This window comes from Vibrio sp. AIC-3, from assembly GCF_013114515.1.
Taxonomy (GTDB): domain Bacteria; phylum Pseudomonadota; class Gammaproteobacteria; order Enterobacterales; family Vibrionaceae; genus Vibrio; species Vibrio crassostreae_C.
This window is the reverse complement of record NZ_VTXG01000032.1, coordinates 1-57,323: the sequence shown is the minus strand read 5'-3', so window position 1 is coordinate 57,323 and position 57,323 is coordinate 1. Positions and strand designations below refer to the sequence as shown.

General features: G+C 45.0%; 55 protein-coding genes, 1 tRNA gene and 1 riboswitch. Of the genes, 17 read left to right on the top strand and 39 right to left on the bottom strand.

What is annotated here, in order from left to right:
- Positions 1-567: 567 nt before the first annotated feature.
- Entirely contained in the window at positions 568-1,020 is a 453-nt protein-coding gene (locus tag F0229_RS18460; protein WP_171733428.1) for an RNA-binding protein, read from the top strand.
- On the opposite strand, the gene murI is transcribed toward F0229_RS18460, so the two are convergent.
- The 3 genes from murI to btuB are packed head-to-tail and all read right to left on the bottom strand — an operon-like array spanning position 983 to position 4,381.
- Complete coding sequence (gene murI, locus F0229_RS18455; protein WP_102332807.1) at positions 983-1,789, bottom strand: glutamate racemase; 807 nt, start codon at positions 1,787-1,789, stop codon at positions 983-985. The genes F0229_RS18460 and murI overlap by 38 nt on opposite strands.
- A gap of 60 nt (positions 1,790-1,849) precedes the next feature.
- Positions 1,850-2,515 carry an ATPase gene (locus F0229_RS18450; RefSeq protein ID WP_102332806.1) on the bottom strand — a complete coding sequence of 222 codons (666 nt, stop codon included), beginning with the start codon at positions 2,513-2,515 and terminating at the stop codon, positions 1,850-1,852.
- A gap of 48 nt (positions 2,516-2,563) precedes the next feature.
- Positions 2,564-4,381 carry a TonB-dependent vitamin B12 receptor gene (gene btuB / locus F0229_RS18445; protein ID WP_171733427.1) on the bottom strand — a complete coding sequence of 606 codons (1,818 nt, stop codon included), beginning with the start codon at positions 4,379-4,381 and terminating at the stop codon, positions 2,564-2,566.
- A gap of 39 nt (positions 4,382-4,420) precedes the next feature.
- Positions 4,421-4,625, bottom strand: a riboswitch (cobalamin riboswitch).
- A 154-nt stretch (positions 4,626-4,779) separates the two neighbouring features.
- Here btuB and trmA point away from each other — a divergent pair.
- Positions 4,780-5,889 (top strand): tRNA (uridine(54)-C5)-methyltransferase TrmA, encoded by a 1,110-nt coding sequence (gene trmA / locus F0229_RS18440; RefSeq protein ID WP_171733426.1) that lies wholly within the window; start codon positions 4,780-4,782, stop codon positions 5,887-5,889.
- Between the two features lie 80 nt (positions 5,890-5,969).
- Here the strand turns inward: trmA and F0229_RS18435 are convergent, their stop codons facing one another.
- Entirely contained in the window at positions 5,970-6,341 is a 372-nt protein-coding gene (locus tag F0229_RS18435; RefSeq protein ID WP_004736696.1) for a YijD family membrane protein, read from the bottom strand.
- Positions 6,341-6,982, bottom strand: a complete 642-nt coding sequence (gene fabR / locus F0229_RS18430; RefSeq protein ID WP_010438693.1) for an HTH-type transcriptional repressor FabR — start codon at positions 6,980-6,982, stop codon at positions 6,341-6,343. Before fabR ends, F0229_RS18435 begins: the two co-directional genes overlap by 1 nt.
- Before the next feature lie 327 nt (positions 6,983-7,309).
- On the opposite strand from fabR, the gene sthA reads away from it, so the two are divergent.
- On the top strand, positions 7,310-8,710 hold the full coding sequence (gene sthA / locus F0229_RS18425; protein WP_171733425.1) for a Si-specific NAD(P)(+) transhydrogenase: 1,401 nt from the start codon (positions 7,310-7,312) through the stop codon (positions 8,708-8,710).
- A 183-nt stretch (positions 8,711-8,893) separates the two neighbouring features.
- On the opposite strand, the gene dinF is transcribed toward sthA, so the two are convergent.
- The 4 genes from dinF to F0229_RS18405 form a co-directional block, all read right to left on the bottom strand.
- Complete coding sequence (dinF, locus tag F0229_RS18420) at positions 8,894-10,249, bottom strand: MATE family efflux transporter DinF (protein ID WP_171733424.1); 1,356 nt, start codon at positions 10,247-10,249, stop codon at positions 8,894-8,896.
- A 117-nt stretch (positions 10,250-10,366) separates the two neighbouring features.
- Positions 10,367-11,245 carry a class I SAM-dependent methyltransferase gene (locus F0229_RS18415; protein ID WP_171733423.1) on the bottom strand — a complete coding sequence of 293 codons (879 nt, stop codon included), beginning with the start codon at positions 11,243-11,245 and terminating at the stop codon, positions 10,367-10,369.
- A 97-nt stretch (positions 11,246-11,342) separates the two neighbouring features.
- On the bottom strand, positions 11,343-11,963 hold the full coding sequence (gene lexA, locus F0229_RS18410) for a transcriptional repressor LexA (protein ID WP_019820514.1): 621 nt from the start codon (positions 11,961-11,963) through the stop codon (positions 11,343-11,345).
- A 94-nt stretch (positions 11,964-12,057) separates the two neighbouring features.
- Positions 12,058-12,420, bottom strand: a complete 363-nt coding sequence (locus F0229_RS18405) for a diacylglycerol kinase (protein ID WP_048615036.1) — start codon at positions 12,418-12,420, stop codon at positions 12,058-12,060.
- Positions 12,421-12,640: 220 nt separating this feature from the next.
- On the opposite strand from F0229_RS18405, the gene plsB reads away from it, so the two are divergent.
- Positions 12,641-15,064, top strand: a complete 2,424-nt coding sequence (gene plsB, locus F0229_RS18400; RefSeq protein ID WP_171733422.1) for a glycerol-3-phosphate 1-O-acyltransferase PlsB — start codon at positions 12,641-12,643, stop codon at positions 15,062-15,064.
- A 103-nt stretch (positions 15,065-15,167) separates the two neighbouring features.
- On the opposite strand, the gene ubiA is transcribed toward plsB, so the two are convergent.
- Both ubiA and F0229_RS18390 read right to left on the bottom strand, forming a co-directional pair.
- Positions 15,168-16,022 carry a 4-hydroxybenzoate octaprenyltransferase gene (gene ubiA, locus F0229_RS18395; protein ID WP_171733421.1) on the bottom strand — a complete coding sequence of 285 codons (855 nt, stop codon included), beginning with the start codon at positions 16,020-16,022 and terminating at the stop codon, positions 15,168-15,170.
- On the bottom strand, positions 16,023-16,565 hold the full coding sequence (locus tag F0229_RS18390) for a chorismate lyase (protein ID WP_171733420.1): 543 nt from the start codon (positions 16,563-16,565) through the stop codon (positions 16,023-16,025).
- 162 nt (positions 16,566-16,727) lie between these two features.
- Between F0229_RS18390 and F0229_RS18385 the strand changes: the two genes are divergently transcribed.
- Positions 16,728-17,135: a flagellar basal body-associated protein FliL gene (locus tag F0229_RS18385; protein WP_171733419.1), complete on the top strand. Its 408-nt coding sequence runs from the start codon at positions 16,728-16,730 to the stop codon at positions 17,133-17,135.
- Positions 17,136-17,223: 88 nt separating this feature from the next.
- Here F0229_RS18385 and glpG read toward each other — a convergent pair whose 3' ends face one another.
- From glpG to ftsY, 6 genes are all read right to left on the bottom strand, one after another.
- A complete protein-coding gene (glpG, locus tag F0229_RS18380; protein WP_171733418.1) occupies positions 17,224-18,066 on the bottom strand; it encodes a rhomboid family intramembrane serine protease GlpG in 843 nt (280 codons plus the stop codon).
- Between the two features lie 58 nt (positions 18,067-18,124).
- Positions 18,125-18,445, bottom strand: coding sequence for a thiosulfate sulfurtransferase GlpE (gene glpE, locus F0229_RS18375; RefSeq protein WP_017061039.1), 321 nt, complete (start codon positions 18,443-18,445; stop codon positions 18,125-18,127).
- Between the two features lie 440 nt (positions 18,446-18,885).
- Positions 18,886-19,743, bottom strand: a complete 858-nt coding sequence (rpoH, locus tag F0229_RS18370; protein ID WP_017055518.1) for an RNA polymerase sigma factor RpoH — start codon at positions 19,741-19,743, stop codon at positions 18,886-18,888.
- A 177-nt stretch (positions 19,744-19,920) separates the two neighbouring features.
- On the bottom strand, positions 19,921-20,889 hold the full coding sequence (ftsX, locus tag F0229_RS18365; RefSeq protein WP_017061038.1) for a permease-like cell division protein FtsX: 969 nt from the start codon (positions 20,887-20,889) through the stop codon (positions 19,921-19,923).
- Positions 20,876-21,553, bottom strand: coding sequence for a cell division ATP-binding protein FtsE (gene ftsE, locus F0229_RS18360; protein WP_004736585.1), 678 nt, complete (start codon positions 21,551-21,553; stop codon positions 20,876-20,878). The genes ftsX and ftsE overlap by 14 nt, the downstream gene beginning before the upstream one ends.
- A 78-nt stretch (positions 21,554-21,631) precedes the next feature.
- A complete protein-coding gene (gene ftsY / locus F0229_RS18355; protein ID WP_102321184.1) occupies positions 21,632-22,876 on the bottom strand; it encodes a signal recognition particle-docking protein FtsY in 1,245 nt (414 codons plus the stop codon).
- A gap of 230 nt (positions 22,877-23,106) precedes the next feature.
- On the opposite strand from ftsY, the gene rsmD reads away from it, so the two are divergent.
- Positions 23,107-23,709 (top strand): 16S rRNA (guanine(966)-N(2))-methyltransferase RsmD, encoded by a 603-nt coding sequence (gene rsmD / locus F0229_RS18350; RefSeq protein ID WP_017066764.1) that lies wholly within the window; start codon positions 23,107-23,109, stop codon positions 23,707-23,709.
- Between the two features lie 10 nt (positions 23,710-23,719).
- Complete coding sequence (locus tag F0229_RS18345) at positions 23,720-23,986, top strand: DUF1145 domain-containing protein (RefSeq protein ID WP_016784000.1); 267 nt, start codon at positions 23,720-23,722, stop codon at positions 23,984-23,986.
- Positions 23,987-24,103: 117 nt separating this feature from the next.
- Here the strand turns inward: F0229_RS18345 and F0229_RS18340 are convergent, their stop codons facing one another.
- From F0229_RS18340 to F0229_RS18325, 4 genes are all read right to left on the bottom strand, one after another.
- Complete coding sequence (locus F0229_RS18340) at positions 24,104-24,688, bottom strand: YhgN family NAAT transporter (protein WP_017061035.1); 585 nt, start codon at positions 24,686-24,688, stop codon at positions 24,104-24,106.
- Between the two features lie 206 nt (positions 24,689-24,894).
- Positions 24,895-25,131, bottom strand: a complete 237-nt coding sequence (locus F0229_RS18335) for a YecH family metal-binding protein (protein ID WP_017066763.1) — start codon at positions 25,129-25,131, stop codon at positions 24,895-24,897.
- A gap of 90 nt (positions 25,132-25,221) precedes the next feature.
- Positions 25,222-25,842 (bottom strand): lysoplasmalogenase, encoded by a 621-nt coding sequence (locus F0229_RS18330; RefSeq protein ID WP_171733417.1) that lies wholly within the window; start codon positions 25,840-25,842, stop codon positions 25,222-25,224.
- A 926-nt stretch (positions 25,843-26,768) separates the two neighbouring features.
- On the bottom strand, positions 26,769-27,143 hold the full coding sequence (locus F0229_RS18325) for a hypothetical protein (RefSeq protein ID WP_004736595.1): 375 nt from the start codon (positions 27,141-27,143) through the stop codon (positions 26,769-26,771).
- Between the two features lie 244 nt (positions 27,144-27,387).
- On the opposite strand from F0229_RS18325, the gene F0229_RS18320 reads away from it, so the two are divergent.
- Entirely contained in the window at positions 27,388-27,717 is a 330-nt protein-coding gene (locus F0229_RS18320) for a DUF2500 domain-containing protein (protein ID WP_017061032.1), read from the top strand.
- A gap of 60 nt (positions 27,718-27,777) precedes the next feature.
- On the opposite strand, the gene F0229_RS18315 is transcribed toward F0229_RS18320, so the two are convergent.
- From F0229_RS18315 to rhtB, 7 genes are all read right to left on the bottom strand, one after another.
- Positions 27,778-28,791, bottom strand: a complete 1,014-nt coding sequence (locus F0229_RS18315; protein ID WP_102488288.1) for an acyltransferase — start codon at positions 28,789-28,791, stop codon at positions 27,778-27,780.
- 169 nt (positions 28,792-28,960) lie between these two features.
- Positions 28,961-30,181, bottom strand: coding sequence for an organoarsenical effux MFS transporter ArsJ (arsJ, locus tag F0229_RS18310; RefSeq protein ID WP_171733416.1), 1,221 nt, complete (start codon positions 30,179-30,181; stop codon positions 28,961-28,963).
- A 96-nt stretch (positions 30,182-30,277) separates the two neighbouring features.
- On the bottom strand, positions 30,278-30,769 hold the full coding sequence (locus F0229_RS18305; RefSeq protein ID WP_017061028.1) for a cyclin-dependent kinase inhibitor 3 family protein: 492 nt from the start codon (positions 30,767-30,769) through the stop codon (positions 30,278-30,280).
- Positions 30,770-30,790: 21 nt separating this feature from the next.
- Positions 30,791-31,792 carry an ArsJ-associated glyceraldehyde-3-phosphate dehydrogenase gene (locus F0229_RS18300; RefSeq protein WP_017061027.1) on the bottom strand — a complete coding sequence of 334 codons (1,002 nt, stop codon included), beginning with the start codon at positions 31,790-31,792 and terminating at the stop codon, positions 30,791-30,793.
- Positions 31,793-31,965: 173 nt separating this feature from the next.
- Positions 31,966-32,307, bottom strand: coding sequence for a metalloregulator ArsR/SmtB family transcription factor (locus F0229_RS18295; RefSeq protein ID WP_017063763.1), 342 nt, complete (start codon positions 32,305-32,307; stop codon positions 31,966-31,968).
- A 99-nt stretch (positions 32,308-32,406) separates the two neighbouring features.
- Positions 32,407-33,627 carry an EAL and HDOD domain-containing protein gene (locus F0229_RS18290; protein ID WP_017061025.1) on the bottom strand — a complete coding sequence of 407 codons (1,221 nt, stop codon included), beginning with the start codon at positions 33,625-33,627 and terminating at the stop codon, positions 32,407-32,409.
- Between the two features lie 45 nt (positions 33,628-33,672).
- Positions 33,673-34,290, bottom strand: a complete 618-nt coding sequence (gene rhtB / locus F0229_RS18285) for a homoserine/homoserine lactone efflux protein (protein WP_017061024.1) — start codon at positions 34,288-34,290, stop codon at positions 33,673-33,675.
- An 81-nt stretch (positions 34,291-34,371) separates the two neighbouring features.
- On the opposite strand from rhtB, the gene F0229_RS18280 reads away from it, so the two are divergent.
- Together F0229_RS18280 and F0229_RS18275 are read left to right on the top strand one after the other, a co-directional pair.
- Positions 34,372-35,352: an alpha/beta fold hydrolase gene (locus tag F0229_RS18280; protein ID WP_171733415.1), complete on the top strand. Its 981-nt coding sequence runs from the start codon at positions 34,372-34,374 to the stop codon at positions 35,350-35,352.
- Positions 35,353-35,534: 182 nt separating this feature from the next.
- A complete protein-coding gene (locus F0229_RS18275) occupies positions 35,535-36,362 on the top strand; it encodes a Cof-type HAD-IIB family hydrolase (protein WP_017061022.1) in 828 nt (275 codons plus the stop codon).
- Between the two features lie 87 nt (positions 36,363-36,449).
- Here the strand turns inward: F0229_RS18275 and F0229_RS18270 are convergent, their stop codons facing one another.
- Positions 36,450-36,917, bottom strand: coding sequence for an EVE domain-containing protein (locus tag F0229_RS18270; RefSeq protein WP_171733414.1), 468 nt, complete (start codon positions 36,915-36,917; stop codon positions 36,450-36,452).
- 39 nt (positions 36,918-36,956) lie between these two features.
- Here F0229_RS18270 and F0229_RS18265 point away from each other — a divergent pair, with 39 nt between their 5' ends.
- Entirely contained in the window at positions 36,957-38,501 is a 1,545-nt protein-coding gene (locus tag F0229_RS18265) for a COG3650 family protein (RefSeq protein ID WP_171733413.1), read from the top strand.
- 2 nt (positions 38,502-38,503) lie between these two features.
- Positions 38,504-39,100 carry a tRNA-uridine aminocarboxypropyltransferase gene (locus F0229_RS18260; RefSeq protein ID WP_017061019.1) on the top strand — a complete coding sequence of 199 codons (597 nt, stop codon included), beginning with the start codon at positions 38,504-38,506 and terminating at the stop codon, positions 39,098-39,100.
- A gap of 145 nt (positions 39,101-39,245) precedes the next feature.
- On the opposite strand, the gene F0229_RS18255 is transcribed toward F0229_RS18260, so the two are convergent.
- The 8 genes from F0229_RS18255 to F0229_RS18220 form a co-directional block, all read right to left on the bottom strand.
- The gene (locus F0229_RS18255; protein ID WP_171733412.1) at positions 39,246-41,726 is read right to left on the bottom strand and encodes an EAL domain-containing protein; all 2,481 of its coding nucleotides are present in this window, start codon (positions 41,724-41,726) and stop codon (positions 39,246-39,248) included.
- 192 nt (positions 41,727-41,918) lie between these two features.
- A complete protein-coding gene (locus F0229_RS18250; RefSeq protein ID WP_171733411.1) occupies positions 41,919-44,417 on the bottom strand; it encodes an EAL domain-containing protein in 2,499 nt (832 codons plus the stop codon).
- A 168-nt stretch (positions 44,418-44,585) separates the two neighbouring features.
- Positions 44,586-45,302 (bottom strand): 5-amino-6-(5-phospho-D-ribitylamino)uracil phosphatase YigB, encoded by a 717-nt coding sequence (gene yigB, locus F0229_RS18245; protein ID WP_017068593.1) that lies wholly within the window; start codon positions 45,300-45,302, stop codon positions 44,586-44,588.
- A gap of 15 nt (positions 45,303-45,317) precedes the next feature.
- Positions 45,318-46,250, bottom strand: coding sequence for a tyrosine recombinase XerC (xerC, locus tag F0229_RS18240; RefSeq protein WP_017061015.1), 933 nt, complete (start codon positions 46,248-46,250; stop codon positions 45,318-45,320).
- Complete coding sequence (locus tag F0229_RS18235; protein ID WP_017061014.1) at positions 46,219-46,917, bottom strand: DUF484 family protein; 699 nt, start codon at positions 46,915-46,917, stop codon at positions 46,219-46,221. Before F0229_RS18235 ends, xerC begins: the two co-directional genes overlap by 32 nt.
- Positions 46,918-46,961: 44 nt before the next feature.
- The gene (gene dapF, locus F0229_RS18230; protein ID WP_017061013.1) at positions 46,962-47,792 is read right to left on the bottom strand and encodes a diaminopimelate epimerase; all 831 of its coding nucleotides are present in this window, start codon (positions 47,790-47,792) and stop codon (positions 46,962-46,964) included.
- An 11-nt stretch (positions 47,793-47,803) separates the two neighbouring features.
- Positions 47,804-49,057, bottom strand: coding sequence for a diaminopimelate decarboxylase (lysA, locus tag F0229_RS18225; protein ID WP_017061012.1), 1,254 nt, complete (start codon positions 49,055-49,057; stop codon positions 47,804-47,806).
- A 42-nt stretch (positions 49,058-49,099) separates the two neighbouring features.
- Entirely contained in the window at positions 49,100-49,312 is a 213-nt protein-coding gene (locus F0229_RS18220; RefSeq protein ID WP_029235158.1) for a lipoprotein, read from the bottom strand.
- On the opposite strand from F0229_RS18220, the gene cyaY reads away from it, so the two are divergent.
- Complete coding sequence (gene cyaY, locus F0229_RS18215; RefSeq protein WP_017061010.1) at positions 49,292-49,606, top strand: iron donor protein CyaY; 315 nt, start codon at positions 49,292-49,294, stop codon at positions 49,604-49,606. The two genes, F0229_RS18220 and cyaY, sit on opposite strands and share 21 nt — an antisense overlap.
- A gap of 71 nt (positions 49,607-49,677) precedes the next feature.
- Here cyaY and F0229_RS18210 read toward each other — a convergent pair whose 3' ends face one another.
- Entirely contained in the window at positions 49,678-52,206 is a 2,529-nt protein-coding gene (locus tag F0229_RS18210; RefSeq protein WP_017063755.1) for a class I adenylate cyclase, read from the bottom strand.
- Positions 52,207-52,550: 344 nt separating this feature from the next.
- On the opposite strand from F0229_RS18210, the gene hemC reads away from it, so the two are divergent.
- From hemC to F0229_RS18190, 4 genes are read left to right on the top strand one after another with little or no spacing between them, the layout of a single operon-like run.
- The gene (hemC, locus tag F0229_RS18205; RefSeq protein WP_017061008.1) at positions 52,551-53,489 is read left to right on the top strand and encodes a hydroxymethylbilane synthase; all 939 of its coding nucleotides are present in this window, start codon (positions 52,551-52,553) and stop codon (positions 53,487-53,489) included.
- A gap of 2 nt (positions 53,490-53,491) precedes the next feature.
- Positions 53,492-54,220 (top strand): uroporphyrinogen-III synthase, encoded by a 729-nt coding sequence (locus F0229_RS18200; protein ID WP_017061007.1) that lies wholly within the window; start codon positions 53,492-53,494, stop codon positions 54,218-54,220.
- A gap of 19 nt (positions 54,221-54,239) precedes the next feature.
- Positions 54,240-55,466: a uroporphyrinogen-III C-methyltransferase gene (locus F0229_RS18195; RefSeq protein ID WP_017061006.1), complete on the top strand. Its 1,227-nt coding sequence runs from the start codon at positions 54,240-54,242 to the stop codon at positions 55,464-55,466.
- Positions 55,466-56,647, top strand: coding sequence for a heme biosynthesis protein HemY (locus F0229_RS18190; RefSeq protein WP_017061005.1), 1,182 nt, complete (start codon positions 55,466-55,468; stop codon positions 56,645-56,647). Before F0229_RS18195 ends, F0229_RS18190 begins: the two co-directional genes overlap by 1 nt.
- Positions 56,648-57,225: 578 nt before the next feature.
- Here the strand turns inward: F0229_RS18190 and F0229_RS18185 are convergent.
- Positions 57,226-57,302 (bottom strand) — tRNA-Asp (locus tag F0229_RS18185).
- Positions 57,303-57,323: the final 21 nt, after the last annotated feature.

Here is a 57,323-nt window from a genome sequence, read left to right as displayed (position 1 = left end):
TACCCCTCTCTTCTTAAATAAATAGGAACAGAATGGTAATGAATTGACTGTGCCGAATAACTACAAGTAGTTAAACGTATTGGTCACTCAGTTCATTGAAATCATTGTGTTACCGAAGTAACTGTTTTATCCAAAGGATAAAACGTTTTGATATTCATCAACGAGTGCCCACACAGATTGATAGGTTTAAATTGTTAAAGAGCGCTAGCGTTTTGTGATTCACATCTCAGTCGCTAGGGGTGCGTACTATACCTGCACCACTTTGAGAGTCAAGGGTTATTTTCAAACTCTTTTTCTCTACCGATTTCGCTGTGTGACTTTCGTCTCACTCCGTGTCGGTGAGGCGGCATTATAGAGAGATTGAGATGGAGCACAAGGGCTTTTTGAAATAAAAGTTTTGTTCGCCTAAAAAACCACCAGATTCGCATTTTTCGAATAAAAACTAAACATTTGAGACGTATCACAGCAATACATTGGAAAAATGGAAGCCATGAACGTAAGATTCATGTGTCTATTTTGTTAATGGTAGATGCGTCTATTTCGTTTATTAATATGTAGTATTCCGATATGAACTCAAAAAAATCGATGTTGTTAATTGTCGCACTGGCTGTATTAGGCGGCATTGTTTTCTCTCAGGTAGATATATCGCCTGCAATTACCTTTATCCTTGGTGTCTTGGCTTCCGCTTTTGTTGTTAACTTTTCAAGCACCGACTCAAAATCAGATTCTGAACCTAAGGCTTCAACCAAAACACTTTATGTGGGTAACCTTCCATACAAAGCGAACGAATCACATGTACGTGAATTATTCTCAGAGCATGGTGAAGTATTTGCAGTACGCTTAATGAAAGACAAACGTACTGGTAAAAGAAGAGGCTTTGGATTTGTTGTTATGGCAAGTAATGATGTGAATCATGCAATCTCTGCACTTAACGATAAAGATTACATGCAACGCACTTTAAAAGTACGTGTTGCAAATGATCCTAAACATCCTGAAACGGACGAATCTGAACTGAGCTAAACCCTAACTGCTTTAACATACTATTTAGTGCACTTTCTTTTTTAGGAAGTGCACTACAAAAAACCTCACGCACTCCCACTTCTTTATTAATGCTTTCCAAACCCAACAAATCTTGAACTCGCTTCGCTATTGCTTTACCAGAATCTATCAGCACTACACTTTCACCTAGTACTTGTTGAATCTCAGATTTGATAAGTGGGAAATGAGTACATCCTAAAACAGCCACATCAATCGTGTTGATCATCGGTTGAAGGATTTTCTGTAACTCTTCAAGGCTAATTTCCTCACCTCTGAGTTTATCTTCGGCCATATCCACCAGTCGAGTAGAACCCAACAGCTCTACTCTTTTATTACTCGAGAAGTTTTTGATGAGCTCGTGTGTGTATTCACGAGTAATCGTCGCAGGGGTTGCAATAAGTCCAACCGCTTTATTAGCCAGTAACGAGGCAGGTTTGATTGCCGGGACAACACCGACAATAGGGATAAGGTTATTAGCGCGAAGTGCAGGCAGGACTATCGTACTGGCCGTATTACAAGCTATCACCACAATATCAATAGCGTGACTCGCAACAAAACTGGCGACGATACTTTGGACTCGCTGAATGAGGACTTGCTGATCGAGCTCACCATATGGGTAAGCCTCGTTATCGAATACATAGATATAGTTGTGATTTGGTAGTAACTGGCTTATCTCTTTATATACAGAGAGGCCGCCAACTCCAGAATCAAAGACCAATATGTTTTTTTGTATGCTTTTCGACACAACCATTACCTGTAAGAAGTTCCGCAGCAATGATACCCCTTCACTTAGTTTTCGCCAATCATCACTCTATATAATGCAAGCTCGGTAGCGTTGATGCCCAAAGCGCTCACCCTGCTCTACATTTTCTAGCTCTATCTTGAGCTTACCTTTAAAGCATGGCGCTGACGTTACTAAGGTATGGAACTCACCATCTTCTCCACATGGGTCGACGTGACTTGGCAAACTGTCTATTAGTTCAGGCGTGTATTCTTTCCCGCAATAGCTCATGTCTAATGCATCGCTATCAACTGTGACGAGAAAGGTTTCGATTCCTCTATTTATGATTTCTTGAGCCAGAGTTTGGCTACTCTCTCCTAGTAGAGGAAATACACACTCCCAGCCCGCAGGTTCTATATAACTTCTTCGGTAATCAGCAATACCATTGCAAAACATATCGCCGAATGCCACGGCATCAATAGATAAACCCGATCCTTTAAGCGCCGTAACAATCGTACTTTGATAGATCTCGTTACTTGGGAACACCTCCGGCAGCTCAATCGTTATTAGAGGCAAACCGATCAATGTAGCCTGCATTCCGACAACCTCGATTGGCGTGACTTGGAAAGGGACCTCATCTCCAACATACGTAGTATAGAGAGCAACAACTTCATACTCGGTGCTTTCAAGTAGACGTTCTAGGGTTAATGTAGAGTCTTTGCCTGACGACCAACTTATGACGACTTTCTTTTTCATTGATATACCCAATAAGAAAAAACCGCCCGAAGGCGGTTTAGGTGATAATTAGAATTGGTAAGTAGCATTCACGTAATATGTACGCTCTGGTGATGGGTATCCACCAGCAGTCTCGTACTCTTCGTCAGTTAAGTTATCCACTCGACCATTTAAAGTAAGGTTTTCATTCGCATAGTAGTTCACTGAAACATCAAACAAGCTATACGCTGCGAGATCTTCAGAGAAGTCAGGTCTCTCACCTACATATTGGAAACCTAATGAAACATCAACATCATCGAAACTAGCCACTGCATTATACTTGTAAATCTTCTTAGCTCGGCGTATCAGTTGCTCACCAGATTGATCTTCTGAGTCTTGGAAATTAGCGCTCACTTGGTGGTTAATAAAGCTAGTATCAAATCCAACGACCATTTCCACACCACGTAATTGGCTTTCGCCATCGGTATTGTAGTACTTACTTGTCGCGTAGTTGTAATCAATTAAGTCTTCGACGTTCGTGTCATAGCCAGTAATCGACCAATCAACATCCTTGATTAAGCCACCAAAAGTCAGTTCAAATGAATCTGCCTTTTCAGCTTCTAACTGTGCATTACCGTAGTAGCTATATAGTTGATACAAGTTAGGTGCTTTGAAGGATGTGCCATAAGCTGCTTTTACAACAAGCCACTCAGCATAACGATAGCCTAACCCTGTGTTGTAAGTAGTTTCTGTACCAAACTGCTCATTGTCATCAACACGAAGACTCAGTTCTCCGAACACTTTATCCGCATCTGCGTTTAATGCAGCGAAGTACGCAACATTCGTTCTGTCGTATTCAGTATTCGAAGGCTTAACAATATAAGCCTCATCACGCCAATCTACACCACCACTAAGAGTCAGTGACGACGTTAGTTTGTATGAATTCACCCATTGAACATTTAGCTGTTCAAGCTCATCAGATGTTGCTGACGCTGAGTTCTTGCCTAAAGACTGTTCGTAGTTCCAGTTATCTTGATTCTGATAGTTAACTAAGAAATCAGACTTAAGTTCACTGCCACTATATTTAACACCAGTAGCAAAGGTCGAATTTTGAACTTCAGCTTCTTTGTAAGAATGGTCTGTACCAAATGAACCATCGTACTGAGAAATGGTTTCAAACATACGGAAATTCGCGAAGCCACTCCATTGCTGATCAAAATTATGAACATAACCAATTAGAGCATTGCGTGATTCAAAACCATGGCGATCACCATCATTAACACCTGGTAATGGATGAACGTTGTATCCCTCATCGGAATCGTAACCAACAGATACGTTCAAGTGACCATTTTCACCGACCTTAGTACCACTAACAAAGCTCAGCTCTTGGTAATCTAAGCTTCCTAAACCTGCACTAACTGCCGTTTTTTCATTGTCAGAGTTTGCAACAGTAATAATGTTGATAACACCGCCGATAGCTTCTGAGCCATACATAGCGGCACGAGCTCCTCGAACGTATTCCACTCGGTCAACGAATGTAATTGGTAACTGGCTAAAATCGACACCACCCTTTGCAGCTCGCGCAAAACGAATACCATCAATGAGAACAAGCACTTGATCAGAGTTAGCACCACGAACAAAGATCGAAGCTTGCTGTCCTCGGCCTCCATTTTGTGAAACCTGAATACCCGTCAATCGTCTAAACACATCTGTTAGAGACTTAGCTTGAATTCGATCGATATCTTGGCGTGTTACTACTTCAACTTGAGCGACAACACTTTCCGTGCTTTGCTCAAAACGGTTAGCCGTAACCACCATGGTTTCGTCGGCAGATGCTTGTTGGGCGTGTAAATTGGAGATAGGTGAAAGCAGCGATGCTACAGCAACCGCTAAAAGGGATTTGTTCATGTTGTGATCCTAAATCGCGTAAATTCCTACCAAACCACATGTCATGGTTTAGCCGCTGGCAGGTATTCGGACTCAAGAGCACAACCTTATGGTTACCTGATATTCGACTTCCCACAAAAAGCTATTTGCAGTGTCTGATGAATACTCGTTCTCTTTTACCGCTGCGCGTCAGTTCTGGATTCACACCAGATTCCCTCTTCAGCCATCTATACATCTAAATGGCACCAGCTTGCCGAAGATAGTATTGACCTCTGAATCATTTGTCTAGTCTAAGATAGTTATAAGCTATAGTTTTCATGGCCTATTTACACTGATTGGCTCTCAACACTGGACAAGCGCCTGTGATTGAATAAAATCTGCGCTCTTGATTTAAAAGCACGACAGCAAAAGGCATAACAATGGCGAATTTAGATGTAAACCCGCAACGCTACCAAGAACAACTGGCAGAAAAGACTGAGCGTCTTACTGAAATGTTCTCAGAATATAATGTGCCTGAGCTGGAAGTGTATGAATCTCCAGAACAACACTACCGCATGCGTGCTGAGTTCCGCGTGTGGCATGAAGGTGACGATATGTATTACGTCATGTTCAATCAAGAGACCAAAGAAAAATATCGTGTAGACCAGTTCCCTGCTGCTAGTCGTCTTATCAATGACTTGATGCCTTTGTTAGTCGATGCAATGAAGGACAACCATTCTCTACGCCACAAGCTATTCCAAGTAGACTTCCTATCTACACTAAGCGGCGAAATTTTGGTGTCACTGCTTTACCACCGTCAATTGGGTGAACAGTGGATTCAAGATGCTAAAGCACTTAAACAGCAATTAAACGATGAAGGTTTCAATCTAAACCTGATTGGCCGTGCGCGTAAGATGAAAATCGTACTAGACCGCGACTACGTCATTGAAAAGCTAGACGTGAATGGTGACAGCTACATCTACCAACAAGTAGAAAACAGCTTTACTCAACCAAACGGCAAAGTAGCAGAGAAAATGTTGGAATGGGCTGTCGACTGTACTCAAGACAGCAAAGGCGACTTGCTTGAGCTTTACTGTGGTAACGGTAACTTCTCATTAGCATTGGCACAGAACTTCGAGCGTGTACTGGCAACAGAACTAGCGAAGCCATCAGTTGAATCAGCGCAATACAACATTGCGGCGAACAAGATTGAAAATGTTCAGATCATCCGTATGTCTGCAGAAGATTTTACCGTAGCAATGGAAGGCAAGCGTGAATTCCGCCGTCTGCAACAAGCAAACATCGATCTTAAGAGCTACAACTGCAACACTATCTTTGTTGATCCACCACGCTCAGGCATGGATGTTGATACTTGTAAGATGGTGCAAGGCTACGAGCGCATCATGTACATCTCTTGTAACCCTGAAACGTTGAAAGAGAACCTAGAGATCCTAAGCGAAACGCACGACATCACTCGTTTTGCTCTGTTTGACCAGTTCCCTTACACGCACCACATGGAAGCTGGCGTATTCCTAGAGCGTAAAGCGTGAGTATCGCTTTCAGGTCTAAGCCAAACAGCAGATACAAAAAAACGAGCCCATTGGCTCGTTTTTTTAATTTCTAAATCAGCTTAAGCAGTTTTGCCGATAAAGCCGAGTTTCTTACCTACCCATGCAAGAAGCAACATCGCGACAATAATCGCAAAGAAGTTTGAGCCAGCATCAGGGTGTTGTGCCTTCACAAAAGCCGAGTGGCCAAATGCACCCACGAAGAAACAAGCTAAACCTACTAGTGGGATATCTTCAGATACTGGGTTAGTTAGGTACTCTTGGTAAAGCGCTTGTACAGCCAAAACTAAAGCGATAAGCGGGAAAATAGAGAAGCCCACTTCGCTCATTGTTACCCAAGATAACAATGCATCACCACACACACCGGCTACAACAGCAAGTACGAGTGTTTTTCTTTCAGAACCACGGTTTACAGTATTATTTTCATTCGACATTATTCAATCCCGCCTTTTAATCGGTTACGTTCACGTTCTTTACGATACCAAAAAGCTCCTTTGGCCATCATTCGCAATTGCATGATCAAGCGTTCAGCCAATTCATCTCGCTGACGTCGATCTAAATCTAATGCTTCTGCCCCTGAGTTGAAGACTAAGATAACCGAGGCTTCCGCTTGAGTGAAAGCTTCGTCCCTTGTCATGCCAGTCGTTATCAAATATTCGGTTAACTCAGCAGAGAAGTGCTGTATCTCACGAGCTACCGCTGCACGAAACTCAAATGAAGTTCCTGAGCGCTCTCGCAATAACAGTCTGAATACGTTAGGGCTGCTTTCAATGAATTCCATAAAGGTTTCAACCGATGTACGAATCACACTGCCTTCTTTTACTATGCGTTGCCTAGCTTGACGCATTAACTGGCGCAGCAGTAAGCCACCTTCATCAACCATGGTTAAGCCAAGCTCATCCATGTCTTTGAAGTGACGATAAAAGGAAGTCGGTGCTATTCCAGCCTCACGAGCGACTTCTCTCAAGCTTAGATTGGAAAAACTACGATCGGCGCTGAGTTGGCTAAATGCTGCATCGATTAAGCTGCGACGAGTTTTTTCTTTTTGCTGTGCGCGAATGCCCATTGGTTTCATACTTTATCAATTTCTTCTTTTACAGCCTAAACAGGCATGTCTAATACTCTATTCAATATAACGCGAATCACTTATTTATATAAGGCACTCTGGTTATATAAGACACTAAACATACCTCTTTGTTCACGTACCGAAGTAAATACGTTCGAAGAAAAAATTTCAATATCCACACTGTCATTTGGAGACATACGACATACCAAATATTATTTTTTCGATAACACTGCGTGATCCCACCGACTCTCTGATGCCCTTTTCATGTACCCAAGAACAGAATCAGTTAAAATCTCGCTAAAGCAATGTTACTCAAATATAACAAGGAAGATATCTATGCCGCACTCCAACCACTTTGATGTAATCGTAATTGGTAGTGGCCCCGGAGGAGAAGGGGCAGCGATGGGATTAACCAAAGCCGGGTTGAACGTTGCAATCATTGAGAAAGAGAGCAGCGTTGGTGGTGGTTGTACTCACTGGGGAACCATTCCTTCAAAGGCACTGCGTCATGCCGTAAGTCGTATTATCGAATTCAACAGTAATCCGCTGTTTTGTCAGAACAACAAAAGCATACACTCAACGTTTTCTAACATTTTGGGGCATGCCAAATCGGTTATCGACAAGCAGACTCGATTACGCCAAGGCTTCTACGACCGCAACCAGTGCACGTTGGTCTTTGGTACTGCACGTTTTATCGATACCAACACTGTCTCGGTAATGCAAAGCGATGGCACTGAAGAACATTACAGTGCAGACAAATTTGTTATCGCGACAGGCTCTCGCCCTTACCAACCAGATAACGTCGACTTCCTGCATGAACGTATCTACGACAGTGACTCGATTCTTTCTCTTAAACACGACCCGCAACACATCATCATCTATGGTGCTGGCGTTATTGGTTGTGAATACGCGTCGATTTTCCGCGGTTTGGGTGTAAAAACCGATCTTATCAATACTCGTGACCGTCTGTTGTCATTCCTAGACAATGAAACCTCAGATGCACTTTCTTATCACTTCTGGAACAGCGGTGTCGTGATTCGCAACGATGAAACCTTTGAGAAAATTGAAGGCACTGATGATGGCGTGATCATTCACCTAGAGTCAGGTAAAAAGATGCGCGCTGATTGCCTACTGTATGCCAATGGCCGAACGGGTAATACCGATAAACTGAACCTTGGTGCTGTTGGCTTAGAAGCGGACTCGCGTGGGCAAGTCTCAGTAAATACCAATTACCAAACCAATGTTGACCATGTTTACGCTGTCGGTGATGTGATTGGCTACCCTAGCCTAGCAAGCGCGGCTTATGACCAAGGTCGATTTGTGGCTCAAGCAATTGTGAAAGGTGAAGCTGAACGCCACCTTATCGAAGACATTCCAACCGGCATCTACACCATCCCGGAGATCAGTTCTGTTGGTAAAACCGAGCAAGAACTTACCGAAGCTAAAGTACCGTATGAAGTAGGACGTTCTTCATTCAAACACCTAGCTCGTGCTCAAATTGCGGGTAAAGACATTGGTAGCTTGAAGATTCTGTTCCATCGCGAAACCAAAGAGATTTTAGGTATCCACGTGTTTGGTGAGCGTGCCGCTGAAATCATCCATATCGGACAAGCGATCATGGAACAGAAAGGTGAAGCAAATACCATCGAGTACTTTGTGAATACAACCTTTAACTATCCAACGATGGCGGAAGCTTATCGTGTTGCAGCACTCAACGGGCTTAACCGTTTATTCTAGATAAAGAACCAATAGGAGTATTTGACCACCCATAGGCCAAATACATAAACAGCAAGCCACGCGCTTGCTGTTTTTATTTAAAACACTGAATATTAAGGCATTGATAGTATTTAGATCATGATGTTCTAAATACCCCTTTACCTGTACAGCCTCATTTACTCTCCACAAACAGAGCCCTCAGAGCTAAGCGAGAAACTCCCCTTTCTTCCACTGAGAAACAAACAACACACCAAGACCAATTCCGCGCATTGCCATAAAGCTCAGCATCGCTAACCACAGTGCATGGTTCTCTAAACCTGATGCTAAATAGAAAATCGCGAAGAAACTACAGGTCGCAACAAACATACTATTGCGCATATCCTTGCCCTTGGTTGCTCCAACAAAAATACCATCCAACAAGAAGCACCACATAGACACCAATGGCATTGCGACTAACCACGGTAAATACACCTCGGCTTGGTTCTTCACGTCAGGAATGGTAGTGATCATATTAATCAAACTCGAGCCAGCGAGTGCGAACGCTATGGTCAGTACCAAACAAATATTAAAGCTCCAGAAGAAAGTACCAATCAATGACTGGTTCAGTTCATCTTTGTCTTTCGCGCCTATCGCCTTACCGACCATCGCTTCCATTGCGTAGGCAAAGCCATCCATCCCATAAGAGATGATCATCAAGAAACTCATCAACACTGCATTGGCCGCAACAACATCATCGCCAAAGCTTGCACCTTGGAAAGTCATGAAAGTGAAAGTCGCTTGTAGATACAATGAACGAAGAAAGATATCGCGATTCAATTTCACGAAACGACTCAAACCTTGGCTGGTTTTCTTAAGCAGATCCCATGGCGATGGTAACTGCTTCTTCGCCCAGATTCGGTAAACACAAATCAAGCCAAATGTTAGACCGGCATAATCAGCCATTACAGATGCCAATGCTGCACCTTCCACTTGCCATCCTAAGCCGATAACAAAAACAATATCCAAAACGATATTGGTGATATTGGTGATGATGACCATCCACATGGGCGCTTTGGCATTTTGAGTCCCGAGTAACCAACCTAGAATCACAAAGTTAGTTAGCGCAGCAGGCGCACTCCAAGCGCGGATTGAGAAATATTGCTGACCATAGTGCTTAACTTGATCACTGGCGCTACTCAATAAGAAAACTAAATCGGCGACTAGACTGTGTAAAAGCAAAAAGACACCAGCAAACCCTAAGGCCATGGTCACGCCTTGCACAAAGACTAAACCAAGTTGCTTGCCATCATTCGCACCATAAGATTGTGCGGCTAGCCCTGTTGTCGACATGCGCAGGAAACCAAGCAACCAAAAGGTCACGCTGATCATTGTGCCGCCCAGCGCCACACCACCTAAATACCAAGAGTGCTCGAGGTGACCGATAACCGCCGCATCGACTAAGCCCAGCAGTGGAACAGTAATATTAGAGAGAACCATCGGGATCGCGAGCAGCAGCACTTTTTTGTGCATCGCCTGATTGGATAGCGTTTGAAAAATAGTTTGGGGATTAAATAGCTTCACGATCACCTCTTAGATTAGAGGCGATAGTTTAACCTAGTGGGTGGGCTTTCACTATGTTGTGGAATTTTACTTATACCGGCTATGTACTCAGTTACTCGAAATACAGAACCACTAGGGTTACCACTTAACGAGCACTAACTGCGGCGCTAAACGCTTTTTGACCTGAGAGATCTTACAAAGAAGCCGCTGCCACAATTTCCAACGATTGCATTGTTGGTCTAGGGGAGAAAACGCTTTTACCCATTGTGCCCATGGCAGCCAATTAAGAACGCTGTCTATTGGTGAAGACAACCCATGAGCATACTTTCCTGAACCAAGCTTTTGTCCCAACGTACTTGAGCTTTTATCTCCAGCTAAGACTAAACACGCATGTGCATGAGTAAAGTAGCGGCTCAAAGACTGAATGAAGTTCGCGGTCTGTTGTTCATTACAATCCAGCAAAGCATGTTCACACACCACCATCACCGAGGCTTGTTCTGGAATATTAAGTTCATCCAACCAAGTTAGGTCATCAACAGAGCCACACTCTAAGCGATAGCGTTCATTTTTGTGGAACAAGCGTTGTCGCCAAAGCAGATTCTCGGTTACATCTAACTCAACCCAATGGCAGCGTCCATTATCCAAACGGTAGAAACGGGTGTCGAGCCCTGCCCCAACATTGATGATCCAAGCATCTGGGTTGTGAGATAGAAATTGCTGAACTTGAGAGTCACAAAGTTGAGTCAGTGTTGCGTAGAGAAGTTGTTGCTGGTCTAGCTCGCCAGTAAGACATTCAGGTGCGAGTTGGCAGCGCTTGCAAGCTTGAGCTGCGATAGGGTCATAAACGAGACCGTCATCGGCTAGGCTTTCACGACTACGAAACCAAAGGTGTTGAACGAGGTTGGTCGGAACTTGTAATTCTTGATGTGCAGACCCTTGTTCAGAAGAAGCCTTTTGCACAGAGGAGCGCGGCTTACGAGTAAGCGGCTTCATTTGAGGTTTGGTTGGGTTTGACATCATCATCTTCCTTGTATCTCGACAAAGAAGATGATAATGAATATCAATTACAATAACAAGTTATTGAGAATAAATATCAATAAGCTGTTTGTACTGACTACATCCAGTCGGTGTTGCGAATAATACCAACCGCAAGCCCTTCAATAGACAAGTGTTGAGATTCTAGATCGACATGAATTGGAGAAAACTCTTCATTTTCAGCATGTAACAGAACCGTTGAACCTTTACGTTCTAGGCGTTTTACCGTTACATCATCATCGACACGAGCCACTACAACCTGACCATCGCGGACATCTTGTGTTTTATGAACAGCTAATAAATCACCATCCATAATACCGATGTCTTTCATACTTTCGCCATTTACACGAAGTAAGAAGTCTGCTTGTGGTTTAAACATGCCTGGATCAACTTGGTAATGCATTTCTACATGCTCTTGAGCCAAGATAGGCTCACCAGCGGCAACCTGACCGATTAATGGTAAACCTTGCTCTTCGTTTGCTGCATCTTCAAGCAAAATACGAATACCGCGAGACGCACCCGGGATAATCTCAATCGCTTCTTTACGAGCAAGAGCTTTCAAATGTTCTTCTGCAGCATTGGCAGAACGGAAGCCTAGTTCACGCGCGATTTCTGCACGTGTCGGTGGCATACCGGAATCTTCGATCTTACCTTTGATAAGGTCAAAGACTTGTTGCTGGCGGGGCGTTAACGGCTTCATGATTCACCTGTCTTTTTATACAGTTGACTGTGAGTATATCCAGTAACTGAACAAAAGCAAAGCAATTGGTTGTTTTTAGTTCATTTTTAGCAAATTACAAAAACAAGATCTCTAGCCACACATAACCTGCGAGTGCCAAACAGATGAAAACCGCTGCCGAGCCGACATCTTTCGCCATTCCAGATAACTCATGATGCTCACTGCCGATTCGGTCGACAACCGCTTCAATCGCGGTATTGATTAGCTCGACAACCATCACCAATACCACAGATGAGATCATTAAGATTCGTTCAACCTGGCTTACATCCAGGTAAAATGCCAACGGAATAAGCACGGCCGCCATGAACACTTCTTGTCGAAATGCAGCCTCGTTTTTAAACGAACTCGTAATGCCTTGCCATGAAAAGCCTGCTGCTTTGATGATGCGTTTGAATCCGGTGTTTGATTTTTTGGTCATTTTTAACCCTATACTCAATCAGTCGATGAATGATTTTCCACAAACTTAACGGCAATATGACTATTTCCATTAAAAGGTTAGACCAGTTTCTGGTATTCTTGCATCGATTAAATTTACGCCTAGGCTTATCCCTATTTCACTCATAGGATTTATCCTTTTTATCATAGAAATAGAGATACGCTTCAGCACATTGAAATAACTATTGAGGCAGTGAACCTATATGTCTTCTGGACAATCTTTTTCACGTTCATTAATGAAGCTACCTTTATCCCTATTGGTAAAGGGCACATCAATTCCTTCAAACCCTGTTGAGGATTTGAACATTGATTTGAGCAAACCGATTGTATACGCCTTACCGTTTCGCTCAAGTGTAGACATTCTTACATTGCAAAAACATGCACTTGAATTAGGCCTACCTGATCCGTTGAGCAAGCTTGAAATCAACGGCAAATCACTGCAACGCTACGTTTTCATCTCTTCTCGCAAAACTCTGCTGCAAGACGATGATTATGTACCAAGCTCTTCAATTGAAGTGTTCTCTGAATTGCTTTCACTGCACGCTGACGACTCTGAACTCGATGTTCAAGTTATCCCTGCTACAGTGCTGTGGGGACGTAAGCCTGGTAAAGAGAATAACCAGAAGCCTTACCTACAGGCAATGAACGGCTTAGAGAAATCAAAAGCTGTATTGCTAGCCGGTCGTGACTGTCTGGTTCGTTTCAGCCCAGTGGTTTCTCTACGCTACATGGCTAACTCACACGGTACCGACAGCACCATCGCGCACAAATTGGCGCGCGTGGCACGTATTCACTTCTCTCGCCAAAAGCTTGCTGCATCAGGTCCTAACCTGCCAAGCCGCCAAGCTCTGTTTGATCGCCTATTAAAATCAGAAGCGATCAAGAAAGCGATTGAAGACGAAGCACAAGCAAAGAACATCTCGATCGAGAAAGCGAGCAAAGAAGCTCAAGACATCATGGACGAGATTGCTGCGAACTTCTCTTATTCGCTGATCAAGCGTGGTGAGAAGATTCTCGGTTGGCTGTGGAATAAGCTGTACCAAGGCCTGCATATCAGCAACGCTTCAACGGTTCGTAAGTTGGCTCAAGATGGTCACGAGATTGTTTACGTGCCTTGTCACCGTAGCCACATGGACTACTTGCTGCTTTCTTATGTGCTTTACCACGAAGGCATGGTGCCTCCGCACATCGCTGCAGGTATCAACCTGAACTTCTTCCCTGCCGGTCCTATTTTCCGTCATGGTGGTGCGTTCTTTATTCGTCGTAGCTTCAAAGGCAACAAACTGTACTCGACGATTTTCCGTGAATACCTAGCGGAATTGTTCGCTAAAGGTTACTCAGTAGAGTACTTCAGTGAAGGTGGTCGTTCTCGTACAGGTCGTCTACTGCAAGCGAAAACGGGCATGCTAGCGATGACAATCCAAGCAATGCTGCGCGGCATGAACCGTCCGGTGACTTTGGTTCCTGTATACATCGGCTACGAGCACGTGATGGAAGTAGCGACTTACGCGAAAGAACTTCGTGGCAAGCGTAAAGAAAAAGAAAACGCGAGCTTAGTGATTCGTACCATTCGTAAGCTGCGTAACTTTGGTAAAGGCTACGTGAACTTCGGTGAGCCGATTCAACTGAACCAATACCTGAATGAGCACTCACCAGAGTGGACCAAATGCATCGACCCAATGGGCACCAGCAAGCCACAATGGATGAACCCAGTGGTTAATGACTTAGCGACCAAAATGATGACGCACATTAACGATGCGGCAGCAACCAATGCCCTGACCCTTTGTGCAACGGCACTATTGGCTTCAAGACAGCGCGCATTGTCTCGTGACTCTTTGGTTTCTCAGATTAATTGCTACCTGTCTCTGCTTAAGAATGTTCCATATTCGGCAACGTTCACTGTGCCAAAAGACAGCGCTGAAGATTTAGTAAAACATGCTGAATCACTGAACAAGTTCTTGATTGAATCAGACTCAATGGGCGACATCATTTCGCTAGACCGTCACCAGTCAATTCTGATGACCTACTACCGAAACAACATCATTCACTTGTTTGCTCTGCCATCGTTAATTGCACAGATGACTATTCGTCAACGCGGTTTATCAATTGACGCGATCCAAGAGAACGTTGCTGCTATCTACCCGTTCTTGAAGAAAGAGCTGTTCCTAAGCTACGACGAAGACAAGCTTGAAGGCGTGGTTTCTAACATCATTGAAGAGCTGGTTAACCAAGGTATGCTTGTGGTTTCTGATAATGAAGTCACCATCAACCAATCAAACAGCCAAGCACTGATGCTGTTAGGTCGTACGATTTCAGAAACGCTACAACGCTACTCTATTGCTTTGAACCTGTTAGCAGAGAACCCTGATCTGGATAAATCCGATCTTGAACAGAAGAGCCAAGACATTGCACAGCGACTTGGTCGTCTGCAAGGCATCAATGCACCAGAGTTCTTCGATAAAGGCGTGTTTGCGTCGATGTTCGCAACTCTGAAACAACAGCAATATCTGGATAACGATGGTAACTGTGATTTAGACAAGACTCAGCAATTCGCTAAGCTTCTCTACTCAATGCTTTACCCTGAAGTACGTTTGACGATTCAAGAGAGTATCCACCAAGCGGAGTAATCATCAGCTTAGAATCTCTTGAATAGCGAGACCGAACACGATCAAAAAAGGCACCCAATGGGTGCCTTTTTCTTTAGCGTTCGTTAACTCGAAAAGCGGATGCTTACCAGAAGGTAATGAACAAGCCCGCTGTCACTGCCATTCCAACATAGTTGTTGTTTAGAAAGGCTTGGAAACAAAGGTCTCGATCACGGTGGCGCATCAGGTGTTGTTGATACACAAACAAGCTTCCCGCTACCAACAATGCCCAATAGAAGGTATCACCTAGTTGGTAATGCATGCCTAACGCAATCAGCATCGCTAGGGTGACGAGTTGCAAAGAGCCCACAATCAGTTTATCGAAGCGACCAAATAGAATCGCCGTCGATTTAATACCAATCTTCAAGTCATCATCTCGGTCAACCATCGCATATTGCGTGTCGTAAGCAATCGTCCACAACGCATTAATCACGAATATAAACCACACAATGCTTGGCAGTTCATTGGTTTGTGCCGCCCAAGCCATTGGTATCGCCCAACTAAACGCTAAGCCGAGAAACAACTGTGGAAGATGCGTAAAACGCTTCATGAAAGGGTAAATGAACGCCAGACCAACACCAATAAATGAGAGCTTAATGGTCAGTGGATTCATGGTCAGTACCAGCAAGAAGGAAACCACGGCTAGCACTAAAAAGAGCAGAATCGCTTCCTTACTGGAAACCAAACCTGAAGGTAATGGACGCTGCTTGGTACGTTTAACATGACCATCTACTTTACGGTCAGCAAAGTCATTGATCACACAGCCAGCCGAACGCATCAACACCACGCCGAGTACGAAAACAACCAAGACATCAAAATCAGGCATACCTTGTGAGGCGATAATCAGTGACCACAAGGTCGGCCAAAGGAGTAACAGGGTACCAATCGGGCGATTCATTCGCGTTAATTGCCAATACGCCTTCGCTTTGGTGGCAAGCATTTACACACTCTCCTTAGAGTAAATGGGTGATGTTGGTAAAAACAGTTCAGCCACAAGCATCGGTTTATGGTTCATCCATAATCGAGAACGACGTACGAGTAATCGCTCATCGCCCGCGATAACCCAACCGACTTGCAGCGCATCTCGCTCCACGTTCTCAGCACTGAAAACGGTCAATCCAAGCGGGACATTACCTTGTTGAGAAAGGTCAGAATGCTGATGATCTTCTAGCGTGACTCGGGGAATCAAGGTTCGACCTAACACCCACGGTTCATCATCACCCTTTAAAATCACTTTACGCAGTAAGCAATCAAACGATGATAAAAGATGTTCCTCGTCCTGTTGCAGCATTGAGCGCTCTACAACTTGATTATGAAGCAACTCAACAGACAGGTGCTGACAGCTCTTGCCCAACTTACGGGAAAGAGAACCTTGCTCCATAAGCCACTCTTTGGTGGTTTCATTAGGAAAATCAAATGTTTCTGTACTTTGCCAATCTACATTCATTAACGAATTAAGATACAGCGATATTGGCTGATTCATACTAGTATTCAATAGGTGACTTTACACGTACAATAAAGCTTCAACTTTCGAACAAAATTAAAGCGTTCTTCGAATTGTAAACGTATTTAGATTTAGACCGCTCATTGTAACAAGACTAATGCGTTTCGAATATCGCGAATAAACTAAAGAAAAGTCACAAATATGCACAAACGTTATGTAGCCCAAATATTTCTTGCGATTACCCTACTCTTTTCAGCATCAAGTTTCGCTGAAGAGGAGTCAGCAGCTAAACTCGCCTACTTCACGCTAGAGCCAGACCTGACCACCAATTTTTACACTAAAGGTAAAAAACTGGGCTACATTCAGGTTCGCCTCGACATCATGGTGGCAAATAGTAACGACTTGGCCGCTATTGAGCATCACCAACCACTGATTCGTGATGCGGTGATTGAATTGCTTGGTAAACAAAACGAAGAAACGATTAAGTCTCTGTCTGGCCGTGAAGATTTGAGAAAGACTTTGGTTGAACACCTCAACAAGATTCTACTGCCTGAGACGGGCAAAACCCTGATTGCTGACTTACTGTTTACCAAATACCTTTATCAGTAATGATGTAAAACGAATCCCAATAAAAAAGCGGCCCATCTGGCCGCTTTTTTTTGTCTCTATCGTTTGGCTACTCAGTAGAAAACATCAGTTAACTTCTTGCCGAGCTTGGTGCTTTCATCACATCGATAAAGCCAATAATCACACCGGCGGCTAGGCCAGCTAAATGCGCCGTATTGGCGATAGCCATAAATGGCTGCATGTACCCAAGCACCAACCACACCAACATAAAGCCGACAATCTGTCTTGGGATACCTAAACCAAGTTGTGGCGCCTTCGCACCAACCACCCATAAGTAACCAACCAAGGCATACACAACACCAGACAAACCACCGAAGTTCGCCCCTTCAACCCAATACTGCCCAGCACCTGAAAGCGCAGAAGAGACAGCAAAGATCTGAAGTAGCTTGAGGCTGCCAAGTTTCTTCTCAATGTCTCCACCTAGCTGCCACCACCACAAAATATTAAATGCGATGTGCATAACAGAGAAATGTAGAACGGCATGACTCAACCAACGCCACAGCTGCCATTGCTGTCCATCCACCGCTGGGAAATGTAGGGCATTGAAAATAGCTTGGCCAAAACCGATCTGTTGCAGCGCAAAAATCACCACACACACCAACATCAGGCTTAGTGTCACTGGGCCTGCTTTGGCTTTGATCATGCCCATGAAGCTTGGCGTGTGGTAATGGAAGTTGCTCTTTCTGGTCTCTGCCATGTCCCAAGATGCAGCTTGATAGCGCTTATGATTGGGCTCAGCCAGAAAACGATTCAGCTCAGCTTCGGTTTCAACCTGAAATTGGCCATCAAGAAGCCAAAGAGCAAAACGCCCTTCTCCCTCTGGAGACATCTGAATAGGGATCTGACGAGAGGCCATATAATCAATAAATGCTTGAGCAAGACGTGGATTGTCTAACACCATCAATCTAATCATTGTTACTTCCTATTCATTCTATGAGGGATGCTTGAGGCGGTTCAGGTGATGAAAGTCATTAACCTGCGATCACTGGAAGTTCAGCACGATGCCAAGCTTCGAAACCACCATCAACACTATATACCTCTTCAAAGCCTTGGTTCACTAAATATTGTGCCGCACCTTGGCTACTGATGCCGTGGTAGCACATCACTAAGATAGGTTGTTCGAACTCAACCTCATCCATGAATGACACCATCGTATCGTTAGTCAGGTGGTAGGCTGTTTTTGGGTGGGCAACCGCAAAAGACTGCGGGTCACGTATATCGACAAGTCGAGCTTCGCCTTGTTCGATGAGGGCTTGAGCGCCTTTAACATCGATATGTTTAAACTGGTCCATGACTTTCTCTTTTTATACTGATTTACTTTGCTGCCATTGTAACCTATCCCAAGGCTAACATTCACATCCACTTAATAGGGTTATCCACCAGCGATCACTTTTACACCATTTGTGGATAAATCTGTGAATTGCGTGAATAAAGTGTCTTTTCAAAAATAGATCCACAACATGTAGTAATGATCCTGATCTAACTGTGGGTTAACTGAAACATATCCCCACTCGAAAAACCCCGTCAAAGCCTTACTACACACTGCTTTTAGATAGCTGACGAATAAACTTCTCACAGAGTTATCCACAAAATCATTTTGCAAATTTCGATCGCAAAAGTTGAGAAATCGATCCAAAACAAAAAGGCCGAGATCTCTCGATCTCGGCCTTTTCAAAATTCAGCTATTTGTTAGCTCTACTAGAAAGTAGAAGCTAATAGAAACTAGATGCTATTAGAAATCACCAACGGCTTGTTTCAATTTCTTCATCGCATTCTTTTCTAACTGGCGAACACGCTCAGCTGATATACTGTAGGTATCCGCTAAGTCTTGCAGGGTTGCCTTGTTGTCGTCTAACCAACGTGAGCGAACAATGTGTTGGCTACGCTCGTCTAAGCTTGCTAGTGCTAGCCCTAGGCGATTATTGGTGTGTGACTCCCAGTTAGCCGCTTCAACCGTCTCAGCAACGTCTGACGCCTTGTCTTCTAGGTAGTAAACTGGAGCAGTGTAAGCAGAACCGCCATCGTCATCGTCCATAGGCGCTTCAAACGTCGCATCTTGTGCTGCTAAGCGAGATTCCATCTCACGAACTTCTGAAGGCTCAACACCCAGTTCACGAGCAACCGTCTCAACTTCACCGTTATTGAACCAACCCAAACGCTTTTTAGACTTACGAAGGTTAAAGAACAGTTTACGCTGTGCCTTAGTGGTCGCAATTTTAACGATACGCCAGTTACGTAGAACGTATTCATGGATTTCAGCTTTGATCCAGTGAACAGCAAACGAGACGAGACGAACACCAACTTCTGGATTGAAGCGCTTAACAGCCTTCATCAAGCCGATGTTACCTTCTTGGACGAGATCAGCCATTGGTAGCCCGTAGCCAGAGTAGCCTCTTGCAACGTGCACCACGAATCTTAGGTGGGAAAGGATCAAGCCTTTCGCAGCGTCGATCTCACCTTTGTAATGTAATCGCTCTGCAAGTCCACGTTCCTCTTCAGGAGTCAGCATAGGGTAGCTGTTCGCTGAGCGGATATAGCTATCTAAACTATCTTGTGTGACTAAAGCCATTTGATACGCTTGGTTTGCCATTCGGTTCCTCATCAATCTCTGATCTGGAGTAATACATCTATTAAAACCCTACAATCTTGAACCTAAAATGAACAGGTTTCAAGGAGGGGGAAGTAATTATGCATAATCAATTCGTCTATACAAGGCAAAAACTGGTTAAGAAGTGCCTATTTTTCGTCTAAATATGACTCTATTCACCTAAACTGGTTCAATTTCTTTTAGGTGACGCTGTGCAGAAAGCTTTGCAGCCACACTACCAAGCAGAGTTCCGACGATCAAAAGCAGTAAAGATTCATCCCAACTCAGGCCAATTAAACGGAAGTGGCTGTCGTATAGCTGAGCCAAATCATCCACCGCGCTGTTCAGCAATACGGTAATCAATGCCGTCATTACCCAAGCGCTAATCGAACCTAAAACGCCAAACCACATCCCAGCATAAAGGTATGGTCGAAGAATGTAGCTGTCGGTCGCACCAATCAGCTTCATGGTTTGAATCTCTTCTTTATGCGCCAACACATTAAATCGTAGTGTATTGCCGATAATCAGAAATACCGCGCCCAGCATCAATACCGTTAAGGTAATCACGATGACAGCCGCTAATGCTTTGATCGCATCTAATCGCGCTAACCAATCTTCGTCTAGGCGAACATCGGTCACTAATTCTTGTTGTTTAACTGTGCCTGCCAGCTCTTTAATTAAGGTATCGCTGTGCACGCTTGGCGTAATCACCAGCACACCTGGCAGTGAATAATCGTCGAGAATGGTTAGGGCGTCTTCAAAACCAGAATACTGGCTGAGGTCAGCAAGCCCTTGCTGCGGAGAAATGTACTCGACCAGCTCAACTTGATCCCAACTTTCGATTTCATCCTTAAGCACCATTACTCGTGGCTCAGGAATACCATCCTCTACATAAGCACTTATTTGTGACGGGCTAGTGACATCTTGCGCCACTTCCCCAACATTTTTACCCAATAGGTACAAACAAGCTGGCATCGCCAACGCCATAGAGATCACCGCAAGGGTCAGCAAGTTGCCTAACGGGCGCTGCCACATTTGTGAGAACGATGACTTGGCTTGTTTCCAGTGAACAACAAAGAAGCCGTCGCTTGAAGCGCGGTTTGCTGCTCGATTAGATTGAGGTTTCTTGATGCGCTTATTCGCGGCCATAGTCTTCAACCTCACTCAAAAATCCTTGGTTTAATTCAAGATGGCGGTACTGAGGGCGAGTGTTCACTAACCCGATATCGTGCGTCGCTAGGATGATCGTCACACCCGCACGGTTGAACTCTTCAAACAAGCGTAATACACGGTTAGATAATTCAGGGTCTAGGTTACCGGTAGGCTCATCGGCTAAAAGCAGAGTTGGACGGTTAACCACGGCGCGCGCAATACCCACGCGTTGCTGTTCACCACCAGAAAGTTGGCTTGGCAAACAACGGGCTTTATCTAATAAACCGGTTTTATCCAACGCAGCACTGACTCGGCGTTTTATTTCGTTTTCAGAAATAGATTCAATACGCATAGGCAGAGCGACGTTATCGAAAATCGAACGGTCCATCAGCAGGCGATGGTCTTGAAAAACAATCCCAATATTACGGCGTAAGAAAGGAATGTCTTTGGCTGGGATACGAGTGATATCGTGATCGTTGAACCAGACACGTCCATCAGTTGGACGCTCTATCGCGCAGATCAACTTCAGCAAGGTACTTTTACCAGCCCCAGAGTGCCCACCCAAAAAAGCCATCTCTCCACGTTTCAGGTGAAAGTCCACTTTTTGGAGCGCTTGTCTTCCACCTCGGTAGGCTTTACTCACTTGCTGAAATTTGATCACCGAAAATTCCTCTTACGATCACTAATATCAAATTTAAAAACGGTAGCAGATTAAGGATAAACCACTTTGCTACTCGCGTTACTCTTCGCGGCTAAATAGTGCTTCAATGAAGTCTTTAGATTCAAATGGACGCAGGTCATCAATACCTTCACCCACACCAATGTAGCGGATTGGAATCTGGAACTGGTCAGCAATTGAGAAAATTACACCACCTTTCGCCGTACCATCTAGCTTAGTCAGTGTAATACCCGTAACTGGAGCCACTTCACTGAACAACTTCGCTTGGCTGATAGCGTTCTGACCTGTACCTGCATCGAGCGTTAGCATGATTTCGTGTGGCGCAGAGTCATCAATCTTCTTCATTACACGAACGATCTTGCGTAGCTCTTCCATCAGGTTGCTCTTGTTCTGCAAACGACCGGCTGTATCAGCAATCACAACATCAACACCACGAGCCTTCGCTGCTTCAATCGCATCGTAGATAACAGACGCACTGTCCGCACCAGTGTGTTGAGCGATAACTGGCACATCGTTACGCTGACCCCAAACCTGAAGCTGTTCAACGGCTGCAGCACGGAAGGTATCACCCGCTGCTAGCATCACTTTCTTGCCTTCATTTTGGAATTGTTTCGCCAGCTTACCGATCGTAGTTGTCTTACCTACACCGTTCACACCCACCATTAAGATAACGTAAGGTGTTTTAGTGGTATCAACAACCAGTGGCTGTTCCACTTGGCTTAAGATGTCTGCCATCTCTTCTTTGAGCAGACCATAAAGCGCTTCACCGTCTTTTAGGTCATTGCGAGATGCTTTTTCTGTCAGGTTTTCAATGATCTTAACCGTGGTATTCATACCCACGTCAGCAATCAGAAGTTGCTCTTCTAGCTCTTCAAACAGGTCTTCATCGATTTGCTTGCCTTTGAACAGACCAAAGAAACCAGCACCGATGTTTGCTTTAGTGCGGCTTAGGCTGCGCTTAAGACGAGCAAAGAAGCTTTCTGTCGGCTTCTCTTGTACTTCTTCAACCTTAGCTTGAGGAACTGCCACTTCTTCCTGTTCTGCTTCTGCTTCTGCTTCTGCTTCTGCTTCTGCTTCTGCTGCGACAGGTTGCTGCTCTTGTTGAGCTTCTTCAAGCGCTTGCTCAGATTCAGTTGGCTTAACTTGTTCAGCTTCAGGCGCGACCTGTTCAGCCTCAACTTGTGATTCAACTTCAGTTTGATCTTCAACGCTTTCTACGTTCGCTTCATTCTGAGTTTTTGGGCTTTGTTCTTCTTCACCAAAACCAAGCCACGATAATAATCCGCGCTTCTTTTTTTCCGTCATCAGAGGAGTTTCCTAGATCTACTAATTAGCTGTATTGACTTAATACACGTCGACTCTTTGCTATTGTTATACAATACAAGCTTGTACAAACGAATAGTAAAGAAAAATGACAAAGCAGTGATAAGTTTGCTTTTAGCTTGATACACTTTGTCATTGCAAATTTATTTAATACACGAACCCACTTAAATTGGGCTCGGTATAGTATCACTTTATTAGCGGTCAAAAAATCTATGGTAAGACGTCGCCAGCAAAACACATCACAAAAAAAGCCATCCGGAGGCTTTGTTCGAATTATTAGTGGCTCATGGAGAGGTAGAAAGCTGCCTGTTCATGATTTAGAAGGATTACGCCCAACCATTGACCGAGTAAAAGAAACACTCTTTAACTGGGTGGCTCAAGATATCCCACATTCAACTTGCTTGGATGTATTTGCCGGTTCTGGCGGTCTAGGTTTTGAAGCAGCTTCTCGCCAAGCCAAAATGGTGACACTGCTCGAAATGAATCAAAAGGCGGCTAAACAGCTTTCTGATAACGCGAAAGAGCTCAAGGCAGACAACATTAATGTCGTGAATACTGATGCTATCTCTTTCCTTAAGAAACCGGGCACGCCTTACGATATGGTTTTCCTTGATCCACCATTTCGTCAAGGCTTACTGGCAGAAACAGTACAACTGCTTGAGAGTAACGGTTGGCTTGCAGACAATGCCATCATTTACGTCGAGACAGAGAAAGAACTGAAACTCGAAGCTATGCCAGAGAACTGGGAATTGCATCGCGACAAGACCACCGGACAGTCAAGCTACCGACTGTTCAATCGAATCACTGAAGAATAGGAGTTATTGAATGAAGTTCTTGCTTCCACTAGCAAAAGCAGCCATCGCCTTTGTTTGGTTTATCTTAATCGTAAATATTTTCTACCCGTTCCCGGGTAATGCTGCGATTGCGCTTTATATCATGACAGCATTCTTGTTCTTCATGCACGGCCTGCAGATGCTGATTTTCATCGGTGCTTTCGGCGACAAGATCGAGATGTCACGTTGGGAGAAGTGGTCAATATTGATTTTCGGTGTCTTCGCCTTACTCGATATCCGACGCAAACACATGATGTAATCGAGCTTAAGCCCAGATATAAAACGCTTAGCTACAGAAAACATCATGACAGAAACAGTAGAGACAAAAACGCCGCTCATTTGAGCGGCGTTTTTTTATTCAGCAATGATATTGATGTTAGCCCATGTAGCCTTTCACACCATCGAGGAACATTTGCGTCGACAGCATAACCAACAACAAGCCCATCAAGCGTTCGATGGCTTTAAGCCCTCTCTCTCCCAGCACTCGCAGGAAGAAGCCATTAAACATCAGAATGAAGAAGGTAGCGCCCCAAGCCAGCATCACAGCCGCTGAAAGCTCTAACATATTGTCAGGGTGCTGTGTCGACAACAGAATCAATGCCGCAATCACTGAAGGGCCAGCAATCATTGGGATCGCCATCGGCACAATAAACGGTTCTTCACCCGCCGCGAGGCCAGTAATACTACCCGCACTTGGGAAAATCATCTTAATCGCGATAATAAACAGAATAATACCGCCAGATATACTCAAGGTTTCAGGCTGCACGTGCAGGAAGTTCATGATGCTTTGACCCGCAAATAAGAACAGCAGCAAGATAACCAGTGCGAACATCAGCTCACGAATCAGAACAATACGGCGACGCTTCGGGTCAATATGCTTAAGGATAGAGAGCACGATTGGCAAGTTGCCAAGCGGGTCCATGATAAGAAACAGCATGGTTGCTGCAGATAAGATTTCCATAAGTTTGTCTCGAAAAGCGTAAGTGCGCGGAGTATAGCAGCCTCAACATTGATTTTCGAACGCAGTGATAAGCGGGTTAACTGATGCTTTTAAAAGGGGATGTTATAAGAAGGCAAATTAGCGAAAGCAGATTGAAAGGTAATGAAAAGAGTGGAGCCGAAACATGCACCCACTCTTTATTCACGAATAAAACAAGCCACTAAGAATTAGTGATTACACACACGTTCGCGGTTAGTGCAAAGCTTATCATCGACAACGACAACCTTTTCCATCTTCAAGAAAAACTTCAACAGGCTATCTAAATCCAGACCATTGAGCTTACAAGTATGGAAGCGGGCTTCTTCGCCATAGGTTTGAGCAAGCGCTAATGTTAGCTCTTCGCGAGTCAGTGGCTTTTCACTAAGCAGGTTTAAAACGTTGTGTGCGTGAATTTCAGTCGTCATAACTCAATCTCATGTTTAATGAATTACACGTAGAGTACCGAGTTTTAGCAACGCCGTTTTGATGTAGCTCAGGCTTGAGAGAGCTCTACCCTAAATAGTAATCGATGCGACGATGAATGCGTGTGCGAGAAAGTAACTGCCCGTTACCCAAAAGTAAGCGCCCTTAATTGGGCAGCGGTAACTGTTTAGCGCATAAGCTAAGGCCGAAAGGAGCAGCACGCTACAGCCAGCAAAACCGACCGCGTGTGATAACTGAGGATCCAGCAGCCAAACCTCACCAGAAGCCCATGCTAACTGAATAAGCACAATGCCCATGATGACCACGGGAAAAACGAGTTTGTCTAAGCGTGGCAGCAGTAAAAAGAAAGCAACAACGCAAGCTGCCAATAACAGCGCGAACAACCACCAAACCATTTCACCTGATAGCTGTAACCAAAAAGCTTTGCTGTAACAGAGTTGAGCCAATAAGAAGCAGACAAAATGCAGAGGGCGTTTTTGAGTGAGAGTATGAAGCACATCTGCGATCGCAGAGATAGCCAACCCCGCAACTATCCAATAGGTAAAGTCAGCCACAACCGACTGAGTTAAAGCAATTGTCGCTAATAATACAAAGGTAAATACCTTATACGATAAGGCCTGACCGATATGTCCATGTTTCGTTCCTGCTATTGCTCCGATACCAGATAAGGAAACCGCTAACCAACTCCACATACCACTTGCCCTATTGCTTTAAATCGTCGCCAGTCTAGGCACACGAGTGTTGATGTAAAGCCTCAGCCCCTCAAAATTGGATCTTGATTACGCTTCCACTAAAAAGAGTCTCTTTAGATTGAAGTCGTAACAATTACCACCATGACAATGGCCATTCGTTTAAAACTAGAACGAATCATCATAAAACCCATTCAAACTGGCATTAGAGTCGCCATACTTGAATTTTGGCCAATTCTAACCTATCGACCCCACCAAAACCGGCCTAATTCCGTAAAATACCACACTTAAAAAATTAAAATAACCACATTTAAAGTAAATAATAACAATAACTTAAATAAACAAACTCAAGATTAATAGGAAAATAAAAACGCCAACCAAGCCTAGACTTGTAAAGTAGCCAGTTTTCTTTTTTAACGCCCAGTTTTGTCAGGTTATTTCAAGCCTCCGGTAAAAATCGCCACAAAAACCAAGCCGAAAACTTAAAAAACCAACCAAAACCAACCTAGCCACCACCAACCTCTATTAATACAGTTTAACAACCTTTAACAATATAAATTACACAAAACAACCATTACAAAACAACAAGTTAAATCAAATTAGAACAAACATAAATCACAACGAACAAATTAAGAACACACCATAAAACACAGTTAAACACTGCCAAACAAGCCAAAAACTCATAGTTTTCTACTACTTTTAAAGCTTTCGAAAGTAATTCTTGATCTAAGGTCATAAGTAGTGCTATTCTTTAAAACATAGCGAGAGACAACCAAATTTAGGAGTAGTGTTATGATTTCATCTTCGCAAAGACAAGGACTTGTAATGATCGCGGTAGTTGTAGGTCTAATGACACTACCGATGATGTACTAAGCAAGTTACAGATAAAAAAAGGGACGCCATGAGCGTCCCTTTTTTGTTCAATTTTTTCACTTCGAAAACAGATGCAGTGTTAGCACATCCCAGTTCGCATAATAGAAACCTGCGGCAGCTAAAGTCATTGCCATCATCAGTAAGATCGCAACTCGCCAGATAAAACGACCACTACGTGGAGTCAGCTCCTTCTCACAGTCGTTACACATCATGATGAACTTATGTTGGTCTTCCAACTTAGCCTCATGTTCATTGACTACCTTATTACGACACGTTGCGATATAGCGCAGCTTGCTCACCATATCGTGCGGTAGCCTTTCTTCACAGCTTGTTACAAGCTCATGCAATCCTTCGCCTTCGGCATGATATTGAAGCCTCAATAATTTCTCTATATTGCGAGTTCTTGTCACCACTTTTTCAATATCGGTCATCTTAGCCCTCCCACTCCACACTATAATTCTAGTCGAGCATTTCCCTATTCTTATACAAAATCACTGTTATTTACGAGAGAAAGAGACAATAAATAACAATGCTTTATCCCAAACTGACCATTAAATGTGATGTCTGCCGAAAAATAATCAGCTTGGCTTACAACAGTTCACGAATAACGGCTTTAAACACATATCCCTATTGCCTGAAAGACTAGAATAACCATCACGACTACATGGAGGTTATATGCCTAATTCACTCTTTTTTGCCATCTTTGCTCTCGCTGCTCTAGCGGCTTGGGTATTTATTGGTTTCTATCGAAAACACTCGCAAGGTGAAAATGCGCCAGAGAAGAAAGTGAATGTCACGGTGTTAGACAAACAATCGATCGACCTTCCTGACGCAGAACCGGGCCAAGAAGATCAAGAGTACTGGATTTACGTTCAACGTGGTGTGGTTGGTCCGAAGCGAGAATTCCAAGTCGGCATCCACTATTTCCACGCCCTTAACCCTGGCGACAAAGGAACCTTAACCTACCAAGGCGATAAGTTCTTACACTTTGCGTTGAAGCGCTAAACGTCAGCCGCTTCAACTGTCGTCCCTAAGCAATCCATCAGAAAGCCTTAGCAATCACCGCTAAGGCAATAACCAACGCGTTTTCTCTGACTTAGACACCAACCAGCTCATCCATAATGCGCCAGCTCCGCTGATCACAATCCATAATGGAATAACCCATGCCGGATGTCCTTGGTACCAACCAAACTCTTTCATCGGCCACAAGAAAATCGGGTGCAGCAGGTAAATACCTAAGCTGTGCTTACTGATAAAGCCAACCACTTGGTTACTCTTCTCAGACAGGCCTTCACCATAGTAACGGCATACCATGAACACCATGCTCGCGGCTAATACGGTATTCAACGTTTTGTAAGATAGCCAGCGCCCTACCGTGTACTCTTCTGCTACCAAGCTTGCATCAACCACCATGTAAACCGTGGTTAGTAACGCTAGCCCACCCAGTAACACACTCACGCCAACGGTCATCTTGTTAAGTGGCACAATCTTATACAGCAAGTAACCCAATGGTAAGTAACCGGTGTACAACCACAATTCGTGACTCCAAGGGCCATCGATTTTCAGTAAGAACAGCAATGTTGTGAACAACCATACCGCCGTAAAGGCATAGACCGATCTATCACCGTACTTTCTAACCATGATCTGCAAGAACGGAATCACAAAATAGAGTGGGATGAAGTAATAGAAGAAACCAAGGTGGTAATAGGTGTAATGATGGTAGCTATTAAGCAACACGTCCCAACTGACGTCGGCATCAAAGCCCATTGCCGACCAGCCCGACAGATAGGTATAGAAAAGCGACCAGACAATGAAAGGTATCAGTACCTTGCCCAAACGACGCTTGAGGTAGTACTTGGCGTCAAACGGGCGCTGATCACTGAGCATCAGTGCGCCAGTAATCAAAATGAACACCGGCACCGCCCAACGACTGAAACCGTTCACCGTAATGGCGGTCAGCCACTCACCGAAAGGAATGGTGCCTAATTCATTCCGATAAGGCGCCAAAACATGAATCGCGATAACTGCTATGGCCGCGACACATCGTGCTAAATCAAAAAAGAGAATTCGCTGCTTCATGTAAATGCCTGATTAATATTCAATCATTCTACTATAGCAATAAAAAAGCTGACCGGAATAAATACCAAGTCAGCTTAGTGTTAAAGGAGAGGCTTATCGCGAATTTAGCTCGTGTGAATTTAGTTCGTGCGACTTTCACTCTTACAAATGAGGCTCATGCGGCTGAAGCTTATGCTGCTGAGACTTGCGGCACTTTAGGTAAACGCAGAGAGATCACCGTCGTTATCGCTAAGAACGCAAAAGATACCCACAAACACGCAGACAAACCGGCCATTTGGAATACCAATCCTGACAAGATAGTGCCAATCAAACGGCCCATCGCGTTTGCCATGTAATAGAAACCGACATCAAGAGAAACGCCATCACCTTTCGCATAACTCACAATAAGGTATGAGTGCAGCGATGAATTCACCGCAAAGATGGCACCAAACACCATCAAGCCACCGATAATAACGAACTCGGGTTGCCAGCCAATTTGCACCGCATAGGCAATACCTGCAGTCACGATAGCCAACGCCCCCGCCCATAATAGCGCTGCATGTCCATCAGGCACCTTGCCTTGTGCTTTACCAGTAATCTTGGGTGCAATGCCCTGCACAAAGCCGTATGCGATAGTCCAAGCAGCTAAGAAACCGCCAACCCATGAGTGATCCCAACCAAACACACTGCCTAGGTAAATCGGCAAAGCAATCACAAACCACACATCACGAGCGCCAAACAGGAACATACGTGCTGCGGATAGGATGTTGATGGATTCAGACTTAGAGAAGATCTGTTTGAACTTAGGCTTGGTTTTCGCTTTGCCCATGTCCGCTTCTAAGCTCAACACACTGCCAACGAAGACCAATGCCAACACGGCTGCCATCGCGAGCACGGCGTATTGGAAGCCAATCGTTGAAAGCAGTAAACCACCAATAAAGAAGCCTGCCCCTTTAAGCGCATTCTTAGATCCGGTCAGAATCGCAATCCACTTATAAAGCGCGCCTTGTTGTTCATCAGGAACCAGAGTCTTAATTGAGCTCTTGGCACTCATCTTATTGAGGTCTTTAGCGATACCAGACAAGGCTTGCGCCGCCATGACCCAAGGAATGGTCAGCATTGCCGTTGGCACCGCGAGCATACCCAAGGCGACGACTTGCATGCCTAACCCAATGTTCATGGTCTTATTAAGGCCAAGACGCGCCCCTAACCAGCCACCGATTAGGTTAGTCACCACACCAAAGAATTCATAGAAAAGGAACAGTGAGGCGATTTCTAACGAACTGTAGCCAAGGTCGTAAAAATACAGAACCACCAACATGCGAAGTGCACCATCAGTAATGGTGAAGTTCCAGTAGTTAAAAGTCACCAACATGTATTGGCGAACGCTCTTACTTAGATTTGAAAACATAACGCTATCTCTGCAATCTAAACAAAAAGAGCTTTTGGATCATGATAAGTTCAACACTCCAGATACCAAAAGCTCCCTGTCTAACACTGATGACTATTAGCTATTCGCTACGCCATTAATGTATTCAACCTGGATAGGTTTAGTGAAGGCACCTGGACGCAGTGCCTGCACCTCTTGAACTACCTTGCTCAAATCCCAGCCTTTTTCTAACAGTAGGTGAGCTGCGAACAAACCAGTGCGACCAGAGCCGCCCATACAATGCATTGCAACCTTGCCGCCGTTATCGACGATGTTATGTAGCTCAGGGCTAGCTGCTTGCCACTTCGCAGCAAAACCAGCACCCGGTGCACAGTCGTCTTCAATTTCGATCTGGAACCATTGCATACCTAACGCACGTGTTTTTTCACCAAGTGCCGCCACGTCTTTGCTTGCAAGCTCATGGTCATCAAGTGCTGTCACGATAGCTTCAACGCCTTGCTCTTTTAGCTGAGCCAGTGATGCATCAAGCGTTGCTTCTTTTGTGCCTGGGCACGGAGTAAGCACTAGCGCACCTTGCTCTAGGTCTAGTTGCCATGTTGGATGTATCATTATATCTTCTCCAGATTCTTATTAAGCAAGGCCAACGGTACGAACAAGCTCAGCGGTACGTGTTGCGTAACCCATCTCATTGTCGTACCAAGCGTAGATCTTAACCATGCGCTTACCGACCAACATCGTTGATAGTGCATCCACGATTGTTGAGCGTTGGTCGCCTTTGTAATCGATAGAAACCAGTGGACGCTCTTCAAAGCCAAGAATACCTTTTAGTTCATTCTGAGACGCTTCTTTCAGCATCGCGTTAACTTCTTCTGCCGTGGTGTCTTGCTTCACTTCGAAGATGATGTCTGTCAGAGAAGCGTTCGCTAGCGGTACACGAACTGCGTGGCCGTTGATGCGGTTTTCTAGCTCAGGGAAGATCTCAACAATCGCTTTGGCGCTGCCCGTCGTTGTTGGGATAAGACTCATGCCACATGCACGTGCGCGGCGTAAGTCTTTGTGCGGCGCATCAAGAATAGTTTGCGTGTTAGTTAAATCGTGAATAGTGGTGAAGGCTGCGTTCTCGATACCAAGCTTCTCGTTGATCACCTTAACCACTGGCGCGATACAGTTCGTTGTACAAGACGCTGCCGTTACGATTTTGTGTACCGCAGGGTCGAAGATATTGTCATTCACACCAACAACGATGTTTGCGATGCCTTCTTCTTTCACTGGCGCCGATACCACAACACGTTTCACGCCCTGCTCTAGGTATTTGTTTAGGAAAGAGGTCTTACGGTGAACACCTGTCGCTTCGATAACCACATCACAACCAGACCAGTCGATCGCATCGATGTCGCGCTCTTGTGTGGTCTTGATGCGCTGGCCATTAATGATCATCTCATCGCCTTCTGCAGTTACTTCGTGGTGAAAGCGACCTTGAACTGAATCAAATTCTAGAAGGTGGGCCAGTGTTGTTGTGTCGCCAGCAACATCGTTAATTTGAACAAATTCTAGCTCATCCCAATCGAATGCCGCGCGAAGTGCTAGACGGCCGATACGACCAAAACCATTAATACCTACTTTGACTGTCATTTTCTGTTCTCTCAGTTAATTGCCTTCATATTTGAAGCCGCAGCGTTGTTGACTACGTTCACTTACCGGAGCGCCGGCCGCCCTAATTACATAGAGCCACTATGCTCATAGGGATAAGTTCACTTGTCGCCTAGCTGCAACTACAACTATTTCGGCATTAAGTTTTAATGTATTTAAACGCAACATACTGGGCGTGAGTTCATCGACTCTAAGCGCTCAATATCTTGCTGGTATTCAGTTTTCAAACAGTTCGATGCAATAAGGTCGTCAATTAACTTTAGCATCCAACCTGGTAAATCTTGTGACAGGCGGTAAAACACCCACTGCCCCTGGCGAACATCAATCAAAACACCGTTTGAACGCAGCTGCGCAAGATGGCGTGAAACCTTTGGCTGACTTTCTTGCAATGCCTGAGTCAACTCACCAACCGATAAGCACTCATTGCGAACTATCAACATTAAGCAACGCACTCGCGTTTCATCGGACAGTAATTTAAAAAATTGGTGAGGAAGCATAAAAACATACTCATATATGGATATGCACATATCTTAGATATAAAAAAACGCACGTCAAGGCGTGCGTTTCAATTGTCATAAAAGTTTAACGAAGAAATATCAGAGCTTGTTGGTCACGGTATGGCTCCAACGGCGCGCTTCAGTAAGCTCCGTTTTAACCTGATCCACGCTTAATCCTAAATCAGCGCAGTGCTCATCAATCTGTTGCCAATCGGCATGCTCAAAGCTCTCTTCAAGTGCGAGCAAGGTACCATATGGCCCTTCTCTACGTAATAGAGCAACCTTGATACTTTTACACAGCGGCAACTGCTCGACTAAGTTATCTAACGACAAGTCCAACAGAGCATCCAATAAGGAGAATAAGCCAATCATAAAGGCCTGTTCTCTATACCCTTCAAATGCCTGATAGCGAGACATACGCTGACAAAACTGAGCACGCTGTAGAGACAATCCATACAGCTCTTTAGGCTTTTTATCGGACACATAAGAGGCGACGGCTAACGAGACAAACATTTTCAGTTTCTCTTGACCTAGATATACCAAAGCCTGACGAAAAGAAGAGATGGTAACTTCAAGGCGCGGCGACATAGTATTCACAAAACGCAGCAGCTTATATGAGAGCGCCACATCTTTCGCGACAATGCTCTCCACCCGTTGAAAGTCCACATCGGGCTTACACACTTCTTGAAACAGCTCCATAGCAATCACTTGCTCAGGGCTAATGTATTTACTCTTGATGATTTCCGGTTTATTGAAAAAGTAACCTTGGAAAAACTTAAAGCCAGCCTCTTTGGCTTGCTGGAATTCTTGTTCGGTCTCAACGCGCTCCGCCAAAAAGCTAAACTTTTTCCCTTGATGCGCCCTAACCAAATCACACGCTTCATCCAAACCCATCTGCATAATATCGAGCTTTACGATATGCGTGTATTTAAGGAAACGTTCCCATTCTGGGGTCGAAGTAAAATCATCTAGGGCAATCATGTAACCCGCTTGGTAAAGGTCTTTAACCGCTTCCAACAATTCATCTGTTGGTTTACAGGTTTCCAGAATCTCTACCACCACCTTATCTTTCGGCAAACTTAAGGGCAGTCGACGAATCAAACTTTGATAAGGGAAGTTGATAAAGCAGCGTGAAGATGGAATAGAAGGGTTAAGACCAACAGACAAGAAGTTCTCAACAATCAGACGATACGTTGCTCGATTAGACTCAATATGCGCTGGGTACGCATTCTTTTCTCCATCGCGAAATAACAACTCATAGCCGAGTGTATTCCTCTTGCGATTTAAGATAGGTTGTCGAGCAACGTATGTAGCGGTCATTTCTTGATAACTCTGATTGGTTTAACTATAACTCAGTCGCTTAATCTAAGCTTTCGCGGCAGCTAGCAAAGCACCGCAGCCCATGAACATACCACCAAATATTTTATTTATCTTACCCATTATGCGATCAGAGCGAATAAAACGTCCCATTTGTGACGCTAATGAGGTGTAACCCAACATAACAACGCTATCAATGAATACTGTCGTCACACCTAGCACTAATAACTGAGGTGCTTGAGGTTGTGTAGGGTCAATAAACTGAGGAAACAAAGCCACCAAAAACACGATTGATTTCGGGTTAGTTAGGTTGATAAGCACAGCGTTTCTCAGCAGTTTGCCACTCGACAGAGTAGAGCTTTCTTCAGATGCTACTAGGCTCGAGCTATCACGCCACTTTTGAATACCTAACCAAAGTAAGTACACCACGCCGACCCACTTAATGATGGTGAACGCCAACGCAGACTTAGCAACGAGTGCACCGATACCCGCGCCCACCAGCATAATGTGAAACGCAAGACCAAGCTGTAAGCCAACAATTGATGCGAGTGACTTTTTAGTGCCATAGCTAAGCCCATTACTGATTGAGTTAACGGTACCCGAGCCCGGAGCCAAGCTAAACAAAATCGCTGTGACAACATAAGCAAGCCAAACATGAGTATCCATTTGCATTTCCTTACTAGTTCTTTAATCTAACAACATTAGTAGCAATAAAGCTCTCACACGCATCAGTTCAGGTAATTTCCCATGGAAAACCACAGCGAAGCCACCTTCCCTTACACTCAAGAACCTCAGTTCGATCATGCGATTAAACACCCGATCAACGCTCTTTGGCAACAAAGAAAAGAGGGGTTTTTAACATCGTCTGGTAAAAAGAAACTGTACTGGTGCAGCCTCACCTCAGAAAAGCACAGCAAAGCTATTGTGATTTCAAATGGCCGTATCGAATGCTGCCAAAAATACCAAGAAATCTTTTATGATTTTTATCAACAAGGCTATGACGTTTATTCATTTGACCACCAAGGTCAAGGCCAGTCTGAACGTATGGTAACAGGCTCTGACATTGGTCACATTCATGAGTTTGATGATTATGCATCTGACATGTCTGACGTCATTGCCAGTTTTGATCTCAGTAAGTATTCCAATCGCTACCTGCTCGCACACTCAATGGGCAGCACCATAGCCACTCGCTACCTACAAACCCATCCAGACCACCCGTTTGATAAGGTGACTCTGTGCGCTCCGATGTTTGGTATCAATACCGAGTGGTACCTGAAACCTATCGCGATGATCGTTGGACAAGTGCTTACCGCTTTTTATGCCAAGCCAACTTACGCGCCGGGCCAGCAAGCATATTATTCGAAGCCTTTTGAAAACAACTTACTGAGCCACAGTAAGGTTCGCTATCAGTGGTTCCGTCGCTTATATGACGAGTCTCCATCTTTGCAGGTGGGTGGACCAAGCACGCGTTGGGTGTGGCAAGGGTTAATGGCCGCCAAGCAAGCAATTCAACAAACTCGTCAAATCAAGATCCCTCTGCTATTGATTCAAGCTGGGGATGAAAAGATTGTCAGTAACAGTGCTCAAGTAAAGTTCATCTCTAAGCTGAAGAAAACCAACTCTGATTGTCAGTTTAAGTTGATTGAGGGTTCTAGGCATGAGGTGTTGTTTGAGCAGGATGAATATCGCAATCAAACACTGGATGCGATCAATCAGTTTTTCGCCTAGAGCTAATAGGCTAAGCAACCTACCAAGAAAATAAGCGCTAAAGAGGAAGAGAAGTAAGTGAGCTTTGCCCTCTTTTCTTGCATGAATTTGGCATACAATTTCTACCTAGAGATATTGTAGTTAAAACGATTCTAGCGCTGGCTAGCGTCAATATTGGTTAAGCATTTTGCAATGAGGGTTAAATGAGTATTCCTGCACTAAAAGATTCCGTGAAAATTGTTGCTTCTGATTTAGATGGTACGCTTTTGGCTCCCAACCATCAGCTAAGCGACTTTACCAAGCTAACGCTTAAGAAATTACACGACCAAGGTTATACCTTCATCTTCGCTACGGGTCGTCACCACGTCGATGTGGCGGGTATTCGTCAGATAGCAGGTATTCCGGCGTACATGATCACTTCAAACGGTGCACGCGTGCATGACCAAAACGATCAACTGATGTATAGCCAGAACGTACCTCAGGAACTCGTTCAGCCAGTTATTGATATTGTGCGCCAAGATCCAAACCTCTTTATTCACATGTACCAGAATGAAGATTGGTTACTAGACCGTGAAGATGAAATGTTGGCTAAATTCCACAGTGAGTCTGGCTTTAGCTACAAGCGCTTTGAAGCTGAAAACGCACCAAGCGAAGGCATCGCGAAAGTCTTCTTCACACATCCAGAACAAGACCACGAATATCTCGTCACGTTTGAACAAAAGCTAAGAGATGCTTTTGGCGACAAACTGAACATCGCCTTCTCTACACCTTGGTGTCTGGAAGTGATGGCAGCTGAAGTCTCTAAAGGCCACGCTCTAGACGCTGTTGCAAAATCACTAAACCTGACTCTGGATAACTGTGTTGCCTTTGGTGATGGCATGAACGACGCTGAAATGCTGGCTATGGCGGGTAAAGGTCTAATCATGGGTACATCACATGAGAAAGTGATGAAAGCACTACCTGACAATGAAGTGATTGGCAGTAACGCAGACGATGCCGTTGCTCACTACCTAGAAAAGCATCTGCTCTAATCTCGCTCGTTGAACAGATCTGAATAAATAAAAAGGCAGCCAACTGGCTGCCTTTTTTGAACCTTACGTAAAAAGCTCTCTCTAACGCTATCGAGAACCTAACACTTCTTTGCTTAAGATTGCCTGCCACTCTTGTTCGGTAACCGGCATGATCGATAAGCGATTACCGCGTTTCACCAAGGGCATTTCGGAGAGTTCAGGCATGGCTTTAAGCGTAACCAAAGGAATCAAGCGCTCAGTCACTCGCACAAACTCGACATCCACCATGATCCAGCGTGGGTTATCGGGTGAAGACTTAGGATCGTAGTAATCACTCTCAGGGTCGAACTGAAAGTAGTCTGGGTAGGCTTCTCTGGTTACTTTAGCGATCCCCGCTACGCCAACTTTTTTACATGATGAGTGGTATATCATCACCAGATCGCCAAGCTTGACGTCATCACGCATCATGTTTCGAGCCTGATAGTTGCGTACACCCTCCCAACAAGAGGTTTTTTGTACTCTAAGAGTCTGAATAGAGAAGGTGTCGGGTTCTGTTTTAAATAACCAATATGCCATAATAAATCCAATTAACGGTTGCTCCGAGGAAGATATAACATGAAGGTAATGAAAAACCCAGTGACATGGCTAGTCGCGTTCGCTCTACAAGGCTGTGTTACGGCACCTGATACGCCGCAACAACCTGAACAGCCCCCAGCAAACTTGGATGAGCCACTGAGCATTCAACCGCAAACCTTCATCATGCGTGGTCAGGTGGTGGTTGGCCATGAAAGCCGAACCTTCACTCCTTGCGGTAGCCAACAACAATACTGGTTAGACTTATCTCCAGAGTTAGTGTTAGAAGCACAAGGGCTCTCAACGAGACCTTACCAAGCCTTATATGGCGAGCTGATTGGTCACCTAACCGTGCCGAGCCAAACGGGTTATAACGCAGATTTCACAGCGCGTTTCGTGGTTGACCAAGTGAACATCCTAACCGCAGAGAACCCAGATCGCTGCGTCCAACCGCTGCGCTCAACACGAGTATTTGGTAATGAACCCTTCTGGTCAGCAACCTTCGATAAAGACCAGCTGAAATACACCAAGATGGGCGAACAGCCACAGACCCTCGATATTGAATCAAGCCGCACCACATCGAGCAGCCGTGACTACCAATTAGAAGGTAAAGCTGCACAAGGCAAACTCAACCTTACGAAAGAGAGCTGTAGCGACGGCATGAGCGATTCTATCTATGGATGGCATGCCAAGCTTAACCTCAATGACAGTAACTACAATGGCTGTGCGACGGTCTCTAACCAAGATCCAACGCTGGACTGGAGCGGACTCTACTTCGCTAGCTCAACGCAAAACTCAGGGTTCTCTATCAACCTTGAACTCAACAATGACCACAGTGCTATCACGACTTATTCATACAGCAATGGAGACCCTTCTATTGTTGAACAAGGCTTCTGGCAGCAACTGAACCAAAATCAGGTACAAGTGGTTATGACTCGCCACCAGCAACAATATTTGATCTCCGAGCGCATCTTCACACTCGATAATGGCAAGCTAATCGCTGAAAAAGAGAAAGTGGGCAACGTGGTGTATCCGATTGCCAATGGCGGTCTGGTGCTATTCGAAGCTAAGAGTGCGCAAGCACAAGTAAACACCACCACTAACGTTGATCTAACCGCAAAGCAGGTGAACTCCAGCGATCAACTTGATCCAAAAGTCGACCAAGCGATCCGCGAATACTTTAAGATCAACAACAGCTCACCTGACGACACTAAATACCGCTGGTTAACCTACGACCTCAACGGCGACGGTAAAGAAGAGCTGTTCGCCCAACTCGATTGGTGTGGTTCTGGTGGCTGTACACTGCTAATTTTCGAAAACCATCAAGATAACTGGCGCTTCAATAGCCGAGTGACACTGGTTAAGGGCGACATACGCTTAGGTAAATCGCAAAACCACGGCTGGCAGGATCTGATCTTCAATGTCAGTGGCGGCGGTGCAACACCGGCGAAACACACACTTTCATACTCTGGTGTCAGCTACCCGCTAAACCCAAGTGTCGCTCCAGTTGCAGATGATGCTGATATCAGCGACGTGGTTTTGTTTGCTGATGGTATCTCACCCGCACAAAGTGGAGTTAAGTTGTAAACATGAGTAACCAACAAGCTTGCCATGGTTGTAGCTTCACTCACCAATGTATTTGTCACCTGATACCTAGTGTCGCAAGCCAAATCGATCTTGTACTGCTCACTCATGAGAATGAACTGTCACGCGATACCAATACAGGGAAGCTGCTTCAGCAATCCCTTGATCAGTGTCAGTCCATTGTATGGCAAAGGAAAACACCACCAGCGGAGCTCATCGCACTGCTTGACGATGAAACACGACAACCGTTTCTTTTATTCCCAAGTGATCAAAGTGTCGAGTGCCAGCAAGCTGTAATGACCCAAGCCCAGAGCCGTAAGCCGCTATTCATCATCTTGGATGGCACATGGCAAGAAGCGAAGAAGATGCTTAACAAGAGCTCGTGGTTACAAGCCGTTCCGCAAGTTCACCTCGATATTACCAGCGAATCTTCATACACCTTGCGCCGCAACCAAGACAGTGGCCACTTGTGTACTTGTGAAGTGGGTATTGAGTTACTCAAATCTTTAGGTGAAAGTGAATCTGCCAAGCTCATTGATGACTACTACCAGCATTATCTAAAAGTGTTCCACGCCGACAAGTGTGGCCACGCCCTCAAATAGACCAAGCAGGCGCGCGGGAAGGTAAAAACACATTTCGGGACGAGACAGACACTAAAAACAAAAAGGGTGAGCCATAAGCTCACCCTTTTTACATCGTATTTTCGTTATTGAGCCAACCAGTGTTTCACGTGAAACGCTCGCTCCATCAAAACAAACGCTGAGGTTGACCAAAGTAATACCCTTGCAAGTAATCGACCCCCATGTCTTCAGCAATACGGCACACCTGCTCATTATGAACGAACTCCGCCACCGTCTTAGCATTCAGAATCTGGCATAAGCTCACCAACTGCTGAGCGATCTTGCGCTGCTTTTTATCTTTATCAATATTGCGAATCAAACTGCCATCAAGCTTGATCACCTGTGGTTCTAGCTTCAATATCTCATCAATGTTCGAATAGCCCGAACCAAAGTCATCAACAATAATATTCACACCAAGATCGCGGAAGTGATTACACACCTCAATCAAGCGACCGTAATCCTGAATTTGTTCCGTTTCTAACACCTCCAAGCCAATACGCTGTGGGTGACTGATTTTCTTGATCGCTTGTTCAAGGTGAAGAATGGTTTTCTCATTGCTGAAATCTTGTGGCGCTAAATTAATTGAGAACGAATCGGTTCGCTGACTCATAAAATCGAAGGTGCGCGTTATCATCTGACGACTGAGGCGTGTATAGATATGGGTTCCTTCAATGATTGGCAAGAACTTACCCGGTGCAATTAACTGACCGTCCTCTTCAATTCGAACCAAACACTCGTAGCTCTCTACCTGATGACTGTGTGCTGAAACTATGGGCTGAGAGCACGCCACAATATTCTGATTAAGCACCGCGCGACTCACGCACGACAGCCAACCAAGTTGCTCTTGGCGATGCTTCTCCAATTGAATGAGTGCCTTGGCGCTCACTAGGTGCTTGTTCTGGCTGACAGCGCTGCGCCTCGCATCAATCGCCTTCAACAATAAGTCATCAATAGAGGTAGTCGGGAAATCTCGACGGCTGGCGATACCCGCACAGATAGACACCGACAAGTAATCAATATCGGGTAAACCGGTAGGCTCAAAATTCACATGCTCGGTTTGATCGGCAAATTCCGAGAATCGCTGATGAATATGTTCTTGGCTCGCCCAACTATCAAACACCACCGCCCACTCACCAATACCGATACTGTAGAGCTGACAGCCCTCATCAAAGAACTGCCACAGCGCCTTTTGAAAGTACTCACTCAAATCATGCAGAAGCTTGTCACCTACTCGATAACCATACTTCTCATTGATCTGACCAAAGGTCGTGACCTTCAAAGCTAGTAAGTGGCTATCACTGCTCATCTTCGACAGTTTCTCACGCAGCACACTTCGATTGGGTAAACCTGTACGGTGATCAATTCGATAGCTTGCCGTCAATGCAGTGGCTTGCTGCTGAATCTTACTCGCCATGCTGTTGTTCATGTCATCGACATCAAGCAGTGCATTTCGGATCAATGAAAACAGAGGGGATATGTTGGTCGCGGGTTGCGTCTCTAATGGCAATACCGCCTTACCCTCGCCTTCTCTAAGCGCAAGATAAGTGAGGCTATGGTGCAAGATTCGCTGTTGGCCATTCTCTTGATAAAGTTCTCCCATGCAGTAAACGCCATAGCTGTCGGCCAATTTTTGGAAAACCTCAACCTCTTGGTTGCCATCAATAAAGTCGATACGAGATGTACAGTTATAAATGAAGAACTGTTCTGGCCTATGAGAGGCGATCTGCTGCACGCCCAGTCGTATCTGCTCTAAGGTCAGTGATGGATGGTCATAACAAAACCGGACCTCCTCGCCCACTTGGAACAGGCCGCTGAATTCTATCTCTCCACTTTCCGTTACCTTGAGCGGTAAGTGAATGTTTTGCTCTTTCGGGTCACCGACCATCAAGGGAAAGTTATGCAGTTGCTCAAAAGGCACTTCGAGGCCATCAGCGAGGTAACGATTGTAGAGTTCGCGAACAGGCATCCCATCCAGTTCCAACAACCGGTTCTCTTGAGCACCTGTCACTCGAAAAGTTCGACCAATCGGATTCCATTCAGTGTAGTAACCCTTAGCGATGGAGAGCTCAACACTGTGCAGCGCCAACATCACATAGGCATTTTCATAGCAAATGCCGTCTAACATCACCCATCGCCCATTATCTGTGATGGTCGATGCACCGCCACAGATCGGTAATGAATACATCGACTGCTCAAACGCTGAAAATAGATCTCGGTTATTTATCTGCAAGCGGTCTGCGAAACAGATGATGCTTTGAGTATTATCATTGCACTCAAGCTGTTGCCACATAGCGTGGCTATCGAGCAATGGTTGTTCGCTATATTCGACAACACCACAAGAGTAAGACGTCGCGTCAAAGCGGGTAACAATCAGATAAAGACCTTGGTGCAGGATGACACCTTGACTAATGTAGTGGTTAGCACTGCAACCAATCAATTTGGCATTGGGAAAAGTCGATTGAATCACTTGGCAGGCAGCCAAAACAGAACCTTTCTCGAAAGACGAAAACACCTGAATCAGTAGGCTTTCATGTTGATGAAAATCTATCTTTTCCAATTCACGTTGGGTTTGCTCAATGTCTTGTATCAGGAGAGAAGTCGACTGCATATTCACATTAATCGTTACGTTAATGATTTATTATTGTGCTTATTATAGATAAGGCTTGCACGGAATACTTGCGATCGCGTTATGAATAATGTGACCTTAGTTAGACATCATTCATTCCGCCAAAAAGCAGTCATTAATGGCGGCGCAGTACTTTTATAGCCAGTCGTTACACAATGCGGGAAGCTTTAACTGCTAAAACAGTCGCTTAGGCTCACCGAAGTAGTAACCCTGCAGATAATCGACACCCATTTGCTCTGCTATCTCACAAACCTGTTGGTTATGGACAAATTCAGCGACCGTTTTGGCATTGAACACTTGGCACAAACGAATCAACTGAGAGGCTATGTTTCTTTGTTTTTGATCTTTGTCGATATTACGAATCAAGCTACCGTCGAGCTTAATGATCTGTGGCTCAAGCTTAATGATTTCCTCGATGTTGGAGTAACCAGAGCCAAAGTCATCAACAATGATTCTCGCCCCGAGAGCACGGAAGTGATCACACACCTCAATCATGCGACCATAATCTTTAATCTGCTCAGACTCGAGAACCTCTAGGCCAAGTCGAGTGGGATCGTTCATAGCACTGATAGCGGTCTCGAGCACCTCAAGCGTCTTGTCGCTCAACAAATCTTGCGGGGATAGGTTGATAGAAAATGGGCTTTGCTTATCCGCCATATAACCTATGGTGTTCTTAATCATGTGTCGGCTGAGGCGAGTGTAAAGGTGCGTGTCGGCAATGATAGGTAAGAACTTACCTGGTGGCACAATGGTACCGTCTGACTCCATGATTCTGACCAAGCACTCTTGGCCAATCATTTCGTGCGTAACCGACTCCACAATTGGCTGGGAATAAGTGATGATGTTCTGATCTAAAATCGCACGACTTACACAGCTCAGCCAGCCTAGTTGCTCTTTGCGATCTTCTTCACTCACCTGAATGTCTTTAGCATTGGTGATGTGGGTATTGTTACGTACTCCATAGCGTCGAGCTTCGATCGCTTTCAATAAGATCTGGTCACCACTGTCGGTTAAGAAGTCACAACGACTAGCAAAGCCGCCACACAGAGAAACTGACAGGTAATCAATATCAGCCAAACCATATGGCTCAAAATTTATGTGTTCGATGTCATCGGCGAACTCAACGAAACCTTCTTTTATTTTCGTACTACCAACACTAGCATTGAAGATAATCGCCCACTCTCCAACACCAATACTGAATAGCTCTACCTTCACGCGAGGCTCTTTAACCACACGAAGCTGTAATCGCTCGATAAAGTGATTAGACAGATCGAGTAACAGCTGATCCCCCACTTGATAACCATACTTCTCGTTAACCTGATGGAAGTTGGTTAGCTTTAAGGTCAGCAGATGTTCACTGAACAGAATCGTATTGAGGCGCTCTTTCAGTACGATACGGTTCGGCAAACCAGTACGCGAGTCAATGCGATAGCTTTCGGTTAAGCGACGCGCTTGTTGATGGAGTTTCTTTTCCATCTGAGTATTCATACTGTCGAGATCAGCGACTGCATTTCTGACTAGGTTAAGCAATGGCGACACGGTTGAGCCACACTGAAAGTCTTCGCAATGAAACTCTTTAATCTCGTCAGACTCGCGCATAGCGATATAAGTCAAGCTGTGGTGCAGTATCTCTTGGCGGTCTTCATTACGGTATAGCTCCCCCATGCAGTAGGCACCACATGTATTCACTATCCCTTCAAATGGCTTGAGCTCAAGTTTACTGTCGATAAATTCAAGTCGAGATACGCAGTTATAAATGATCACCGATTCAGGCTGATGCATGGCTAGCATCTCGGCACCGTGGTGCACCTTTTCTGCAGTGAGCGATGGGTGGTTATAACAAAACTGCGCCTCTTCACCGACATGCCAAGGGCTATCAAACTCAATACTGCCATCATCATTAATATGTAGCGGCGTCGAGATACCCTTCTTTCTGCCAAGTTCTCGATAAAGTGGAAAGCTCATCAGTTGACTAAAAGGAAGGTCTTTGCCATCCGCAAGGTAATGTTTGAATACTTCAATAGCCGGCTTGTCGTTCAATGCGTATAAGCGATTTCCGATTGCGTGTGTGACTCGTAGCTTCATCCCAATCGGGTTCCACTCAGAGTACGCGTCCGACCAAACCTTCAATCTTGGGTTAGTCAGAGCCACAGCAACACAGGCGTGCTGGTAGGTTTGCTCGTTATACATAACCCAACGGCCAAATTCATTCTCATGGCACAGTCCACCAGCCATCGGCAAGGCGTAAGGCAAATTTTCAAAAGCGCTATAAATAGGATAATCACGCCCTTCAACCTGATCGCACAAGCTGATGACCGTTTTGGTTTCTTCTGTAAGGCGCAGCTGAAAAGCTAAGTCTTGGCTGTCTTGATTTGGATTGCCGGAAAAAGGCTGGACCGCAGAGGTTAGATGGGTTTCGTTGAACTCACTGATGATGACTAAGGTGCATGCACTTTCAAGGCAATTATCACAGATAACATGACGAGCACTCTGGCCAATTAGCGTCGCATTATTTAAACGATTGAGGGCAACACCCGCGATTTGACGAGCTAGATCTGAAGATTGAGCTGAGAAAATTTGAATAAGGTACTGTTTGCTGTCACACCATTCTCGCTGATCAAATTGAGCTCTAAATAACGCCTCAGTATTTGCGAGAAATGTAAATGTTTGCATGCCAACCCTTGTTCAAAATCGAGTGAAGTAACAACCCGCAACCACTGCTATGACTGAAATGAATCGATAAAAAGTAGTCGCCAATTATCCTAGCCTAATCAGGCTTTTATAGGCGACTAATGTAACAATTCAATAGCATAAATGCGACACAATAAGCTTACCGAGCCATTAAATTAGTCGCATAAGATCGCTAAGTTGGTCTATTTCAACATCAGGGAGCACACTCGCCTTCGGGGAGCGGTATAAATTGGAACCAGTGTCATTAAACCAGCACGCTTGGAAGCCATTTTGCTTGGCTCCATAGACATCCGTTTTGAGGTGATCGCCAACATGAAGAATATTCTCAGCGTCACAACCTAGGTGTTGCTGAGCTTTTTCAAACATATCTGGATAGGGTTTTGCTCTGCCATCAGGGCCGGCTTTAAGGATTAATTGAAAGTACAGCCCTAAGCCAATTTTGTGTGGATCGACATTGCCATTGGTAATCGCAACCAGAGGAATACGTTGGCTAAGTTCAGTCATCACTCGATGCGTTTCTTGAGGGACATCGACTTGATTACGCAACCACAAGGCATGCTCAATGCCCTCTCGAGCCGCTTGCTCTGCTTGCTGCAGAGAGTAACCCAATTGCAGCAAACCACTCTTAATCTGAGTTTCACGCCACACGGTGACATCATGTTTCAAAGCTGGGTTTTCAGATGCGACTTGCTGCTTAATGCCCTGCCACTCTTCAAGCGATAAAGAAGCCGACACTGGGTGCTTTTGATAAAGCCACTGTGCCATCTCTTTCTCAACCTTCATGATCACAGGCCAGTTGTCATACAGGGTGTCATCCAAGTCAAAGGTCATGGCTTTGATGGGCTTTAACCCTCGATAAATTCGCATAGTAAACCCTTTAATCTAATCTTTATTCTTCTTACGAGCTCTCGGGTGAGCCTGATCATAAGCTTGTGCTAAGTGTTGGAAATCTAAGTGGGTATACACTTGGGTCGTCGAGATGTTTTCATGGCCAAGCAACTCTTGCACAGCACGAAGATTTTGGCTCGATTCCAGCACATGCGTTGCAAAGGAGTGACGCAGTTTATGCGGGCTGATGTGGCTCGCGACAGATTGCTTCTTGCCCCACTCTTCCATGCGCTTTTGCACGCTGCGGTGAGAGATACGAGTCCCGAGCTTAGAGACAAACAGCGCGGTTTCACCCGGTGAAGCCAATTCACCACGAACTTTGAGCCATTTATCGACCCACTCTTTAGCTAAACCAGAAAAAGGCGCTTTGCGTTCTTTGTCGCCTTTACCAATCACTCGGATTTCGCCTTGTCGACCCAACACATCTTTCAGATTGATGCCGACCAGTTCTGCCAGTCGTAATCCAGCACCATACATCACCTCCATCATCGCTCGATCACGAATCGACAATGGATCGTCCTCATTCACATCAAGCAGTTGACCCACTTCATCAACATCGAGGTTTTTAGGCAAAGGGCGTTGTTTGCGAGGTGCAGAGACACCTTTGGCTGGATTGGCGGTCATTTCGCCACGCAACACAAGGAAATCAAAGAAGCTGCGCAGTGACGATAAGCGCGTTGCAATGCTGCTCGCTTTCATTCCCTCACGCATGCCTTTACTGGCCAGTTGTCTGACCCACGCCGCATCGACTTGACCCCAATCCTTTAGCCCTAGAGTGACTAAATGACCGGCCATGGTTTCAAGTTGTTGTTTGTAATTACGTTGGGTGTGTAGGCTGAGTCCCTTCTCGCTTCGGAGATATTCATAGAAGCGAGAAAGTGGCTTTTGAAGGCTGTTAGGAAGAGGTATTTTGGGCTCTAGGCTCATTATTTATCTGCCAAGGTAAGGTGTCCGCCAAATGAGCGACAACAAGTGCTAAATGGCGTAAAAAGAGCGTATCCATATGGGGTTGGAAATGTCCGCCATCTTCACTAGAAAAGGCGAGCAAACCCAATGGAGACTGCTTAGCAAGCGGTAGTACTACATAAGAGCCTAGCTCTGGAACTGGATAATCACCAAACAAATCGTGTCTGTCGGCTTTTCTCAAGCGTCCAAGATAAGCATCTTTGCCATTGAAATGGTTAAGCGAAAACTTAGAGTAACCCTCAGCACTCAACTGATAAAAGCCAGATTGCGAAAGAATACGAACATGAGCCTTAAGCCCAAGATCTAACGCTTTTTGTTCAACGGCTTTTATCACCTGCATGAAGTCACTGCATTTCAGCACTTGCGCTTGCAGATCCATAAACTCATAGAAGGTTTTATCGTTATTTGCTGCCAACGACATCAAGCCAGTGATCTCTTCTTCAAGCTCTTCGATTCGATGACGTTGGCGTTTAAGCTGAACCTCAACCAGAGAAACAGCGCCCTGCTCAACGTTATTGATAGCAAGGCGATCAACCAAATCTTTTCGGTCTTGGAAAAAATCTGGGTTATCACGTAAATATTCCGCGACCACTTCTGCGGTGAGTGCGTCGGCTTCAACGTAAGACAAAACCTATCCTTTATTTTTATGAATATATTTGTTTTGGGTCGTTATTAGCAAGAAAGTTGACCATCAAACACATGCGTTGCAGGGCCGGTCATAAACAGAGGTTTACCCGGGCCTTGCCAGCTAATGTGTAAGTCACCGCCTGGTAGACGAACCTTCACATTCTCAGCCAGTAAGCCTTGAGTGATACCCACTGCAACTGCGCCACACGCTCCGCTGCCACATGCCTGAGTTTCACCCGCGCCGCGTTCGTAAACACGTAGACGAACTTCTTCACGGTTAACGACCTGCATAAAGCCAGCATTAACACGCTCAGGGAAACGTTCATGTGATTCAAGTAGTGGGCCTAAGGTGTCCACATCAGCCGTGTCGACGTCATCAACCACGGTAACCACATGTGGGTTACCCATGCTTACCGCACCACAGAATAAGGTGTGTACATCCGTTCTTAGGATATACGTCTTCTCTGGCTGCTTGGCCTTGAATGGAATCTTGCCGGGTTCGAACTCAGGAATGCCCATGTTCACCGTGATCAGGTCATTCTCTTCAATCTTGAGAACCATTTTACCTTTCTTGGTACTCACGTTGATGCTGTACTTATTCGTTAAGCCTTTCATGCGAACGAATCGTGCAAAACAACGTGCACCATTGCCACACTGCTCCACTTCACTGCCATCCGCATTGAATATGCGGTAATGGAAATCAGTTTCTGGATCATAGGGAGCCTCAACCACAAGTAGCTGATCAAAGCCCACACCAGTGTGACGATCCGCCAAACGACGGATCAAATCTGGAGAAAAGAAAATATTTTGAGTAATGCAGTCCACGACCATGAAATCATTGCCCAAACCATGCATTTTAGAAAAGTGGAAGTGCATAACGCTTAAAATTACTCCGGAAGAATGTTTTCAAGTTCCCACAGACTCGTAAGCTCTTCACGCTGACGAACCAAGTGAGTTTTATCGCCATCCACCATCACTTCAGCCGCACGCGAACGAGTGTTGTAGTTAGATGACATCGCGAAGCCATAAGCACCCGCTGAACGAACTGCTAGCAGATCACCTTCTTCAAGAACAAGGTCACGATCTTTACCTAGGAAATCGCCTGTCTCACAGATTGGGCCAACCAAATCGTAAGTCACAGCTTCACCCTGACGAGGGCTAACAGGAACAATATCCTGCCAAGCTTGATAAAGTGCTGGGCGCATTAAGTCGTTCATTGCTGCATCGATGATGGCAAAGTTCTTGTGCTCTGTTGGCTTGAGGAACTCGACTTTCGTTAATAATACACCAGCGTTAGCAGCAATCGCTCTTCCAGGCTCGAAAATCAGCTCTAGATCAGAATGATTGTCTAGGCGAGCCAATAAGGCTTTCGCGTAGTCAGAAGGCTGTGGTGGTAATTCATCACGATAAACCACACCCAAACCGCCACCGACATCAAGGTGTTTGATGTTGATACCGTTAGCACGTAGCTGGTCGATCAGCGCAAGTAGGCGATCGGTTGCATCGATGAAAGGTTCGATATCCGTTAACTGAGAACCAATGTGGCAATCAATACCATGGATAGACAAGTTATCGAGTGTTTTTGCAAACTCATAGACAGCAGGAGCACGGTCGAAAGCGATACCAAACTTGTTATCACGCAGACCAGTAGAGATATAAGGGTGAGTGTTGGCATCAACGTCTGGGTTGATACGCAGTGAAATCGGCGCTTTAACACCAAGCTCACCAGCTACTTTATTCAGTCGCTCTAGTTCTGGTTCAGACTCTACGTTGAAACACTTAATGTTCAACTCAAGCGCACGCTTCATTTCAGCGGCTGTTTTACCGACACCAGAGAATACAACTTTTGCTGGATCGCCACCGGCAGCAACCACACGCTCTAGCTCACCGCCAGAAACGATATCGAAGCCAGAGCCCAAACGAGCCAAAGTATTCAACACGCCAAGGTTTGAGTTAGCTTTAACGGCATAACACACCAAGTGCGGATGCTCACCAACCGATGAATCAAACGCATTCCAGTGGCGTTCTAATGTTGCACGAGAATATACATACAGCGGTGTACCATATTGCTCTGCTAGTTGTGAAAGTGCGACGTCCTCAGCCCAAAGCTGGCCATCTTCCTGATAGTTGAAGTAATCCAAAGTTCTTATCCCTTATAAATAACGATTTCTGCGTGTTTTCACTTATTGTGATTGTTCGGTTTGCTGAACTTCATCAGGATCGTACAAAGGACCCGTTTGACCACAACCAGAAAGTCCAATAACGGACATCATAAATAGAGCAGCAATTAATTTTTTCATTTTGCATATCGTGATTATTAACTCAATGCCCCCTATAATCGCACCACACTCAGGAAAAGCAATAGGATAGAAAGGATGAACGAGACTGAATTTCATCAGCTGGTCGATATACAGATGCAAAACATCGAAGAAGCTATCGATGAATCAGAGGCAGATATTGATTACGAAGTGACTGGTAACGTGATGACGCTGGAGTTTGAGAACCGCAGCCAAATCATCATTAACCGCCAAGAACCAATGAAAGAAATCTGGTTAGCGTCTAAATCTGGTGGCTTTCACTTCAAGCTAGTTGACGACAAGTGGACATGTTCAAAGACGGGCATGGAGCTGTTTGAGATGGTTAAAGAAGAATGCGTGAAGCACGCAGGTGAAGCGATCGATTGGGTTTAATCATTTGTAAGCAAAACTAAAAAGGAGTGAATCAATCACTCCTTTTTCAATATCAATCGGGCTTAGTAAGACTAGATGTTGACTATCTTTGAGCTCCGAGAAGCTAAAGTTGCATCGTTACGATAAGGCACAACGTAAGAATTGCCTTCTTCAGGATGAACGATTTGGTAGTACTGAGGTAGGTTAAAGTTAATCAACTTAGACGACATCTTCGACTCATCTTTTACCGATGTGTAGAAAGAATTCACGCTCGCGATCATCTCATCTTTTTCACCGCTGTACTGGTGGTAGACCTCAACTTGGTTCGACTCGTCCAATACATAAATATTGAAGCCTTTGTCGGTATCTTCGAAAAAGAACTGAATCAAGCCCTCACTCGCAAAACCATCCACCACTTCTGGTAGCTGATACTCTTGCTCTTTATCGAGCATCAGTAAAGGTGAGCCTTTGAGCTTATTGGTTGAGATGCTACGGTAGAAATCGACCGAGTTTTCCAACATCTGTACCGACACACCACGACGTTCGAAGAACAGACCAAACATCTTATTAGCTAAACGAATAGCCTTAAAGCGGCGGCGCTTCTCGGGTTCAATCGGTTTCAATCGTAAATCGATACACTCAGCAAGCAGTTGATACACCATGTTACGCATCACACCACGCAGGTTTTTGCTGTAACAGAACACATCAACCGATTCTGGCGGTAAAGCATCTTGGTGCATTTTGCCAAGTACCGTCTTCAGCGCATCCAGCATTGCCGTATCACCTTGGAAATGCAGCGTACGTACTTCATGCCAAGAGTTACGATAAACCAAGTCGACACTGCCGACTAAGCTCTTACCTTCTTCACCAAAGCTGAAGATATCGGCGTTCTTAAGATCCACTTTTAATGCACGACCACTTAACTCAGACGTCGGATCATTTTCAAAGTTGATGAACATCGCCAACTGGCTTATCTCACACGGGCTCGCCAGTGCTTGCATACTCGGACGACGTTTACGCAAAGAAAACGTATTACGCAGGTCGCTCACCATTTGATAGAACTTATCGATATCAATGTGAGCGTCACGAACCACAGAGTGCAAACGCGTCGACTCGGTAATCAAGCCATTAAAAAACGACCATGCTACCAACTTACTCAAGTACTCATGGTGCTCTAGAGAAGGCTGACCAAGAATGCGGTGTGCAACCAGTGGCTGCTTATACAAGTACCAACCTGCTTTATTCGACTGACCCTGACGAACTTCGATGAAGCTCAAGTCGGGTTCATGCAGATCCGGAGAGATTTGTGGGTTCAGCAGTGTCACTTTACCTGGCAATACCTCAAACGCAGCGTAAAGCTTACGTGCCAAGATACTGATATCTTGTGGGCTGATTGCCGAAGTGATGTCGTTACGACGCGCAAATTGAATCAGATTACGGTAGCTCAGCATCAAGGCATCAAGCAGTGCATGGTGCACCACTTTAACCTGCTCAACCTTCCAGTTACGGCGGTTATCGAGCTCAGCAATGGTTTCATGTCCCCAATTCCAAGACTTAGTCATCTCAGTCAAGGCTTCACGACGCCACGCAACAGAACCAATGCCCGCATCTCGTGACAGCTTCTCGTGGGTCTTAAGATAAAAACAGCGTCTTACCAAGTCCAATCGAGTGTGGTCGTTAATGCGTTCTAGATAGCGCGTTACCTTTTCAAGCATCAGATAGTAGCTATCCATGCCATACAGATCCGGTTCATCCGCAAAGAAGCGGCGCTTGGTATCAATACTCAGCAGTTGGGTGTTTGGGTATTCCCACGAATAGGCCTCTAACAGGATCGCCTTCAAAACCGATTTATACGGTGAGTCGATACTCTTATAGAGCTGCCACAGGTTTGAACCAAAGTACTCTTCAGCGGGAATACGATTCAGCTTGCCGAAATCGATCCACTGCGAGCAATCAAGATAACCATCCTGACACAAACCTTGAACATACTCATCGTAACACTCTTCCATTTCTGGCGGAATGATTTGCCACAACAAACGCTGACCAGCTAAACGAACCGCAGAGCGATAGAACTCATCAAGCAGTAATAAATGCTGTGAAGAACCACAGTTATCGCCTGTCATCTCTTCTGAATGGTTCGAACGGAAACGCTCTTCATCCATCAAGAAGAAGTTCGCTTCAACCCCTAAGGTTTCAGCCCAATCAGTAATCAAGAGACACTTGTTGGTTAGGCTATCGCGAGATGCGCCATCCATATCCGGGGAAACACACACCCAGATATCAAGATCACTTGAAGTGCTTTGACCAATAGAAGAAGTACTACCCATGGTGTACAAGCCAAGGATTGCAGGTTCATCAGCTTCGGTGAGTTTGCCACCCAGCGTTAATTCGGTATCAGAGACAAATTGCTTTTGGAATTCATTAAGCGTGAAGCTACGAATTCCAAAAGGAACTTGTTGGTCATAATAACCGGGCATCATCGGGTGATTGAAGTGAAGCAGTGCGGGAATAAGGTTGAATACTCGCTGGCCTTGCACATTCATCAACGCCAACGCACGATCAATGCGCTGCTGATTTAGATTGTCTAATCGTTGAATCAAAGTTTGAGTGTAAGCCTGCAAGGTAAGTCCTTGGTTTGAGGTTAAGTGCAGTTCTGTTTAGTTACTGAACGAAAGGAGCAACAAAACGTGATCAATTTAACACTTTTACCCTTAATGGTAAAGCAAAGGAACCCGTCATACTGGTCAATTCCTTGATGACAGAAAGTTAAACTCACGGCGCCGTAGTGTCCTCTTTATTGACTATTTCTAATAATAGCCCATGTTTCAAATGAGATACTAATCACACTATTTTGGTGAACTCATGAAAATCTCTCAGCTATCAAAGTATGGAATGATCAAACAGTAAGAATTCTCGCCTCATAATGGTAGGATTAGGCTATTACAGAACCTATATCGGAAACACCATGACAAATTCAGCACCAATCCGTATCGCGACCAGAAAAAGCCCTCTTGCCCTTTGGCAGGCATACTTTGTAAGGGATGCACTGCAAGCTGCTCACCCTGGTTTAGAGGTTGAGTTGGTAACTATGGTGACCAAAGGTGACATCATCCTAGACACTCCGCTTGCTAAAGTGGGTGGTAAAGGGCTGTTCGTTAAAGAACTTGAAGTAGCCATGCTAGAAGGTCGTGCTGACCTAGCCGTTCACTCAATGAAAGATGTACCTGTCGACTTCCCTGAAGGTCTAGGTCTGGTAACAATTTGTGAGCGCGAAGATCCGCGTGACGCTTTCGTATCAAACACTTACAACAACATCGACGAACTCCCACAAGGTGCTGTCGTGGGTACGTGCAGCCTGCGTCGCCAATGCCAACTGTTAGAATACCGCCCAGATCTGATCATCAAAGAGCTGCGCGGCAACGTTGGTACTCGTCTAGGTAAACTCGATGATGGTCAATACGATGCGATCGTACTGGCTGCTGCAGGTCTTAAACGTCTAGAGCTAGAAGAGCGTATTCGTAGCTTCATCGAACCAGAGCAGTCTCTCCCTGCTGTTGGCCAAGGCGCTGTTGGTATTGAGTGTCGCCTTGATGACGAGCGTCTGATTAAACTCCTTGAACCACTGAATCATAAAGACACGGCTGATCGTGTACTGTGCGAACGTGCAATGAACCTTACCCTAGAAGGTGGCTGTCAGGTTCCTATCGGCAGCTACTCATTATTAGATGGCGAAAACATCTGGCTACGTGCATTAGTTGGTGAACCGGACGGTTCTAAGATGGTTCGTGGTGAGATCTCTGGCCCTCGCAAAGATGCAGAAGCACTTGGCGTGACTCTGGCAAATCAATTGCTGGATGATGGCGCGAGAGAAATCTTAACCAAGCTCTACGTTGACCAAGAATAATCATGACAGTGTTGGTGACTCGTCCCGGTTCAGAGGGACAATCGCTTTGCCAACAACTAGCGGATGAAGGGGTTCAAGCAATCCATCATCCGCTGATTCGTATCGTGGATAATCCCAACTCTGCGGATTTAAGCACCCAGCTTAATAACAGCGATATCATTATTGCAGTCAGTCACCACGCCGTGGCGGCTGCCCAAAGCATCCTTTCAAAAACCTCATCCATTTGGCCTACTTCGCCGCTTTATCTTGGCGTTGGTCAAAAAACTGCGCACGTTTTAAGCAAAGTCTGTAAACAAAAAGTAAACTATCCTCAAGTTAGTGATAGTGAACATCTTCTTAAACTTACTGAACTTAATGGCGTAGAAAATAAGTCCATTTTGATACTACGTGGCAATGGTGGGCGTGAGCTCATTAGGGATTCTCTACTCAATCGAGGTGCACAAGTCTCTTATTGTGAGACCTACCGTAGAGAATATATTCCTATTAGCGACCACAATACCTATCAAACATGGATAAACAAAAAAACGTCCAAAGTTGTCATCACTAGTCAGGAACAATTGGAGTATCTCTGCTCAATTACCCCTGATGAGTATTTGGCTTGGCTTTCAACAAGACATCTATTTGTCCCAAGCCAGCGCATTGTAGAACGAGCACAACAACTCGGCTTCTCGAATGTGACCAATACTCACAGTGCTACGAACCAAATATTACTGGCTGCTCTCCGGCCCTAGCTAGAAACAGGAAATAAGCATGACAAGCAAAAAAAATAATGAGCATATTGAACCTGAAAAGAAACAAGATACTCAGCCAGTAGTTGTTGAAAACGAAAAAGCTGACTCTACAGAGACAAAACAACCTGAACAGAAGCTTGATGCCTCTGCTTCAAATACCGCTAAAAATGAGCAGCCTCAAGCTGAGCATAAAGAGCAAATAGAGAAAGCAGAAAAGCAAGGTAAGCGCGGTGTCAAACTAGGCGCTATTGCGATCGCTATTTCAATTATCTTCAGTGGCGGTATCGCATTTCAAATGCAGCAAAAGAGCGCTGAATACTCGGCTCAAATAGCCGCTCTTCAAGCACAACTGCAAAATACCCAATCTGCGGTAAATAAAGACCTACAAACCATCAAGCAAGAGACTATCCAAGAAGCCTCACACGCGGTGGAGAAAACTCAGGTCGTGCAATCTCAACAGCAGAAGAGCATTCAAAGCCTGCAGTTAGCAGTGGCTGACGTGAAAGGTCGCCGCCCGAATGACTGGTTACTTGCCGAAGCCGATTACCTTGTGAAACTAGCAGGACGTAAACTGTTCCTCGAGCATGATGCCGTTAGCGCAACCAAGTTAATGGAAAGCGCCGATCAACGTATCGCAGCACTGAATGACCCGAGCTTAGTGTCACTGCGTCAATCAATGACCAATGACATTACCAAGCTTCGCACTATTCCTCTGATCGACCGTGACGGCTTAGTTCTGCGTATCACAAGCTTGCAACAGCAAGTCGATACACTGCCGCTTGCCAATGCGATTCTTCCGGAAGCTGCGGTTGTTGAGAAAAAAGCGGTATCGCAAGATATTAATGATTGGCAGAACAACCTGATGACGTCGATGAAAGACTTCTCAGAAAACTTCATTACCTTCCGTAGTCGTGATGGCGAAGTTATCCCTCTACTCTCTCCTGAACAACACTTCTACCTGCGTGAAAACATCAAAGGTAAATTAGAAACCGCGATTCGCGCCGTCTACAAAGAACAAGGTGAACTCTATAGCGCAGCTCTTAATACCGCTAGCGAGTGGTCGAAAGCGTATCTAAACCAAGATAACAACTCAGTGATTGAATTTGAGAAAGCGATTAAACAGCTAAGTGAACAGAACATCTCTGTGAAATACCCTGTAAAGCTTGAATCTCAAAATGAGTTGTCAGATGTGATACGTGAGCGCCTACGTCGTGAAGTCACCGTTATGACCACGGAGGAAAAATAATGATTCGTTGGATTTTTCTTTTTCTCGTTCTAGGTGCTGGGTTAATTGTTGGTACTCAGTTCTCTGGTCAACAAGGCTACGTTCTGATCTCAATTGCGAATAAGACTATTGAGATGAGCGTGACAACACTGGTTATCTTTGTCATTGCTCTTCTAGCGGCTCTATTCGGCTTAGAGTACCTATTTAAAAAGCTTATGTACGCAAGCTCGACAACTTGGAACTGGTTCAGTGTTCGTAAGCTGAAACGTTCTCGTCGTTATACCAATGAAGGCATTATCAAGCTACTTGAAGGTGACTGGAAAGGCGCTGAGAAGAAAGTAACTCGTTGGGCTAACCATCACGACATGCCTCTACTTTGTTATTTAGTCGCTTCTCAAGCGGCACACGAACAAGGTAATACAAGTGAGCGAGATAAGTACATCGAGCTTGCTAGCCAACAGGACGACTCTCTACTAGCGGTTGAGCTAACTAAAGCTAAACAGCAAATCAGCGAGTCAAACTACGAAGCTGCATTCGATACACTTTCGACCCTAAAAGGCACATACCCTAATAACACTGCTGTACTTGGCCTGTTAAAAGCCACTTACTTGCAACTGAAGTTATGGCAGCCATTGCTAGAGTTAACTCCTAAATTAGTTAAGAACAAACTTCTAACAGCTGATGAGCAACGTGAATTAGAACAGAAAGCACAATGTGGGCTACTTCATGATGTGGCACAACAGCAAGGTAGCGAAGGTTTAATCAGCCATTGGAACAAGCTTTCAAGAAAACAGAAACAAAGTTCGCACCTTGTATCCTGCTTTGTGAAGCAACTTATCGCTCGCAAAGCTGACTCAGAAGCCTTCACTGTGATCAAAGAGAACATTGCAAAGAGTGGGTCAAATGAACTCTACATGTTGCTTCCAGAGCTGAACTTATCCGATCACCACCCAGTAGTGGTCATGCTAGAACGTGCAATTAGTAAAGACAGTGGTAATGCCGAAGCACACAGCGCGCTGGCTCAGTTCTACTTAAGAGAGCAGAAGTGGGCGGAAGCACAAAGCCACTTCGAAAAAGCCCTAGCACTTCGCTCAAATGTTTCAGATTACGGATACCTATCTGACGCACTAGAGAAGCAAAACTTAACGAAAGCAGCTCACGAGGTTTCTCGTAAAGCGCTCGCTCTAGTTCAGCCAGCTTAAGTCAAAACAACTCAAACTAAGCCGATGCCAAACATCGGCTTTTTTATATCTGTTGTTTATCCCCAAATAACTTCAACGATACTTATAAACCATAATCTATCGAGTCTTTACTCGTCTACCGCCACCAAACCAAGTGTATTAAAGTAACTATGAAGTTGTGCATTAGGGTCTATCAAACACACGGAGAACTGCTTTAATTGTGTCTGTACGTAGTTTTACAATTCTTAGAAACAAGCTCTTAGAAGAGACTCAGGAAAGGTTAATCGTTAAGGCGGTAAACAACATCAACTAACGCAACCAAGCCCTACTAAAAATAGTAGGGCTGCTTAATAGATGTCGAAATATCAAAGTTCGCTATCAACGGGCAACACTTCTACAAAACTCGCAGTTGAGTAATAACATTCATACGTCAGAAACGACGAAAGCCTAGTCGTCAGACTAGGCTTTCTAATATGTGCCGGAATAGCGTGAAGTGCAGGGGCTCGGTACCTTTACAACACTCATATAACCTAACAGCAAAACACTTTTCTTCAAATGTAAAAAAGCCCTGCTATTTCTAGCAGGGCTTTTCTAATAAGTGGCGGAGTGGACGGGACTCGAACCCGCGACCCCCGGCGTGACAGGCCGGTATTCTAACCAACTGAACTACCACTCCGCAGTGGAATACTTGTCGTCG

Coding starts and splice junctions, on each gene's coding strand:
- F0229_RS18450 (WP_102332806.1), bottom strand. CDS start 2,515: ATGAAAAAGAAAGTCGTCATAAGTTGGTCGTCAGGCAAAGACTCTACA.
- rpoH (WP_017055518.1), bottom strand. CDS start 19,743: ATGGCAAACCAAGCGTATCAAATGGCTTTAGTCACACAAGATAGTTTA.
- ubiA (WP_171733421.1), bottom strand. CDS start 16,022: ATGCTTGCCACCAAAGCGAAGGCGTATTGGCAATTAACGCGAATGAAT.
- F0229_RS18195 (WP_017061006.1), top strand. CDS start 54,240: ATGACAAGCAAAAAAAATAATGAGCATATTGAACCTGAAAAGAAACAA.
- F0229_RS18190 (WP_017061005.1), top strand. CDS start 55,466: ATGATTCGTTGGATTTTTCTTTTTCTCGTTCTAGGTGCTGGGTTAATT.
- plsB (WP_171733422.1), top strand. CDS start 12,641: ATGTCTTCTGGACAATCTTTTTCACGTTCATTAATGAAGCTACCTTTA.
- glpG (WP_171733418.1), bottom strand. CDS start 18,066: ATGATTAGATTGATGGTGTTAGACAATCCACGTCTTGCTCAAGCATTT.
- F0229_RS18345 (WP_016784000.1), top strand. CDS start 23,720: ATGAAGTTCTTGCTTCCACTAGCAAAAGCAGCCATCGCCTTTGTTTGG.
- F0229_RS18385 (WP_171733419.1), top strand. CDS start 16,728: ATGCACAAACGTTATGTAGCCCAAATATTTCTTGCGATTACCCTACTC.
- F0229_RS18200 (WP_017061007.1), top strand. CDS start 53,492: ATGACAGTGTTGGTGACTCGTCCCGGTTCAGAGGGACAATCGCTTTGC.
- F0229_RS18435 (WP_004736696.1), bottom strand. CDS start 6,341: ATGTCGAATGAAAATAATACTGTAAACCGTGGTTCTGAAAGAAAAACA.
- F0229_RS18340 (WP_017061035.1), bottom strand. CDS start 24,688: ATGGAAATCTTATCTGCAGCAACCATGCTGTTTCTTATCATGGACCCG.
- F0229_RS18335 (WP_017066763.1), bottom strand. CDS start 25,131: ATGACGACTGAAATTCACGCACACAACGTTTTAAACCTGCTTAGTGAA.
- sthA (WP_171733425.1), top strand. CDS start 7,310: ATGCCGCACTCCAACCACTTTGATGTAATCGTAATTGGTAGTGGCCCC.
- F0229_RS18265 (WP_171733413.1), top strand. CDS start 36,957: ATGAAGGTAATGAAAAACCCAGTGACATGGCTAGTCGCGTTCGCTCTA.
- hemC (WP_017061008.1), top strand. CDS start 52,551: ATGACAAATTCAGCACCAATCCGTATCGCGACCAGAAAAAGCCCTCTT.
- fabR (WP_010438693.1), bottom strand. CDS start 6,982: ATGAAACCAATGGGCATTCGCGCACAGCAAAAAGAAAAAACTCGTCGC.
- btuB (WP_171733427.1), bottom strand. CDS start 4,381: ATGAACAAATCCCTTTTAGCGGTTGCTGTAGCATCGCTGCTTTCACCT.
- rsmD (WP_017066764.1), top strand. CDS start 23,107: ATGGTAAGACGTCGCCAGCAAAACACATCACAAAAAAAGCCATCCGGA.
- F0229_RS18260 (WP_017061019.1), top strand. CDS start 38,504: ATGAGTAACCAACAAGCTTGCCATGGTTGTAGCTTCACTCACCAATGT.
- xerC (WP_017061015.1), bottom strand. CDS start 46,250: ATGAGCCTAGAGCCCAAAATACCTCTTCCTAACAGCCTTCAAAAGCCA.
- F0229_RS18250 (WP_171733411.1), bottom strand. CDS start 44,417: ATGCAAACATTTACATTTCTCGCAAATACTGAGGCGTTATTTAGAGCT.
- F0229_RS18330 (WP_171733417.1), bottom strand. CDS start 25,842: ATGTGGAGTTGGTTAGCGGTTTCCTTATCTGGTATCGGAGCAATAGCA.
- F0229_RS18415 (WP_171733423.1), bottom strand. CDS start 11,245: ATGTCAAACCCAACCAAACCTCAAATGAAGCCGCTTACTCGTAAGCCG.
- glpE (WP_017061039.1), bottom strand. CDS start 18,445: ATGGACCAGTTTAAACATATCGATGTTAAAGGCGCTCAAGCCCTCATC.
- F0229_RS18390 (WP_171733420.1), bottom strand. CDS start 16,565: ATGAATCAGCCAATATCGCTGTATCTTAATTCGTTAATGAATGTAGAT.
- F0229_RS18275 (WP_017061022.1), top strand. CDS start 35,535: ATGAGTATTCCTGCACTAAAAGATTCCGTGAAAATTGTTGCTTCTGAT.
- cyaY (WP_017061010.1), top strand. CDS start 49,292: ATGAACGAGACTGAATTTCATCAGCTGGTCGATATACAGATGCAAAAC.
- trmA (WP_171733426.1), top strand. CDS start 4,780: ATGGCGAATTTAGATGTAAACCCGCAACGCTACCAAGAACAACTGGCA.
- lexA (WP_019820514.1), bottom strand. CDS start 11,963: ATGAAGCCGTTAACGCCCCGCCAGCAACAAGTCTTTGACCTTATCAAA.
- F0229_RS18405 (WP_048615036.1), bottom strand. CDS start 12,420: ATGACCAAAAAATCAAACACCGGATTCAAACGCATCATCAAAGCAGCA.
- F0229_RS18295 (WP_017063763.1), bottom strand. CDS start 32,307: ATGCTTCCTCACCAATTTTTTAAATTACTGTCCGATGAAACGCGAGTG.
- rhtB (WP_017061024.1), bottom strand. CDS start 34,290: ATGGATACTCATGTTTGGCTTGCTTATGTTGTCACAGCGATTTTGTTT.
- F0229_RS18290 (WP_017061025.1), bottom strand. CDS start 33,627: ATGACCGCTACATACGTTGCTCGACAACCTATCTTAAATCGCAAGAGG.
- F0229_RS18320 (WP_017061032.1), top strand. CDS start 27,388: ATGCCTAATTCACTCTTTTTTGCCATCTTTGCTCTCGCTGCTCTAGCG.
- F0229_RS18460 (WP_171733428.1), top strand. CDS start 568: ATGAACTCAAAAAAATCGATGTTGTTAATTGTCGCACTGGCTGTATTA.
- F0229_RS18315 (WP_102488288.1), bottom strand. CDS start 28,791: ATGAAGCAGCGAATTCTCTTTTTTGATTTAGCACGATGTGTCGCGGCC.
- ftsY (WP_102321184.1), bottom strand. CDS start 22,876: ATGACGGAAAAAAAGAAGCGCGGATTATTATCGTGGCTTGGTTTTGGT.
- ftsX (WP_017061038.1), bottom strand. CDS start 20,889: ATGGCCGCGAATAAGCGCATCAAGAAACCTCAATCTAATCGAGCAGCA.
- F0229_RS18270 (WP_171733414.1), bottom strand. CDS start 36,917: ATGGCATATTGGTTATTTAAAACAGAACCCGACACCTTCTCTATTCAG.
- F0229_RS18305 (WP_017061028.1), bottom strand. CDS start 30,769: ATGATACATCCAACATGGCAACTAGACCTAGAGCAAGGTGCGCTAGTG.
- dapF (WP_017061013.1), bottom strand. CDS start 47,792: ATGCACTTCCACTTTTCTAAAATGCATGGTTTGGGCAATGATTTCATG.
- F0229_RS18220 (WP_029235158.1), bottom strand. CDS start 49,312: ATGAAATTCAGTCTCGTTCATCCTTTCTATCCTATTGCTTTTCCTGAG.
- F0229_RS18300 (WP_017061027.1), bottom strand. CDS start 31,792: ATGACAGTCAAAGTAGGTATTAATGGTTTTGGTCGTATCGGCCGTCTA.
- yigB (WP_017068593.1), bottom strand. CDS start 45,302: ATGCGAATTTATCGAGGGTTAAAGCCCATCAAAGCCATGACCTTTGAC.
- arsJ (WP_171733416.1), bottom strand. CDS start 30,181: ATGTTTTCAAATCTAAGTAAGAGCGTTCGCCAATACATGTTGGTGACT.
- F0229_RS18325 (WP_004736595.1), bottom strand. CDS start 27,143: ATGACCGATATTGAAAAAGTGGTGACAAGAACTCGCAATATAGAGAAA.
- F0229_RS18280 (WP_171733415.1), top strand. CDS start 34,372: ATGGAAAACCACAGCGAAGCCACCTTCCCTTACACTCAAGAACCTCAG.
- F0229_RS18255 (WP_171733412.1), bottom strand. CDS start 41,726: ATGCAGTCGACTTCTCTCCTGATACAAGACATTGAGCAAACCCAACGT.
- murI (WP_102332807.1), bottom strand. CDS start 1,789: ATGGTTGTGTCGAAAAGCATACAAAAAAACATATTGGTCTTTGATTCT.